Source organism: Occultella glacieicola, from assembly GCF_004353825.1.
In the GTDB taxonomy this organism is placed as follows: domain Bacteria; phylum Actinomycetota; class Actinomycetes; order Actinomycetales; family Beutenbergiaceae; genus Occultella; species Occultella glacieicola.
The window spans coordinates 112,040-168,685 of sequence record NZ_SMNA01000003.1 but is presented as its reverse complement, the minus strand read 5'-3'; the positions used below and the strand labels follow the sequence as shown (position 1 = coordinate 168,685).

56 protein-coding genes and 1 riboswitch (2 of these 57 only partly in view) are annotated in these 56,646 nt (G+C 71.5%); of the genes, 36 read left to right on the top strand and 20 right to left on the bottom strand.

Annotation, left to right across the window (positions count from 1 at the left end; translation table 11 throughout):
- The 3 genes from EXU48_RS06390 to EXU48_RS06380 form a co-directional block, all read right to left on the bottom strand.
- A protein-coding gene (locus EXU48_RS06390) for a DoxX family protein (protein WP_235856876.1) crosses the window boundary here: on the bottom strand, nt 1-354 show its 5' portion. It extends 246 nt beyond the left edge of the window; 354 of the gene's 600 nt are visible here — the first part of the coding sequence; the start codon lies at nt 352-354; the stop codon falls past the left edge of the window.
- 98 nt (nt 355-452) lie between these two features.
- Nucleotides 453-1,088, bottom strand: coding sequence for an alpha/beta hydrolase family protein (locus EXU48_RS06385; RefSeq protein WP_235856875.1), 636 nt, complete (start codon nt 1,086-1,088; stop codon nt 453-455).
- A 70-nt stretch (nt 1,089-1,158) separates the two neighbouring features.
- Nucleotides 1,159-1,665 carry an aromatic ring-opening dioxygenase LigA gene (locus tag EXU48_RS06380; RefSeq protein ID WP_235856874.1) on the bottom strand — a complete coding sequence of 169 codons (507 nt, stop codon included), beginning with the start codon at nt 1,663-1,665 and terminating at the stop codon, nt 1,159-1,161.
- 213 nt (nt 1,666-1,878) lie between these two features.
- Between EXU48_RS06380 and ilvD the strand changes: the two genes are divergently transcribed.
- From ilvD to EXU48_RS06350, 6 genes are all read left to right on the top strand, one after another.
- Entirely contained in the window at nt 1,879-3,612 is a 1,734-nt protein-coding gene (gene ilvD / locus EXU48_RS06375) for a dihydroxy-acid dehydratase (protein WP_133106812.1), read from the top strand.
- 125 nt (nt 3,613-3,737) lie between these two features.
- Nucleotides 3,738-4,412, top strand: a complete 675-nt coding sequence (locus EXU48_RS06370) for a 4a-hydroxytetrahydrobiopterin dehydratase (protein ID WP_133106811.1) — start codon at nt 3,738-3,740, stop codon at nt 4,410-4,412.
- A gap of 302 nt (nt 4,413-4,714) precedes the next feature.
- Nucleotides 4,715-6,556 carry an acetolactate synthase large subunit gene (locus EXU48_RS06365; protein ID WP_133106810.1) on the top strand — a complete coding sequence of 614 codons (1,842 nt, stop codon included), beginning with the start codon at nt 4,715-4,717 and terminating at the stop codon, nt 6,554-6,556.
- Nucleotides 6,557-6,566: 10 nt separating this feature from the next.
- Entirely contained in the window at nt 6,567-7,091 is a 525-nt protein-coding gene (gene ilvN / locus EXU48_RS06360; RefSeq protein ID WP_133106809.1) for an acetolactate synthase small subunit, read from the top strand.
- Nucleotides 7,092-7,148: 57 nt separating this feature from the next.
- Nucleotides 7,149-8,177, top strand: coding sequence for a ketol-acid reductoisomerase (gene ilvC, locus EXU48_RS06355; RefSeq protein WP_133106808.1), 1,029 nt, complete (start codon nt 7,149-7,151; stop codon nt 8,175-8,177).
- Between the two features lie 271 nt (nt 8,178-8,448).
- A complete protein-coding gene (locus EXU48_RS06350; protein ID WP_133106807.1) occupies nt 8,449-9,042 on the top strand; it encodes a hypothetical protein in 594 nt (197 codons plus the stop codon).
- A 19-nt stretch (nt 9,043-9,061) separates the two neighbouring features.
- Here the strand turns inward: EXU48_RS06350 and EXU48_RS06345 are convergent, their stop codons facing one another.
- Nucleotides 9,062-9,466, bottom strand: a complete 405-nt coding sequence (locus EXU48_RS06345; protein WP_235856873.1) for a DUF4870 domain-containing protein — start codon at nt 9,464-9,466, stop codon at nt 9,062-9,064.
- Nucleotides 9,467-9,593: 127 nt separating this feature from the next.
- On the opposite strand from EXU48_RS06345, the gene EXU48_RS06340 reads away from it, so the two are divergent.
- The 5 genes from EXU48_RS06340 to EXU48_RS24440 all read left to right on the top strand — a co-directional run bounded on the left by EXU48_RS06340 (nt 9,594) and on the right by EXU48_RS24440 (nt 13,965).
- The gene (locus EXU48_RS06340; RefSeq protein WP_133106805.1) at nt 9,594-10,055 is read left to right on the top strand and encodes an ASCH domain-containing protein; all 462 of its coding nucleotides are present in this window, start codon (nt 9,594-9,596) and stop codon (nt 10,053-10,055) included.
- 127 nt (nt 10,056-10,182) lie between these two features.
- A complete protein-coding gene (locus tag EXU48_RS06335; RefSeq protein WP_133106804.1) occupies nt 10,183-11,226 on the top strand; it encodes a 3-isopropylmalate dehydrogenase in 1,044 nt (347 codons plus the stop codon).
- A gap of 111 nt (nt 11,227-11,337) precedes the next feature.
- Nucleotides 11,338-12,441, top strand: a complete 1,104-nt coding sequence (locus EXU48_RS06330) for a branched-chain amino acid aminotransferase (protein ID WP_133106803.1) — start codon at nt 11,338-11,340, stop codon at nt 12,439-12,441.
- A 130-nt stretch (nt 12,442-12,571) separates the two neighbouring features.
- Complete coding sequence (locus EXU48_RS06325; protein ID WP_133106802.1) at nt 12,572-13,168, top strand: DUF6318 family protein; 597 nt, start codon at nt 12,572-12,574, stop codon at nt 13,166-13,168.
- Nucleotides 13,169-13,446: 278 nt separating this feature from the next.
- Nucleotides 13,447-13,965, top strand: a complete 519-nt coding sequence (locus EXU48_RS24440; protein WP_165962702.1) for a PKD domain-containing protein — start codon at nt 13,447-13,449, stop codon at nt 13,963-13,965.
- A gap of 40 nt (nt 13,966-14,005) precedes the next feature.
- Here the strand turns inward: EXU48_RS24440 and EXU48_RS25300 are convergent, their stop codons facing one another.
- On the bottom strand, nt 14,006-16,768 hold the full coding sequence (locus tag EXU48_RS25300; protein ID WP_133106800.1) for an AfsR/SARP family transcriptional regulator: 2,763 nt from the start codon (nt 16,766-16,768) through the stop codon (nt 14,006-14,008).
- Between the two features lie 128 nt (nt 16,769-16,896).
- On the opposite strand from EXU48_RS25300, the gene EXU48_RS06310 reads away from it, so the two are divergent.
- Together EXU48_RS06310 and EXU48_RS06305 are read left to right on the top strand one after the other, a co-directional pair.
- Complete coding sequence (locus tag EXU48_RS06310; RefSeq protein ID WP_133106799.1) at nt 16,897-17,244, top strand: hypothetical protein; 348 nt, start codon at nt 16,897-16,899, stop codon at nt 17,242-17,244.
- Nucleotides 17,245-17,438: 194 nt separating this feature from the next.
- On the top strand, nt 17,439-18,260 hold the full coding sequence (locus tag EXU48_RS06305; protein WP_133106798.1) for a DUF6318 family protein: 822 nt from the start codon (nt 17,439-17,441) through the stop codon (nt 18,258-18,260).
- A gap of 7 nt (nt 18,261-18,267) precedes the next feature.
- On the opposite strand, the gene EXU48_RS06300 is transcribed toward EXU48_RS06305, so the two are convergent.
- The gene (locus tag EXU48_RS06300) at nt 18,268-19,947 is read right to left on the bottom strand and encodes a bifunctional 3'-5' exonuclease/DNA polymerase (RefSeq protein ID WP_133106797.1); all 1,680 of its coding nucleotides are present in this window, start codon (nt 19,945-19,947) and stop codon (nt 18,268-18,270) included.
- 317 nt (nt 19,948-20,264) lie between these two features.
- On the opposite strand from EXU48_RS06300, the gene cimA reads away from it, so the two are divergent.
- Genes cimA through EXU48_RS06285 form a run of 3 tightly spaced genes read left to right on the top strand, consistent with a single transcriptional unit; the run spans nt 20,265 to nt 23,755 of the window.
- Complete coding sequence (cimA, locus tag EXU48_RS06295) at nt 20,265-21,872, top strand: citramalate synthase (RefSeq protein ID WP_133106796.1); 1,608 nt, start codon at nt 20,265-20,267, stop codon at nt 21,870-21,872.
- Nucleotides 21,873-21,895: 23 nt separating this feature from the next.
- Complete coding sequence (locus tag EXU48_RS06290; protein ID WP_133106795.1) at nt 21,896-22,696, top strand: hypothetical protein; 801 nt, start codon at nt 21,896-21,898, stop codon at nt 22,694-22,696.
- A gap of 9 nt (nt 22,697-22,705) precedes the next feature.
- Nucleotides 22,706-23,755, top strand: coding sequence for a lipoate--protein ligase family protein (locus tag EXU48_RS06285; protein WP_133106794.1), 1,050 nt, complete (start codon nt 22,706-22,708; stop codon nt 23,753-23,755).
- A gap of 41 nt (nt 23,756-23,796) precedes the next feature.
- Here the strand turns inward: EXU48_RS06285 and trxA are convergent, their stop codons facing one another.
- From trxA to EXU48_RS06270, 3 genes are read right to left on the bottom strand one after another with little or no spacing between them, the layout of a single operon-like run.
- Complete coding sequence (trxA, locus tag EXU48_RS06280; protein WP_133106793.1) at nt 23,797-24,210, bottom strand: thioredoxin; 414 nt, start codon at nt 24,208-24,210, stop codon at nt 23,797-23,799.
- Between the two features lie 57 nt (nt 24,211-24,267).
- Nucleotides 24,268-24,966 carry a YggS family pyridoxal phosphate-dependent enzyme gene (locus EXU48_RS06275; protein ID WP_133106792.1) on the bottom strand — a complete coding sequence of 233 codons (699 nt, stop codon included), beginning with the start codon at nt 24,964-24,966 and terminating at the stop codon, nt 24,268-24,270.
- Nucleotides 24,963-25,583, bottom strand: a complete 621-nt coding sequence (locus tag EXU48_RS06270; protein WP_133106791.1) for a pentapeptide repeat-containing protein — start codon at nt 25,581-25,583, stop codon at nt 24,963-24,965. The genes EXU48_RS06275 and EXU48_RS06270 overlap by 4 nt, the downstream gene beginning before the upstream one ends.
- An 86-nt stretch (nt 25,584-25,669) precedes the next feature.
- Here EXU48_RS06270 and EXU48_RS06265 point away from each other — a divergent pair, with 86 nt between their 5' ends.
- Complete coding sequence (locus EXU48_RS06265) at nt 25,670-26,059, top strand: YccF domain-containing protein (protein WP_133106790.1); 390 nt, start codon at nt 25,670-25,672, stop codon at nt 26,057-26,059.
- A 6-nt stretch (nt 26,060-26,065) separates the two neighbouring features.
- On the opposite strand, the gene EXU48_RS06260 is transcribed toward EXU48_RS06265, so the two are convergent.
- The 6 genes from EXU48_RS06260 to EXU48_RS06235 all read right to left on the bottom strand — a co-directional run bounded on the left by EXU48_RS06260 (nt 26,066) and on the right by EXU48_RS06235 (nt 33,515).
- Nucleotides 26,066-26,338, bottom strand: a complete 273-nt coding sequence (locus EXU48_RS06260; protein ID WP_133106789.1) for a hypothetical protein — start codon at nt 26,336-26,338, stop codon at nt 26,066-26,068.
- Between the two features lie 261 nt (nt 26,339-26,599).
- Nucleotides 26,600-27,898, bottom strand: a complete 1,299-nt coding sequence (locus EXU48_RS06255) for a chymotrypsin family serine protease (protein WP_133106788.1) — start codon at nt 27,896-27,898, stop codon at nt 26,600-26,602.
- Between the two features lie 133 nt (nt 27,899-28,031).
- Nucleotides 28,032-29,240, bottom strand: a complete 1,209-nt coding sequence (locus tag EXU48_RS06250) for an amidohydrolase (protein WP_133106787.1) — start codon at nt 29,238-29,240, stop codon at nt 28,032-28,034.
- A gap of 43 nt (nt 29,241-29,283) precedes the next feature.
- Nucleotides 29,284-29,793, bottom strand: a complete 510-nt coding sequence (gene ybaK / locus EXU48_RS06245) for a Cys-tRNA(Pro) deacylase (RefSeq protein WP_133106786.1) — start codon at nt 29,791-29,793, stop codon at nt 29,284-29,286.
- 1 nt (nt 29,794) lies between these two features.
- The gene (locus EXU48_RS06240) at nt 29,795-30,889 is read right to left on the bottom strand and encodes a DUF2510 domain-containing protein (RefSeq protein ID WP_133106785.1); all 1,095 of its coding nucleotides are present in this window, start codon (nt 30,887-30,889) and stop codon (nt 29,795-29,797) included.
- A 40-nt stretch (nt 30,890-30,929) separates the two neighbouring features.
- On the bottom strand, nt 30,930-33,515 hold the full coding sequence (locus EXU48_RS06235; RefSeq protein WP_133106784.1) for a DEAD/DEAH box helicase: 2,586 nt from the start codon (nt 33,513-33,515) through the stop codon (nt 30,930-30,932).
- A 92-nt stretch (nt 33,516-33,607) separates the two neighbouring features.
- Between EXU48_RS06235 and EXU48_RS06230 the strand changes: the two genes are divergently transcribed.
- The 6 genes from EXU48_RS06230 to EXU48_RS06205 all read left to right on the top strand — a co-directional run bounded on the left by EXU48_RS06230 (nt 33,608) and on the right by EXU48_RS06205 (nt 38,070).
- Nucleotides 33,608-34,897, top strand: coding sequence for a low temperature requirement protein A (locus tag EXU48_RS06230; protein WP_165962700.1), 1,290 nt, complete (start codon nt 33,608-33,610; stop codon nt 34,895-34,897).
- 80 nt (nt 34,898-34,977) lie between these two features.
- The gene (locus EXU48_RS06225; protein WP_133106782.1) at nt 34,978-35,217 is read left to right on the top strand and encodes a type II toxin-antitoxin system Phd/YefM family antitoxin; all 240 of its coding nucleotides are present in this window, start codon (nt 34,978-34,980) and stop codon (nt 35,215-35,217) included.
- Entirely contained in the window at nt 35,217-35,579 is a 363-nt protein-coding gene (locus tag EXU48_RS06220; protein WP_235856872.1) for a PIN domain-containing protein, read from the top strand. Before EXU48_RS06225 ends, EXU48_RS06220 begins: the two co-directional genes overlap by 1 nt.
- A gap of 256 nt (nt 35,580-35,835) precedes the next feature.
- On the top strand, nt 35,836-36,798 hold the full coding sequence (trpS, locus tag EXU48_RS06215; RefSeq protein WP_133106781.1) for a tryptophan--tRNA ligase: 963 nt from the start codon (nt 35,836-35,838) through the stop codon (nt 36,796-36,798).
- A 100-nt stretch (nt 36,799-36,898) separates the two neighbouring features.
- On the top strand, nt 36,899-37,663 hold the full coding sequence (locus tag EXU48_RS06210) for a glutamine amidotransferase (protein WP_133106780.1): 765 nt from the start codon (nt 36,899-36,901) through the stop codon (nt 37,661-37,663).
- Nucleotides 37,664-37,728: 65 nt separating this feature from the next.
- Nucleotides 37,729-38,070 carry a hypothetical protein gene (locus tag EXU48_RS06205; protein ID WP_133106779.1) on the top strand — a complete coding sequence of 114 codons (342 nt, stop codon included), beginning with the start codon at nt 37,729-37,731 and terminating at the stop codon, nt 38,068-38,070.
- Nucleotides 38,071-38,092: 22 nt separating this feature from the next.
- On the opposite strand, the gene EXU48_RS06200 is transcribed toward EXU48_RS06205, so the two are convergent.
- On the bottom strand, nt 38,093-38,905 hold the full coding sequence (locus EXU48_RS06200; protein ID WP_133106778.1) for a serine hydrolase domain-containing protein: 813 nt from the start codon (nt 38,903-38,905) through the stop codon (nt 38,093-38,095).
- Nucleotides 38,906-38,964: 59 nt separating this feature from the next.
- Between EXU48_RS06200 and EXU48_RS06195 the strand changes: the two genes are divergently transcribed.
- Complete coding sequence (locus tag EXU48_RS06195; RefSeq protein WP_133106777.1) at nt 38,965-41,148, top strand: prolyl oligopeptidase family serine peptidase; 2,184 nt, start codon at nt 38,965-38,967, stop codon at nt 41,146-41,148.
- Here the strand turns inward: EXU48_RS06195 and EXU48_RS06190 are convergent.
- The 4 genes from EXU48_RS06190 to EXU48_RS06175 all read right to left on the bottom strand — a co-directional run bounded on the left by EXU48_RS06190 (nt 41,138) and on the right by EXU48_RS06175 (nt 45,234).
- On the bottom strand, nt 41,138-41,896 hold the full coding sequence (locus EXU48_RS06190) for a phosphotransferase (RefSeq protein ID WP_133106776.1): 759 nt from the start codon (nt 41,894-41,896) through the stop codon (nt 41,138-41,140). The genes EXU48_RS06195 and EXU48_RS06190 overlap by 11 nt on opposite strands.
- A 4-nt stretch (nt 41,897-41,900) precedes the next feature.
- The gene (locus EXU48_RS06185; RefSeq protein WP_133106775.1) at nt 41,901-43,061 is read right to left on the bottom strand and encodes a DUF2252 family protein; all 1,161 of its coding nucleotides are present in this window, start codon (nt 43,059-43,061) and stop codon (nt 41,901-41,903) included.
- A 160-nt stretch (nt 43,062-43,221) separates the two neighbouring features.
- Entirely contained in the window at nt 43,222-44,484 is a 1,263-nt protein-coding gene (locus tag EXU48_RS06180; protein WP_235856871.1) for a glutamyl-tRNA reductase, read from the bottom strand.
- A 57-nt stretch (nt 44,485-44,541) separates the two neighbouring features.
- A complete protein-coding gene (locus EXU48_RS06175) occupies nt 44,542-45,234 on the bottom strand; it encodes an alpha/beta fold hydrolase (protein WP_133106773.1) in 693 nt (230 codons plus the stop codon).
- Between the two features lie 125 nt (nt 45,235-45,359).
- Here EXU48_RS06175 and hemE point away from each other — a divergent pair, with 125 nt between their 5' ends.
- The 12 genes from hemE to EXU48_RS06115 all read left to right on the top strand — a co-directional run.
- Nucleotides 45,360-46,466 (top strand): uroporphyrinogen decarboxylase, encoded by a 1,107-nt coding sequence (gene hemE / locus EXU48_RS06170; protein ID WP_133106772.1) that lies wholly within the window; start codon nt 45,360-45,362, stop codon nt 46,464-46,466.
- Entirely contained in the window at nt 46,463-47,980 is a 1,518-nt protein-coding gene (locus EXU48_RS06165; protein ID WP_133106771.1) for a protoporphyrinogen/coproporphyrinogen oxidase, read from the top strand. Before hemE ends, EXU48_RS06165 begins: the two co-directional genes overlap by 4 nt.
- Before the next feature lie 45 nt (nt 47,981-48,025).
- The gene (gene hemQ, locus EXU48_RS06160; protein ID WP_133106770.1) at nt 48,026-48,739 is read left to right on the top strand and encodes a hydrogen peroxide-dependent heme synthase; all 714 of its coding nucleotides are present in this window, start codon (nt 48,026-48,028) and stop codon (nt 48,737-48,739) included.
- A gap of 56 nt (nt 48,740-48,795) precedes the next feature.
- Nucleotides 48,796-49,953, top strand: a complete 1,158-nt coding sequence (locus EXU48_RS06155) for a ferrochelatase (RefSeq protein WP_133107106.1) — start codon at nt 48,796-48,798, stop codon at nt 49,951-49,953.
- Entirely contained in the window at nt 49,950-50,888 is a 939-nt protein-coding gene (hemC, locus tag EXU48_RS06150; RefSeq protein ID WP_133106769.1) for a hydroxymethylbilane synthase, read from the top strand. Before EXU48_RS06155 ends, hemC begins: the two co-directional genes overlap by 4 nt.
- 5 nt (nt 50,889-50,893) lie before the next feature.
- Nucleotides 50,894-51,649, top strand: coding sequence for a uroporphyrinogen-III synthase (locus EXU48_RS06145; RefSeq protein ID WP_133106768.1), 756 nt, complete (start codon nt 50,894-50,896; stop codon nt 51,647-51,649).
- A complete protein-coding gene (hemB, locus tag EXU48_RS06140) occupies nt 51,646-52,626 on the top strand; it encodes a porphobilinogen synthase (protein WP_268958152.1) in 981 nt (326 codons plus the stop codon). The genes EXU48_RS06145 and hemB overlap by 4 nt, the downstream gene beginning before the upstream one ends.
- Nucleotides 52,623-53,930 carry a glutamate-1-semialdehyde 2,1-aminomutase gene (locus tag EXU48_RS06135; protein WP_133106767.1) on the top strand — a complete coding sequence of 436 codons (1,308 nt, stop codon included), beginning with the start codon at nt 52,623-52,625 and terminating at the stop codon, nt 53,928-53,930. The genes hemB and EXU48_RS06135 overlap by 4 nt, the downstream gene beginning before the upstream one ends.
- A 99-nt stretch (nt 53,931-54,029) precedes the next feature.
- A riboswitch (guanidine-III (ykkC-III) riboswitch) is annotated at nt 54,030-54,095 on the top strand.
- A 9-nt stretch (nt 54,096-54,104) separates the two neighbouring features.
- Entirely contained in the window at nt 54,105-54,419 is a 315-nt protein-coding gene (locus EXU48_RS06130; RefSeq protein WP_133106766.1) for a DMT family transporter, read from the top strand.
- Between the two features lies 1 nt (nt 54,420).
- The gene (locus EXU48_RS06125) at nt 54,421-54,783 is read left to right on the top strand and encodes a DMT family transporter (protein WP_133106765.1); all 363 of its coding nucleotides are present in this window, start codon (nt 54,421-54,423) and stop codon (nt 54,781-54,783) included.
- 278 nt (nt 54,784-55,061) lie between these two features.
- Nucleotides 55,062-56,258, top strand: a complete 1,197-nt coding sequence (locus EXU48_RS06120) for an LCP family protein (protein ID WP_165962699.1) — start codon at nt 55,062-55,064, stop codon at nt 56,256-56,258.
- A 21-nt stretch (nt 56,259-56,279) separates the two neighbouring features.
- Nucleotides 56,280-56,646, top strand: the 5' portion of a protein-coding gene (locus EXU48_RS06115) for a hypothetical protein (protein WP_133106763.1). It continues 26 nt past the right edge of the window; 367 of the gene's 393 nt are visible here — the first part of the coding sequence; its start codon is at nt 56,280-56,282; the stop codon falls past the right edge of the window.

The following is a 56,646-nucleotide window of genomic DNA, read 5'->3' as shown; positions in this document are numbered from 1 at the left end:
GCCGGTGATCATGGCGATCCCGATGCCGAGCAGGCCGAGCATGAACAGGGCGTCACCGAACGGGTTCGCGAACAGCTGGAAGAAGCCGGCGAACGGGCCCTCGATGCCCATGATGTACCCCTGCGCCGGGGTGCCGCCATTGAGCCAGGAGCCCTCCGGCGGTGTCGAGAAGTTCAGGCCGAAGGCCTTGTCGAGGAAGGCCCACAGGAACGTGAAGCCGATGACGATCCGGGAGACGGCGAGGACCTTGCGCACGCCCGGCCGGGTGACGATGTCCTCCTGCGTGCGGACCTCGTTGACCGGGGCCGCGATGGTCTTGCTCATGATGTTCCCCTCCAGGGAAGTGGTCCTCATCTGGTGGACCGTTCATGAGTAATTCTTCCGACCCGGGGCCCCGTGATCCTGGGGCGAATGTCCCCACTTTTTCCGCGGCATTCCGCGGCTGATGGGGCCTAGGTCCCATTCCGTAGGAGTTCGCCGAGCCACTGCCCGACGGCGGAGCGCAGGCCGGGTAGGTCGCGTTTGAGCGAGTGGTCGCCGGGCTGGGTGACGATCGTCCGGCCGGGGCCGGCCGGCGGCATCCCGAACGGGTCCCGCTCGCCCTGGACGATCAGCACGGGCACGCTCACGGCGTCCAGCTCGGGGAGCCGGGACTTGGTGGGGTCCCCGGCTCGGCCCGGCGGATGGAGCGGGAAGGCGAGGCACAGGACCGCCCGGGCTCCGCCGTCGGCGGCGGTTCGGCAGGCGACCCGCGCACCGGAGGAGCGGCCACCGACCACGACCGGGGCCTCGCCGAGGGACTCGCGGCGCAGCTGGGCCAGGACCTCGAGCCACGCGGTGTCGAGCTGGGCGGCCGGCGCGGGCGCCCGACGACCGGCGACCCGGTACGGCTGCTCGACCAGGTGGACGTCGAGGCCGGCGGCGCGGGCCGCGGACGTCGCCGCGAGCAGGTCCGGGGCTCCGACCCCGCCGCCGGCGCCGTGCCCGAGGATCAGGGCCCCGATCCGGTCGGAAGCGGTGGGGCGCGAGTGCACCCGAGCCGGGCCGTGGCTGGTCTCGATCTCGATCGGATCAGGATTCGCGGCCACCCGAGGATCGTAGCCAGGACGCGCCGCGGGCGCCGCGCGAGGTCGCGCGGCGCCCGTGGTTGGGGTTGGGTCAGGCGGTGGTGCCGAGCTTGCGGAACGCGATGCCGGACAGGCCGAGCAGCACGCCGAGACCGACGACCAGGGCGGCGACGCCGTAGGCGACGACGGACGTGAACAGCGAGGCCCGCAGGAACGAGGCGTTCATGACGGTCGCCCGCTGGGCGGCCAGCTCCTCGTACTCGGCGCTGCCCTCCTCGACCTGCGCCATGTCGGCGCCGAGCTCGGCGTAGGTGCGCCCGTCCGTGGCGTGCAGGGCGTGGGTGTTGATGATGTCCGCCTGCGAGAACGCGGTGAACGGCCCGCCGACCTGCTCCCCGGCGAACCAGCGGGCGTCGTCGGAGATCGTGATCTCCTCGGCCTTCAGCTGGGCGGTCACGACCCCCCAGGTGGTGCCCCCGGCGAGGACGAAGACGATCCCCGCGATGAGCAGGATCAGTCCGGTGACCCTGACGAACTTCGACGATCCCGCAGGCGCGGACGGACTCGTGGTTTCGGTGCTGGTGGTGTCGGTGCTCATGGGAGTTCCCCTCGTGGTGAGCTGGTTGGTGGATCGGATGACCTGATCGTGTCCCACACCCGACCGTCCGACCCGGGCCTGAGGTCCCGGCTCGGAGCCGGCGACCTGTGACCCTGCGCACATCATGGCCGAGAACGGCCCGGCGCGGCAGACCACGGTCCGCGACGTGACCACCGGCGCCGGCACCGCCGTCGGAGTCCTATGATCCGAGGCATGACTGCTCCCACCAGCGAAGGACCCGGGGGTAGCGCCCCCAGCACTCCGGACATCAAGCCACGCAGCCGCCAGGTCACCGACGGCATCGAGGCCACGGCCTCGCGCGGGATGTTGCGCGCCGTCGGCATGGGTGACGGCGACTGGGTCAAGCCCCAGATCGGCATCGCCAGTTCCTGGAACGAGATCACGCCGTGCAACCTGTCCCTGGACCGGCTCGCCCAGGGCGCGAAGGAGGGCGTGCACTCCGGTGGCGGGTACCCGCTGCAGTTCGGCACCATCTCCGTCTCCGACGGGATCTCGATGGGCCACGAGGGCATGCACTTCTCGCTGGTCTCGCGCGACATCATCGCGGACTCGGTCGAAGCCGTGATGATGGCGGAGCGGCTGGACGGGTCGGTGCTGCTGGCCGGGTGCGACAAGTCGCTGCCGGGCATGCTCATGGCCGCCGCCCGGCTGGACCTGGCCAGCGTGTTCCTCTACGCGGGGTCGATCATGCCGGGCTGGGTGAAGCTCGAGGACGGCACCGAGAAGGACGTCACCCTGATCGACGCGTTCGAGGCGGTCGGCGCGTGCGCCCGCGGCCTGATGAGTGAGGGCGACCTGGACCGCATCGAGCGGGCGATCTGTCCCGGCGAGGGTGCCTGCGGCGGCATGTACACCGCGAACACGATGGCCTCCGTGGCCGAGGCGATGGGCATGTCCCTGCCGGGCTCGGCCGCGCCGCCGTCCGCTGACCGGCGCCGCGACAACTTCGCCCACCTCTCCGGGGAGGCGGTCGTGGAGATGCTCCGCAAGGGCATCACCGCGCGCGACATCATGACGAAGAAGGCGTTCGAGAACGCGATCGCCGTGGTGATGGCGTTCGGCGGGTCCACGAACGCGGTGCTGCACCTGCTCGCGATCGCGAACGAGGCCGAGGTCGACCTGACGCTCGCGGACTTCGACCGGATCGCCGCGAAGGTCCCGCACCTGGGCGACCTCAAGCCGTTCGGGCGCTACGTGATGTACGACGTGGACCGCATCGGCGGTGTGCCGGTGATCATGAAGGCGCTCCTGGACGCCGGGCTGATCCACGGCGACGCGCTCACGGTGACCGGCAAGACCGTCGCGGAGAACCTCGCGGACATCGACCCGCCGGACCCGGACGGCAAGATCCTGCGGGCGCTGGACAACCCGATCCACCACACCGGTGGCATCACGATCCTCGGCGGCTCGCTCGCCCCCGAGGGCGCCGTGGTCAAGTCCGCGGGCTTCGACGACGACGTGTTCGAGGGCACTGCCCGCGTGTTCGAGCGGGAGCGGGCCGCGCTCGACGCGCTCGAGGACGGCACGATCACCGACGGTGACGTGGTGGTGATCCGGTACGAGGGCCCCAAGGGTGGCCCCGGGATGCGCGAGATGCTCGCGATCACCGGGGCGATCAAGGGCGCCGGGCTCGGCAAGACCGTGCTGCTGCTCACCGACGGCCGGTTCTCCGGCGGCACCACCGGGCTGTGCGTCGGGCACGTGGCGCCGGAGGCGGTCGACGGCGGCCCGATCGCGTTCGTGCGCGACGGCGACCCGATCCGCCTGGACGTGGCCAACAAGACGCTCGATCTCCTCGTCGACCCGGCCGAGCTCGAGGCGCGCAGCCAGGGCTGGGTGCCCCTGGAGCACGGCTTCAAGCGCGGTGTGCTGGCCAAGTACGCCAAGCTCGTCGGGTCCGCGTCCCAGGGGGCCGTGCTCGCCTGACCGGGAGCCTCGTCGCCTGGTGGTCACGGCCGGGTGGGCCTGGGGGCCCGGCCGGCCGTGACCAGCAGGTGAGCCGGCCGGCGTTGGCCTCGCCGACGGCCGCTCGCGGTGGCAGCCTTGGGGGCATGGACACGCTGACGGCGGAGGATGTTGCTGAGCTCGACGGGCTGGACGACTGGCGGGTGCTGATCCGTTCTCTGCACGCGACCTATCGGACCGGATCCCTCGCGGAGGGCATCGAGTTCGCGACCCGGGTGGGTGCGGCCGCGGATGCTGCGGACCACCACCCGGACCTGGACCTGCGCTACTTCCGGACCTCGCTGGTGCTCACCACCCACTCGGCCGACGGGATCACCGAGAAGGACGTCGACCTGGCCCGCGCGATCAGCGCGATCGCGGCCGAGCTCGGCCTGGCCCCGGAGCCGGCGCTGGTCTCGGTCCAGGAGATCGCGATCGACGCGCTCGACATCCCGGCCGTGCTGCCGTTCTGGCGCGCCGTGCTCGGTTACGACGACGACATGCCGCCCGACTGGGAGGGACAGCCGGACGCACTCGGCGACCCGGTCAACGGCAACCCCGCCGTGTGGTTCCAGCAGATGGACGCCCCACGGCCCCAGCGCAACCGGATCCACATCGACGTGTGGGTGCCACTCGATGCCGCCGAGGCCCGGGTGCAGGCGACCCTGGACGCGGGCGGGCGTCTGGTCAGCGCGCATCAGGCGCCGTCCTTCTGGGTGCTCGCGGACCCCGAGGGCAACGAGGCGTGCGTGTGCACCGCGTTCGGCCGGCCCCGGGACTGAGGTGCCCGGACCGAGCCCGCGAGGGAGGGACGGCGTCGACGCCGAGCGACGTCCAATAGTCCAAGATATGGCCACGTGGCCCAACATGTGAGACGCGCCCGGAATGGATGTGACGGATCGCGAGAGCCGGGTCTAGTATCTGGACCATGTTCAGTTCGGCGATCGTCGTAGTACTTACCGGGCGCGCTCACGCGACCGTCTGATCGACGATCCTGCACTGAGCGCGCACCCCTCGACCGCCCCCTGGGCCCGAGGGGTTTTTGTTTGCCCCCACCCGAGCAAGAGAGAGCACAGGAGCAGCGATGGCACACGTGCCGCATCCCACGCCGCCTCGTTCGCAGCCGCCCAAGCCGGCGCTGGCCACCGCACCGAACGCCACGCCCGTGGTCGTCGGTGAGGAGATGACCGGAGCCGCGTCCGTGGTCCGGTCGCTGGAGTCCGTCGGCGCGGACGTCATCTTCGGGATCCCGGGCGGCGCCATCCTCCCCGTCTACGACCCGCTCTTCGACTCCTCCATCCGCCACGTCCTGGTCCGCCACGAGCAGGGTGCCGGGCACGCCGCCGTCGGCTACGCGGCCGCGACCGGCAAGGTCGGCGTCTGCATGGCGACCTCCGGTCCCGGTGCCACGAACCTGGTCACGCCGATCGCCGACGCCCACATGGACTCGGTGCCGATCGTGGCCATCACCGGCCAAGTGGGCGCGTCCATGATCGGGACCGACGCGTTCCAGGAGGCGGACATCGTCGGCATCACCATGCCGATCACGAAGCACTCCTACCTGGTCACCGATCCCAGCGAGATCCCGGCCCGGATCGCGGAGGCGTTCCACATCGCCCGGACCGGGCGTCCCGGCCCGGTGCTGGTGGACATCGCCAAGAGCGCCATGCAGTCGAACACGACATTCACCTGGCCGCCGGCGGAGCTGGACATCCCCGGCTACCACCCGATCACCAAGCCGCACATCAAGCAGATCAAGGAGGCGGCGCGGCTGCTCGCGACCGCCCGCCGTCCGGTCCTGTACGTGGGCGGCGGCGTGATCCGCGCGAACGCCTCGGCGGAACTGATCGAGCTCACGAACCTCTCCGGCGCCGCCGCGGTCACGACGTTGATGGCCCGGGGGGCGCTGCCGGACTCGCACCCGCAGAACGTGGGCATGCCCGGTATGCACGGCTCCGTGCCCGCCGTGGCCGCGCTGCAGCGGGCGGACCTGGTGGTCGCGCTGGGCGCCCGGTTCGACGACCGGGTCACCGGCCGGCTGGACAGCTTCGCCCCGGGTGCCACGATCGTGCACGCCGACATCGACCCGGCTGAGATCTCCAAGAACCGGTTCGCCGACGTTCCGATCGTGGGGGACCTCAAGGAGGTCCTCGCCGACCTGACCGTCGAGCTCGCCCAGGAGCAGGCGCAGCATGGCAAGCCGGACCTGGAGGAGTGGTGGCACACGATCGACGACCTGCGCACCACCTACCCGCTCGGTTGGTCACCCACCGCGGACGGCCTGCTCGCCCCGCAGTACGTGATCTCCCGGCTCGGTGAGCTCGCCGGTCCGGAGACCATCTACGCGGCCGGGGTCGGCCAGCACCAGATGTGGGCCGCGCAGTTCATCCGCTACGAGCACCCGCGCACCTGGCTGAACTCCGGTGGCCTGGGCACCATGGGCTACGCGGTGCCCGCGGCCATGGGCGCGAAGGTCGGGGCACCGGAGAAGGAGGTGTGGGCGATCGACGGTGACGGCTGCTTCCAGATGACCAACCAGGAACTTGCCACCTGCGCCCTCGACGACATCCCGATCAAGGTCGCGATCATCAACAACTCCTCGCTCGGGATGGTCCGCCAGTGGCAGACGCTGTTCTACGACCAGCGCTACTCCAACACGGACCTGAACACCGGGCACGAGACGGCCCGGATCCCCGACTTCGTCAAGCTTGCCGAGGCCTACGGCTGCGTCGGTCTGCGGTGCGAGAACGCGAAGGACGTCGACGCCACGATCCGCAAGGCCCAGGAGATCGACGACCGCCCGGTGGTCGTGGACTTCGTGGTCAGCCGCGACGCGATGGTGTGGCCGATGGTGCCCTCCGGCGTCAGCAACGACGACATCCAGTACGCGCAGGGCATCGGCCCGGCGTTCGATCGCGACGAGTGAGGCGCAGCTCATGACCCGACACACGCTCTCGGTCCTGGTCGAGAACAAGCCCGGCGTGCTCACCCGCGTCTCGGCCTTGTTCGCCAGGCGTGCCTTCAACATCCACTCCCTCGCCGTCGGCCCCACGGAACACCCGGACATCTCCCGGATCACCGTGGTGGTCGACGTCGAGTCCAACCCGCTCGAGCAGGTCACCAAGCAGCTGAACAAGCTGGTGAACGTCCTCAAGATCGTGGAACTGGCCCCGAACACCTCCGTCCAGCGGGAACTGCTGCTGGTCAAGGTCAAGGCCGACGACGCCTCCCGCACCGCCGTGCTGCAGGTGGTCGAGCTGTTCCGCGCCCACGTGGTCGACGTCAGCCCCGAGGCTGTCACGATCGAGGCGACCGGCGGCGAGGAGAAGCTCAAGGCGCTGCTCGCCGCGCTCGAGCCGCACGGGATCCGTGAGATCGTCCAGTCGGGCGCGGTGGCCATCGGTCGCGGCGGTCGCTCGATGACCGACCGGGCCCTGGAACGGATCGCGCGCTCGGCCTGAGCGCTCCCGATCACCCCGAACCGAACCCATCAGAAGAACCAACGAAGGAGACCCACTGTGGCCGAGCTGTTCTACGACGACGACGCCGACCTGTCCCTGATCGCTGCGAAGAAGGTCGCCGTCATCGGCTACGGCAGCCAGGGTCACGCCCACGCGCTGAACCTGCGCGACTCCGGCGTGGACGTGCGCGTCGGACTCCGCGAGGGTTCGTCCTCGCGGGAGAAGGCCGAGAACGAGGGCCTGAAGGTCCTGTCCGTCGCCGACGCCGTCAAGGAGTCGGACGTCGTCGTCGTGCTCGCACCGGACCAGGTCCAGCGGCACGTGTACGCCGACGAGATCGCCCCGAACCTGGCCGACGGCGCCACGCTCGTCTTCGGGCACGGCTTCAACATCCGCTTCGGGTACATCAAGCCGAAGGACACCGTCGACGTCATCATGGTCGCGCCGAAGGGCCCGGGTCACCTGGTCCGCCGCGAGTACGTCGATGGCCGCGGGGTTCCGGTGATCGTCGCCGTCGAACAGGACGTGTCCGGCAACGCGTGGCCGCTGGCCCTGTCCTACGCCAAGGGCATCGGGGGGCTGCGCGCCGCCGGCATCAAGACCACGTTCACGGAGGAGACCGAGACCGACCTGTTCGGTGAGCAGGCGGTCCTCTGCGGTGGGGCCTCCCAGCTGGTGCAGTACGGCTTCGAGACGCTGACCGAGGCCGGCTACCAGCCGGAGGTCGCCTACTTCGAGGTCCTGCACGAGCTGAAGCTGATCGTCGACCTGATGTACGAGGGTGGTATCGCCAAGCAGCGCTGGAGCGTCTCCGACACCGCCGAGTACGGCGACTACGTCTCCGGGCCGCGCGTCATCGACCCGCACGTGAAGGAGAACATGAAGGCTGTCCTCGGCGACATCCAGAACGGTGCCTTCGCGGAGCGGTTCATCAACGACCAGGACGCCGGCGCCCCGGAGTTCAAGGCTGCCCGCGCCAAGGGCGAGGCGCACCCGATCGAGGCCACCGGCCGCGAGCTGCGCAAGCTGTTCGCCTGGGTGAAGCCCTCGGACTCCGACTACACCGAGGGAAGCGCCGGACGCTGACGGAGTCGACCCGAGGTACGAGTGGTCGGCGGAGGAGGCGGGAGGTGTCTTCCCGAGTGATGAGTTCCGAGGGAAGCGCCGGACGCTGACGGAGCGCGACCCTCCGCCCCACCGTCGAGACCGCACCTGCCGCCTCGAGATCGCACTGTAGTTCGGTGCGATCTCAGGGGCTCAGGTGCGGTCTCACGCGTCCCTGGGGCGGGCTGGGGCGACGCGGGCTGGCGGGCGTGGGCGGGATCGGGTCGCTAGGGGCCCGGTTACGATCTGGCGCATGACTGAGTCGGTGTCGGAGCGGGACCCGGAGCGGGTGGGCGCCCACCAGGCGGCCCTGGAGGTGTCCGGTCCATTGACCCTGGCGGTCCGGATCCTGCGGATCCCGGCGGTGCTCTACGGCCTGGTGCCGGTGGTGCCGCTGATCGGGGTCGCCGCGATCGCCGCCGGTGCGCAGGGCTGGACACGCCCGATCCTGCTCGCGCTCGCGGTGGCGGGTGCGGTGTTCACGGCCGTCTTCCTGCACCGCGTCCGGCAGTACTGGCGCGCCGCCGAGGACAAGGCCTCCCTCGCCGCCCAGTTCGTCGGGCTGTTCGATGTGATGGAGGTCTCCGCGGAGATCCTGGCCAGGATCTCCGCCCTCGCCGAGCGGGGTGGGCTACGGCTGATGCGTCGGCTGCGGGCACTGTGGCGCGTGGTCACGATCCCCGATCACGTGAACTCCCACATCGAGTCCTTCGACCGGGCGCGGTGGTTCGTGCCGCCGGCGATCGGCGAGACCGTCGGCCTGCTGACCATCAATCTGTGGTTCAGCGTCGGGGCCTGGGTCGCGTTCCTGATCCTGCTCCCGCTGCGGGCGGCCGGCACGCTCTGAGCCGGGTTCGCCCGTCGGCTCACTTGAGGATCGGAACCTGGAACGGGTACCGGTAGACCTCGCCGTTGCTTGCCCGCATGGCTCCGATGATCGAGAGGACGATCTGACCGATCCAGACGACCGCCCAGAGCACGATGGCGACCGGGATCAGGACAATCGTGAGGAAGCAGATCCAGCCGACGATCGTCACCACCCACACCGTGATGTTGAAGTTGAACGAGCTCGCCGCGGCGTTGCGGACGAGTGGCCCGCGGTCCTTCCAGATCAGCCACACCAGCAGTGGTCCCAGAAAGCTGACCAACCCGGCGCTCAACACCATCGCGATGATGGGGGACAGGTGCGCCAGGATGGCGAGCGTCTTGTTGCTGCCCTCGTTGTTGCGCGGGTCGCCGTATCCGGGTCCGGTCGCTGGGTACTGGCTCACGGTGCACTCCTTCATCGATGGTGCTCCAAGCGTTCCCTATCCGGACAGCCGTGTCGATACGCCCCGGTGGGAGTGGCCGTCGCCCCCGATGTGATGGGGGAGTCCGCGGGTGCGGCAGACTGGCCGGATGGACACCGAGGGGCGTGACGACGCGATCGAGCAGTTCTGGCGGGTCGCCCGGATCAGGGGCAAGGTCACCCGGCTCGAACTGTTCGTCGGGCAGGCTCCGAAGGACACCATCCCGCCTCCCGCGTGGTCCTTCTCCGACGACCGCGCCGCCGCGGACGAGTTCGTGGCGGAGGTCCTCGCCGGTACCCGCACGTCGATCGTGGCATCGGTGGCCGAGTTCGGTGAGGAGCCCGTCCCGGACGTCGGGGACCTGTCGATCGTGCTCGACGGCGGAGGCGAACCTCGCGTACTGATCCGCACCACCGCGGTGCATCGGCAGGCGGCCGGCGACAGCGTGCGGACGCCCGCCGGCGGTGGCCCGTCCGGCGACGACGACCTCGCGCCCGGTACTCCGGTGCTCGTCGAGCACTTCGAGGCGATCTACCCCAAGTCGCCCAAGAGGCGCCCGGCGCCGGCCTGAGGCGACCCCCGCCGTCGGGCGCTCGCGTACGCGACGTACCCCCCGCCGTCGGGCATCGACCGAACAACCTGGCTCAGAATACGAGACGACCTGTCCATACGATGGGACTCTGGGTACGCTCCGAACCATGGCACGCACCATCAGACTCGCAGTCATTGCCGGTGACGGAATCGGACCAGAGGTGGTCGCCGAGGGGATCAAGGTCCTCGATGCGGTCCTGGCCGGCAGCGACGTCAGCGTGGAGCGCACGGAGTTCGAGCTCGGCGCGAAGCGCTGGCACGACACCGGGGAGACCCTCACCGACGAGGACCTGGCCGCGATCAGCACGCACGACGCGATCCTGCTCGGTGCCGTCGGGGACCCGACCGTGCCCAGCGGCGTGCTCGAGCGTGGGCTGCTGCTGAAGCTGCGGTTCGCACTCGACCACTACGTGAACCTTCGTCCCTCGGTCCTGTACCCGGGCGTGCCGACGCCGCTGGCGAACCCCGGAGACGTGGACTTCGTCGTGGTGCGCGAGGGCACCGAGGGGCCGTACACCGGCAACGGCGGGGCGCTGCGGGTGGGCACGCCGCACGAGATCGCGACCGAGGTCAGCGTGAACACCGCGTTCGGCGTCGAGCGGGTGGTGCGGGACGCGTTCGCGCGCGCCCAGGCCCGGCCGCGCAAGAAGCTCACCCTCGTGCACAAGCACAACGTGCTCGTCAACGCCGGGCACCTGTGGCGTCGCACCGTGGACGCGGTCGCCGAGGAGTTCCCGGAGATCACCGTCGACTACGCCCACGTGGACGCCGCGACCATCTACATGGTGACCGACCCGGCCCGGTTCGACGTGATCGTGACCGACAACCTGTTCGGCGACATCATCACCGACCTCGCCGCCGCGATCACCGGCGGGATCGGGCTCGCAGCCTCCGGCAACGTCAACCCCGACGGCGCGTTCCCGTCCATGTTCGAGCCGGTGCACGGCTCCGCGCCGGATATCGCAGGCAAGTCCCTGGCCGACCCGACGGCGACCGTGCTGTCCGTCGCCCTGCTGCTGGAGCACCTCGGCCTGCCCGAGCAGGCCCAGCGGATCTCGAACGCCGTCACCTCCGACATCGTCTCGCGTGACGGTTCGGCGCGATCCACCGTGGAGATCGGCGACGCCCTCGCCGCTCGAGTAGCCGGCTGAGCGAGGCGCCTCTCGCCGCCGCGCGGCGCGCGCCTCGCTCACCCTCCTGACCCCGGAATCGGGCCAGGGGGGCTACCGTCATACTCGCAGGCCCAATGGTGGAGAGGCACGATGAGCAACGACACGCAACAGGAGACGACGTTCGAGGTGCGACCCACGTCGCACCCCAGGACCCGCGAACAGCGCGCCGCCGCGCTGGCTGAGCTGGGGTTCGGCACCGTCTTCTCCGATCACATGGCCCACGCGACGTGGACCCTCGAGCAGGGCTGGCACGACCGCCGCATCGAGGCGTACGGTCCGCTCAGCCTGGACCCCGCGGCGGCGGTCCTGCACTACGCGCAGGAGATCTTCGAGGGGCTCAAGGCGTACCGGCATGCCGACGGGACCGTCTGGGCGTTCCGGCCCGAGGCGAACGCGGCCCGGTTCGCGAAGAGCGCGCGGCGCCTGGCCCTGCCGGAGCTGAGCGAGGCGGACTTCCTCGACTCGATCACGCAACTGGTCCGCACGGACATGGAGTGGGTGCCCGACGCGCCCGGCTCCTCGCTGTACCTGCGGCCGTACATGTTCGCCTCGGAGGCGTTCCTCGGGGTGCGCGCGGCGCGCCGGGTCGAGTACCTGGTGATCGCGTCGCCGTCAGGGCCGTACTTCACGTCAGGGTTCACCCCGGTCTCGATCTGGGTGGCCGAGGAGTACCACCGTTCCGGCGCGGGGGGCACCGGTGAGGCGAAGTGCGGCGGGAACTACGCCGCGAGCCTGCTCCCGCAGCAGCAGGCGTACGAGCAGGGCTGCCAGCAGGTCTGCTTCCTGGACGCGGCCACGAACACCTACCTCGAGGAACTCGGTGGGATGAACATGTTCGTCGTCACCGCCGACGGCGCCGTGCACACCCCGGCGCTGACCGGCACGATCCTCGAGGGCGTCACCCGCAAGTCGATCCTGCAGCTGGTCACCGACGCCGGGCACGAGGTGCACGAGCGGGCGATCACGCTCGAGGAGGTCAAGGCGGGGGTGGCCTCCGGCGAGATCGCCGAGGTGTTCGCCTGCGGCACCGCCGCCGTGATCACCCCGATCGGGACGCTGAAGGGGACCGGGTTCGACCTCACCGTCGGCGACGGCACGGCCGGGAAGGTCACGAACGAGCTGTACGGCCTGCTCACCGATCTGCAGTACGGGCGACACGAGGACACCTACGGCTGGATGACCCGGCTCGTCTGAACCGCCGGGTCCGCGGGCGCTGCCGAGCGGTTGTCGGCGCGGCCCGATCGGTGCGCGCTTCCGCCGGAAGCGCGCACCGGGTTGTCCACAGGCCCTTCCTAATCCGGGGTGGACTTACTACGTTCGGTCCATGACATGGGGGTCGCCGAGCGGCAGGGGACGCATTCTTGGCGTCCCGACGGCGGCGCTCGCTCTGGTCTTGGCGGTCGCCGCGTGCGACGGCGAGGCTCCCGTCGAGCCGTCGACGTCGGCGACGGAGTCACCCACGGAGGATCCGAGTACCGGGGAGCCGACGGAGTTCCCCTCGCCTGAGCGGCCCGCCGCGATGGACGAGGGCGGAGCGGACAATGCGAGTGAAGTCGCTGAGTACTTCTTGCGTCTATATTCGTACGGTTACGCTACTGGCGATGTCTCAACGTGGGAGGAAATTGCGGACGCAGAGTGCGAGGGTTGCGCGTGGGTTGCCGACGATATCGATGACCTCCATTCCGAAATGGGATTTGTTGATGGCGGTGAACTGACCTTCGAAGACTCGCAGGTTCTACCAGTCGAAGGCTCCGAAGAAACGTATCGTGTCGAACAGGTAGTCACCGAGAGTGAATTGACCTATCGATACGCCGACGGAACAAGTCGGTCGGTTGACGCCAGCACCGCCGATGTCGTGCAGATTCTGCAGTGGAGAGAGGCCAGATGGTTCGTCATGGCGATCGACTTGGTGACGAGGTGAAAGAGGCGTCTTCTTTCGCCCTCGCCGCCGGTTGCGTCGGTGTGGCACTCGTCGTGTGTAGCGGCCCTCACGCACACGCAGACTTCGGCGATTTCGACGCTGAGTCCGATGGATCGCAGGTTGCCGTTTGGGGCTCCGAGGAGACTACTTCAGGCAGTGGCGCCGACTACGAAGGTGGTCCAGCTGGTCGCGCCCTGACGATCGAGGAGATCTTCGCGTTGTATCCGGATTGTCCGGGTCCTGGCGCGGGGTTCTCTGAAATCCCGTTGGGTTGTCCGATGCTGCTCGAGGGTGGCGGGGTCGGGATGAAGATCAAGAATGACGGTCAGGATGAGGAGGCCGTGGAGCCCCCTGCGGAGGCGGTCACAGTCACGGTCACCGACTTCCAGCGGTTGCTGTTGGTCGGGTCGGAGATCAACCTGCAGCCGCAGGGGGAGTGGACGCTCGTCAACGTGGACACGATCGTCTTCACCGACGGTGCTGCCCAGGAGTTCTCGACGACGGTGCTGGACCTGCCGGTTGAGGTGCGGGCGACACCGGTGGAGTTCACCTGGGACTTCGGTGACGGGTCGCAGCCGCTGGTCACCACCGATGCCGGTGCCGGCTACCCGGACCACACGCTGACGCACGTGTACTCGACGGCCGAGACCGTGGAGATCACGCTCACCACGAGCTGGGTGGGGGAGTTCCGGATCAACGGCATCGGTCCGTGGTTGCCAGTGAACGGCGTCGCCACCACCGTCACCGTGTCGGACCCGCTCCGGGTCGAGACCGCCGACACGAACCTGGTGCCCTGACCGGGTGCCGGGGGCGCTTCCGCGGAAGCGCCTGCCCCGGCTACCAGCCGGACCTGACCTGGACCGGTACCGGTGGGTGGCCACGCGGGCGGCTCATCCGGCCGCCGGTGGCCCGACTCGTCGCCGCGTCGACGTGGTCGACATGCGCGATGCCCGGATCGTCGTCCACGAGCCCGGCTCGCCGCAGCACCGCCGCTGCGTCCCGCTCGGCCCGCTCCGCCAGGTCGGAGGAGCCGATGCGGGCGTAGCTGGTGGCCAGGCGACGCAGGCTCTCGGCGCGCAGCACCACGTTCTGCTGCTGTTCGGCTACCGCGGCCGAGCGCCGGTAGTGCTCCTGGGCCTCCGGGTGGCGCCCGAGCAGGTCGAGTGCGTAGCCGATGCTGTCCAGGGTGGCGGCCAGCTGGGTCGGATCGAGGTCATCCTCCTCGAGGATCGCCAACGCCGCCCGGCAACTGAAGAGCCCCTGAGCCGGGCGGCCCAGGTGCGCCTGGTGCCAGCCGATCGCGTTGCGGGCGGTCGCCTCACCGAGCCGGTCCCCGGTCCGCAGGGCGAGGTCGAGGACCCGCTCGTCGTGGTGCAGCGCCACATCGTGCCGGCCCTGTTGCGCCGCCCAGCGGGCGTTGGCCCGGTGAGCGGCGGCGAGGAGGTCGACGTCGCCGACCCGGGCGGCCAGGTCGAGGGCCGCGCCGAGGACGGGAGCGGCGTCGGTGAAGTTCCGTTGCCCGATCAATCCGATGCCGAGCCCGATCTGGGCCCTGGTCAGGGCGGCGTCGTCCCCGAGGTGCGTGGCAGCGTCCCGGGCGTGGCCGTGCACCCGCACCAGTTCACGCCAGCAGCCGTTCTTTCGCAGGTGCCGATCGAGGTTGCCGGTGAGGGCGCAGACGAGCTCGTCGGCCCCGGCCGCGACCGCGAGGTCGACCGCCGCAAGCACGGCGCCGGCGTCGGCGGCCCCGGTCGGCCCGGCGGCGCGGTAGTGCTCGAGGAGGGCACGTCGGGCGGTGCCCGCTTCGGGGTGGGACCGACCGAGCCCGACGGCGTGCAGCCGGACCAGGTCGTGCATCCGGAACCGGCCGGGCACGTCGCGCTCGAGGAGATGGTGGGCGAGCAGGTCGCGGGTCAGCGCCCGCGCGGCGACTCTGCCCGATCCGGTGAGCGCCTCGATCTCGGCGGACGTGATGCTCCGACCGGTGGCGAGCCCGAGGAGTGCGAACGCCCGGGCCGCGGCCGGAGCCAGGGCGCCCACCGACGCCTCGAGGGCGGCCCGGAGGTCGGCCCCTGACTCGCCGGTGCAGAGCCCGTCGAGTCGCTCGTCGTCCTCGCCCAGCTCGGCGGCAAGATCGCGCAGCGGCAGGTCGGGCTGCATCGTCGCCTGGGCCGCGACGATCGCGAGCGCAAGCGGCAACCCGGCGCAGTGGCGCACGAGGGCATCGACCGACACCGGATCTGCCGCGACCCGACCGGCGCCGAGGCGCTTGCTCAGCAGCGCCCGGGACTCCGCGGAACCCATCACTGTGACCGGGACCGGCCGCGCCCCGTCGGCGCCGACCAGACCGGCGAGCCGGGACCGGCTCGTCGCGATCAGCACGCTGCCCGGCCCGGGCGGCAGGAGCGCTCGGACCTGTTCGGAGCAGCGGGCGTCGTCGGCGATCACCAGCAACCGACGCGACCCGGCCAGGCTGCGGAACAGCCCGGTGATGGCCCCGAGGTCGGACGGCACAGCGGCGGGGTCGGCGCCGAGCGCGAGCACCAGACCGCGCAGCGCCGACTCGGTCGAGAGCGGCTCCCGCTCCGGATCGAAGCCACGCAGATCCACGAACAGCTCGCCGTCCTCGAAGGTGCCCGCATGCGCCCTCGCCCAGTGCACAGCGAGCGCGGTCTTACCCACCCCACCCGGACCGGACAGGACCACGAAACGCGACGATCCGCCGTCTGGCACGAGCAGTGCCGCATCCAGCGCCGCCGTCTCGGCGGCCCGCCCGACGAAGCCCCCGGTCGCCGGCGGCAGCTGATGGGGCACGACGGCGTCCCTCCGGTCGGGCGTGCCGGTGGCCGGTCGCGGGGTGGTCGGGGCGGCCTCGCCGCGCAGGATCCGTTCGTGCACCGAGCGCAGCGGCGGGCCGGGCTCGGTGCCGAGCTCATCCCGCAGCAGGCGACCCACGGCATGGAACCGGCCGAGGGCCTCGGTGCTGCGGCCGCAGCCGTGCAGGGCGAGCATGAGCTGGCCGAGCACCCGCTCGTCGTAGGGGTCGGCGGCGGCGAGCGCGGTCAGGGGCGCCACCAGTTCGGAGCCCGCCCCGACGGCCAGCGCGATGTCGTTGTGGTCCAGTTCCACGCCGTGACGCTCGAGGCGCAGGGCGTCGCGCCGGGCAGCCAGCCAGAGCGAGTCGACCCCGCCGAGCGCGGCAGCGGGCCACAGGTCCAGCGCCCGCCGGTACGTGGCGAGCGCGCCGAGCGCGTCCTCGGTGGCCGCCGCCTCCCGCACCAGTCGGCGGAACAGCGCCAGGTCGAACTCATCGGCACGGACCTGTGCGCCGTACCCACCGCCGCGACGCTCGATCTGCACGACCGGGGCAGCACCGAGGATCTGGCGGAGCCGGCACACGTAGGCGCGCAGGCTCTGGCGGGCGCCCGGAGGTGGGTCCATGCCCCAGAGCCGCTCGACAAGATCGTCCGTCCCGACCGGCCGGGGCGCGTCCAGGAGCAGGATCGCGAGCACCGCGCGCTGCCGGGCCGGGCCGAGGTCCACGGCCCGTCCGGACGCGTCGACCTCGACCTGCCCGAGCAGGCGGATCCGGCCGGTCACGGTCGGCCTCTGGTACGGCCGGCTCCGGCGGGCAACGGCAGCGCAACGTTTCGCCAACGGCGGCTGGTCACGGTGGTGGCACACCAGCCCGGATCGGCCGGGCCGGAGATCCCAGAAGGAGGGCCATCATGGCCACGAAGTACCGTCTCGAACTCGTCAAGGTCCACTGTGAGAAGAAGCAGGACACCATCGGGAAGGACGAGGTGCAGGTCATCGTCGGCGGCAAGGTGCTGTTCGGCGGCAACGCCGGCGGCACGATCGCCAAGGGCGGGGACATCCACCTGACCGGGCGCTCGGCGTTCTTCACGAACAGCGTCCAGGTCCAGCTGGTCGAGGTCGACGCCGGCTCCAACAACGACGACCTGGGCACCGCCACCATCCAGGGCAAGGCGGACGTGGGCCGGGGCACGCTCAAGCGCGAGTTCACCCGCAACAACGCGTCGTACACGCTCTCCTACGAGGTGTCCGCCGCGTGATCCGATGCTCGGCGCGGCCGGGGCCCAAGCGGATCCCCGGCCGCATCGAGGATCGGGGCCCGTTGTCACTGGCCTCATCGCCGATCCCTTTCCGCTCCCCGCAGCGTGAGGAGGGCGGGCGCCCGGCGGTGATACACCACCGGGTTATCCACAGGCTTCGCACGCGCCCGCGCGGTCCTGGCTACCGTCCGAGCATGACATCGGGCGCGAGGATTCGGATCCGCCGTTCGGCCGCCGCCGTGACGGTGCTCACGGCGCTGGTGCTGATCCACGGATGCGACGGCGGTACGTCGGCGGAGCAGCCGAACGATGTCGCCGGGGGCACCGTCGCCACCGCCGGCGACCGTGAGAAGAACACGCTTGCCGGTGTCGCACCGCCGGTCCGCACGGCCGCCATGGACGACTCCGGTCCCGAGGGTGCTGCCGCGGCCGCCGCGTACGTCGTGGGCCTGCTCCCGTACCTGTCCACCTCCGGTGATCTGGACGAGTGGGAGGCGATGGCGGCCGAGGACTGCGCCGACTGCACACGGATCGCCGACGAGGCCGCCGCGCTCCATGCCCGGGGCGGCCGGACCTCCGGCGGTGAGGTCGAGATCCTGCACGCGTTCACCGACGAGAGCGCCGGCGAAGAGGGACGTCGGATCGTCGAACTGGACGTCGTGCAGGCACCGAGCACCACGATCGCCGGGGACGGCACTCAGGTGCCGCAGCCGAACGGCCGCTACCCCGAGGTCCGGGTCTCGCTCGTATGGTCCGGCGGCGGCTGGCGGGTCGACGGCATGGACCTCGGCTCCGGACCCTTCCCGGTGCCCCTGTCCGAGCCGCCGGCGGATCTCGACGATCCCGGGCCGGCCGGTGCCTACCGGGTCACGCTCGACGTGGTGGAGGGCGCCCGGACGATCACCTACGCCGACGGGACGTCCGCGTCGGCACCGAGCGGGTTGCACACCGGCATCGTCGTGGCGACGCGGTTCGGCGACGACGCCTGGGTGATCGAGGAGGTGGCGTTGCCCTGACCGGTGCTCACTCGGCCTCGCCGTAGTGCTCCACGACCGCCACGTCCAAGGGGAACTCCACCCCGAACCCACCGAAGAGCAGCCGGCCCGCTTCCGCGGAAGCGTCCCCGATCGCCTCGGCGACCGCCTCGGCCAACCGGGCGGGGGTGTGGACGATCACCTCGTCGTGCAGGAAGTAGACGAGGTGCGGCCGGTCGGCCGTGTCCGTCAGGTCCGTCAGGTCGGCCAGCCGCAACCGGATCTGCGCCATCCAGACCAGTGCCCACTCCGCCGCGGTGCCCTGCACCACGAAGTTGCGGGTGAACCTGCCCCAGTCCCGGGCCTGCTGGCGGGCCCGGCGCTCGGCGGACTCGCCGGCATCCGGCTGGGTGGCCAGTCCCTGCGTCTCCCGCCAGGCCGCGGGCGGTGGTGGTGAGGTCCGGCCGAGCCAGGTGTGGACCACGCCGCCGCGTTCGCCGGTCCGGGCGGCGTCCTCGACCAGTCCCGTCGCGCGGGGATAGGCGCGCAGCAGCCGCGGCATCAGGTGCCCGGCCTCCCCGGTGGTCGCCCCGTACAGCGCACCGAGCATCGCCACCTTCGCGTGGGCGCGGGTGTCCACGATGCCGGTGTCCACCAGTCCCTGGTAGAGGTCGGCGCCACGGCTGGCCGCGGCCAGGGCATCGTCGCGGGACATCGCCGCCAGCACCCGGGGCTCGATCTGCGCGACGTCGGCCACGACGAGGCGCCACCCCGGGTCGGCCCGCACCGCCGCCCGGATCTGCTTGGGGAGTTGGAGGGCGCCACCGCCGCTGGTGGCCCACCGCCCGGTGACCACGCCACCTGGGACGTAGTCCGGGAAGAACCGGCCGCGGCGGCCGTCGGTGCCGGGCCGCACCCATGTGTCCATCCAGGTCCAGCCGTTCGCGCTCAGCAGCCGGGCCAGTCGCTTGTACTCCAGCAGCGGCTCCACCACGGGATGCTGGAGTTCCCGAAGCTCCCACTTGCTGGTGCTCTTCACGTCGAGGCCGCTCCGGCGCAGCGTGCGCAGCAGGTCGACCGGCGAGTCCGGGTTCAGCCGCGGCGCGGACAACTGCTCCTGGATCTGGCGCGCCAGTTCCTCGAGCCGTCGCGGCCGCGATCCCGGTCGGGGCCGTGGCCCGAGCACGTCGGTGAGGATCGCATCGTGGGCCCCCAGGTCCCACGGGAGTCCGTCGTGGGCGATCTCCGCGGCGATCAGCGCGCCGGCGGACTCCGCCGCGAGGAGGAACCGCAACCGGCCCGGGTCGGCCACGGTCGCGAGCACGTCGCGCTGGCGGACCCGCTCGGCGAGCAGGTCGTCGGGACCTACGTCCCCGAGCCGGGCCATGTCCTCGAGGTCGTCCAGCAGCGACGGCACGGCGTCGACCTCCGGCAACAGCGGAACGTCCCAGGCGTCGGCGGCGTCGAACGACTCCGGTGCCGCGTGCCGCAGGATCACGTGACACAGGCGCAGATCCAGGCAGCGTTGAACGCGCACGCCCGCCCGGAGCAGTTCGGGATAGAGGGCCGCGGTGTCCGCCCAGACCCAGCGTGGTCGCTCGGCCTCGACCGAGGCGGCGAACCCGGCGAACTCGGCCCGGTCCAGCCGCTGGGAGCTCGTGGGGGTCAGGTCGTCGTCGAGGGTCAGGGCGTGCAGGGTGCCCGCTTCGGACGCGACCAGGATCTCCACACCCCGAGGCTAGATCGTCAGCCGGACATCGGAGGCCCGCCCCGGCGCCCGAGCGACACCCGGTGCGCCGCCATCGGCGCAGGTGTGACATCATGAGCGGATGATGCCCACCAGCGTCCTGATTATCGACTAGCGCGTTCGCCGGCCCGGCGAACGCGCAGACCTCCCGCACCCCGGGGGGTCTTTTTGTTGCCGGGTCCACCCATCCCGGCGACGAGATGGCCGCTGTACCTCCGATCCGCGTGGCACCCCACCCCCGTTCCACGCGCGGAGGCGAGGAGAACCGCAGGACCCGTACCACCCGGAAGCTGACGATCATGAGCACCGCATCGAAGCCCGACGTCGCCGATGTGCACGTCTACGACACCACCCTGCGCGATGGCGCCCAGCAGGAGGGGATGAACCTCTCCGTCGCGGACAAGCTGGCCATCGCCCCGCTCCTGGACGAGCTCGGGGTGACGTTCATCGAGGGCGGCTGGCCCGGTGCGATCCCGAAGGACACCGAGTTCTTCGCCCGCGCCGAGAAGGACCTGGAGCTCAAGAACGCCGAGCTCGCCGCGTTCGGCTCGACCCGCAAGGCCGGCGGCCGGGCGCACACCGACACCCAGGTGCGGGCCCTCCTCGACTCCGCCGCCCCCACGGTCACGCTCGTCGCCAAGAGCGACATCCGGCACGTGGAGCGCGCCCTGCGCACCGACGGCGAGGAGAACCTCGCCATGATCGCGGACACCGTCGCCTACCTCACCGACGCCGGCCGTCGGGTCATCGTCGACGCCGAGCACTTCTTCGACGGATACCGGTTCGACCCCGAGTACGCCCTGCGCGCGGTGACGACGGCGTTCGAGGCCGGGGCCGCCGTCGTCGCCCTCTGCGACACGAACGGCGGGATGCTGCCGGACTGGGTGTACGACATCGTCTCCTCGGTGCGCGCGCGCACCGACGGCCGCCTGGGCATCCACGCGCACAACGACTCCGGGTGCGCGGTCGCGAACTCGATGGCCGCCGTCCTCGCCGGCGCCCACCACGTGCAGGGCACCGTGAATGGCTACGGCGAGCGCACCGGCAACGCGGACCTGCTCGCCGTGGTCGCGAACCTCGAGCTCAAGCTGGAGATCCCGGTGCTCGGCGGTGCGGGCCTGGAGGAGGTCACCCGAATCGCGCACGCGGTCAGCGAGATCACGAACATCGCCCCGTTCGCTCGGCAGCCCTACATCGGGGCAAGCGCGTTCGCGCACAAGGCGGGCCTGCACGCGAGCGCCATCCGGGTGGACCCGGACCTGTACCAGCACATCGACCCGCGCAGGGTCGGCAACGACATGCGCATGCTCGTCTCGGACATGGCCGGGCGGGCCAGCATCGAGCTGAAGGGCCGCGAGCTCGGGTTCGACCTCAGTGGGCAGGGCGATCTGCTCGGCCGGGTCACCGAACGGGTCAAGGACGCCGAGGCGAACGGGTACACCTTCGACGCCGCGGACGCCTCATTCGAACTGCTCCTGCGCGAGGAGATCGACGGCGCCCGACCCGCCTACTTCCGGACCGAGTCCTGGCGGGCGATCGTCGAGCACACCCAGGCGACCGGTGAGGTCAACGCCGAGGCCACCGTGAAGCTGCACACCGGGGACGCCCGCGTGGTCTCCACGGGCGAGGGGAACGGCCCCGTGAACGCCCTCGACGCAGCCCTGCGGCAGTCCCTGGTGGCGGCCTACCCGACGATCGAGGACTTCGAACTCATCGACTACAAGGTCCGGCTGCTCGACTCCTCCCACGGCACCGACGCGGTCACCCGGGTGCTGTTGGAGATGACCGACGGCCAGGACTCCTGGAGCACCGTCGGCGTCGGCACGAACATCCTCGAGGCCTCCTGGGAGGCCCTGGTGGACTCGCTCGTGTACGGGCTGATCCGCCATCAGGTGGTCCCGCTCTGAGGGTGCGGGCCCGACGGCGGAGCGTGAAGTCCGCGGCCCTGGCTCTCGGCCTGAGCCTGCTGGTCGCGGGCTGCGGCTCGCCCGGCGATGACGTCGCCACCTCGCCACCGCCGAGCGGTGGTGCCGCCGAGCCGGACGGCGAGGGCTCGAGCGCTCCGGACGCCGGCACGCCGTCGGGCCAGGACACCACCGGCGACGGTGACGCGACCGGGGAGGGTTGTTCCGCCGTCGGCGCCGACGCCCGCGAACTGCCTCCGGACGCGACGCCCGTGCCCACCGTGGACCTCGACGGGGACGGTCAGGCCGACGAACTCTGGTTCTCCGACGCCGACGGTCGCACGCTGGGTGTCACCACGGCCGCGGGTGGTGTGTTCGTGACGCAGTTCGAGTCCGGGGCCCCTCAGGCGGCGACCGCGATCGGCGGACGGCTGGGCGACGGCTCGGCCATCGTCCTGTTGAACACGGGGCGCTCGGTGTCGCTGTACGCCTTCCGGGACTGCACCCTCGTCCCCACCCGGAACGACCAGGGCGAGCAGTACACGTTCGACCTCGGCTTCACCGGGTACGGCACCGGGGTCGGTTGCGTCGACCTCGGCGAGGGGCCCGCCCTCGTGGGCCTGAACGCCGTCAGCGACGATGACGGGGCGACCTTCGAGGTGACCCGCACCGAGATCCTGCTCGAGGCGACGGGTGCGTCCGCGTCCAACGGCGAGTCCGAGGTCGTCGCCGAGGGGGCGACGGCCCAGGACCCGGCGGTCGCCAGTGCCCAGTCGGTCAGTTGCGGCGAGCCGCAGGAGGAGGCCGTCGAGCCGGGCGGCGCCTAGGCTGAGGTGGTGACCAGAGGTGAATACAAGGTTCCGCAGGGCAAGCTGGTGGCGGCCGACGTCGAGGTTCTCGATGGCCACCTGAGCAGGGTCCGCATCAGCGGCGACTTCTTCCTCGAACCCGACGACGCCCTCGAGCGCATCGACGCCGCGCTCACCGGGCTCCGCGCGGACGTCTCGGTCGCGCAGATGACCGGCCTGGTCGAATCCGCCGTCGCGGACGCGCACCTGATCGGGTTCACGCCGCAGTCCGTGGCGATCGCGGTCCGCCGGGCGCTCGGGGCGGCGTCGTCCTGGAGCGACCACACGTTCGAGATCGTGCACCCGCAGGCGCTCGCCCCGATCGTGAACCTCGCCCTGGACCAGGTGCTGCTGGAGGAGGTGGCCGCGCAGCGGCGCGGTCCCACCCTGCGCCTGTGGGAGTGGGACTCCTCCTGCGTGGTGATCGGCTCGTTCCAGTCGCTGCGCAACGAGGTGGACCTGGAGGCCGCGGACGAACTCGGGGTCCAGGTGGTGCGCCGGATCTCCGGGGGCGGCGCCATGTTCATGGAGCCCGGCAACGCGATCTCGTACTCGTTGTACGTGCCCGGCAGTCTCGTGGACGGGCTCAGCTTCGAGCAGTCCTACGCGTTCCTGGACGACTGGGTCCTCGGTGCCCTCAACGAGATGGGCGTGGACGCGCACTACGTGCCGCTGAACGACATCTCCTCGCCCTCGGGCAAGATCGGCGGCGCCGCCCAGAAGCGGCTCGCCAACGGCACCGTGCTGCACCACGCGACGATGTCCTACGACATCGACGCCGACAAGATGCTCAAGGTGCTGCGGATCGGGCGGGAGAAGCTCTCGGACAAGGGCACCAAGTCCGCCAACAAGCGCGTCGACCCGATGCGCCGCCAGACCGGGATGAGCCGGGCGGCGATCATCGAGTCGATGAAGAACCACTTCCGCGCCCGGTACGACACGGTCGACGGCCTGCTCAAGCCCACCGAGCTCGCCCGCGCCGAGCAGCTCGTGACGGAGAAGTTCGCCGCCGCGCAGTGGCTCGAACGGGTCCCCTGACCTGGCGGAGGGCGGCCGCCCTCACGCGGCGCCGGGGAGGCTCAGGCGGTCGGAATGCTGCTGGGGTCCTCGGAGCCGGTCGCGTCCGCGGCCTGCGTCTGCTGCTTGGCGACCTCCGCGCGGACCTCGTCCATGTCCAGGCCCTTCACGCCCTCGATGAGCTGCTCGAGCGCCGGTCCGGGCAGTGCGCCCGCCTGGTTGAAGACGAGGATGCCGTCGCGGAACGCCATCAGGGTGGGGATCGCCTGGATCCCGGCCTGCGCGGCGAGCGCTTGCTCGGCCTCGGTGTCCACCTTCGCGAAGGTGACGTCGTCGTGGGTCTCGGAGGACTTCTCGTAGACCGGCGCGAACTGGCGGCACGGGCCGCACCAGGAGGCCCAGAAATCGACCAGGACGATGTTGTTGTCGGTGATGGTCTTCTCGAACTCGTCGGTGGTGACGTTGATGGTGGGCATTGCTCTCCTCGATCGGTTGTCCACCTAGCACAACGACGACGGCGCGTGGGTATTCCCTCAGTCCCGGGCGCCGAACACCCCGGAGCCGACCCGCACCATGCTCGCCCCGGCGGCGATCGCGACCTCGAGATCGCCGCTCATTCCCATCGACAGTTCGCGGGCATCCGCGGTGCCCGGCGCGCCGGCGCCGACGACGGCGTCGCGCACCTTCGCGAGGTCCTCGTAGGAGCCGCGTACCCGGCCCGGATCGGGGGAGTTGGCCCCGATCGTCATGAAGCCCCGCAACCGCAGGTGCTCCAGGGCTCCGACGGCGGCGGCCAGGTCGCCCGCCTCGTCCGGGTCCGCCCCTGCCTTCGTCGGCTCACCCGAGGTGTTCACCTGCACGAACACCTCGAGGTCCCGGCCACGCGCGGCCGCGGCCCGGTCCAGGCGTTCCGCGAGCCGCGCCGAGTGCACGCTCTGCACGCAGTCCACCCAGCGCATGACCGCGTTCACCTTGTTCGACTGCAGGTGCCCGATGAAGTGCGTCTCGTGCGGCACGCCGGCCAGTTCCGGCTCCGTCGCGGTCAGCTCCTGGGCCCGGTTCTGCCCGATCAGGGTGTGGCCGCTCGCCTCCAGCAATGCCCGGATCCTGGTCGCGTCGACCGTCTTCACCGCAAGCAGCAACCGCACGTCGACGGCGGAGCGTCCGTTCGCGAGGGCGGCCGCCTCGACCCGCTCCCGCACCCGGGCGAGGTTGGTGACGTCCCCACTCATCGACGCGCCCCCGGACCGTCCGGGTCCTCGGTCAGGCGAATGCCGAGGTGCTCGGCCAGCGACGGCAGCACCGAGGTCGCGTCCGACCAGGCCAGGGTGGTGCCCCGCAGCGAGTCCACGCCGGTGGCGCCCGCCAGGTCGCACCCGGTGAAGGTGACCTGCTGCGCCCGCAGCCCGGCGAACCGGGCCTCGGTCAGGTCGCACTCGACGAACCGCACCCGCAGCATCGTGGCGTCCGAGAAGTCCACCTGCCGCAGCCGCGCCCCGGTCAGGGTCACGTCCGTCCAGGCGGCCGAGTGGGCCGACATCAGGTCGGCCTGGACGCCGTCGGCGGTGACCTCCCGCCAGCGCGACCGCAGCCACGAGGACCCGGTCAGCCGGGCGTCGTTCAGGGACGTCCGCACCAGCCCGCAGTCGCGGGTGGTCAGCCCGGCGAGGTCGGCACCGTCGAGGTCCACGCCGGTGAACTGGCACCGCTCCCACGTGCCGCCGCCGGCCCGGACCCGCCGCAGTGTGACCGAGTCGAGGTCCAGCTCGTCGATCTCGGCACCGATCCACACGGCGCCGTCCAGGTCGAGGTGGGACAGCGTCGCACCGCTCAGATCTTCCGGGTCCATCACAGGCTCATCGCAGCATCATCCACGTGCCGGAGCCTACCGACGCGGCACGGACCTCGAGTCCAGGCAGGTGAGACAATGGGCGGGTGCGCACGATCCTGAACATCATCTGGCTGGTCTTCGCCGGGTTCTGGCTGGCTGTCGGCTACGCCGTCGCCGGCATCATCTGCTGCATCCTGATCATCACGATCCCGTTCGGTATCGCGTCCTTCCGGATCGCCAACTACGTGCTGTGGCCGTTCGGCCGGGAGGTCGTCAAGCGCCCGACGGCGGGCGTGATCTCCGGGATCGGGAACATCATCTGGTTCATCGTGGCCGGGTGGTGGCTCGCGATCGGTCACATCATCACCTCGATCCCGCTGTTCATCTCGATCATCGGGATCCCGATGGGCTGGGCGAACCTCAAGCTCATCCCGATCTCGATGACCCCGCTCGGCCGCGAGATCGTCACCACGCACCGGCCGTTCGCGTCCTGAGCGTCATCACTCCGGCCTGATGTGACCGATCTGGACGGCAGTGTCAGTGTGGCAATCGGAAGGTAAGTCTGCGGGTAGGGCCGACGTGAGGTTGTCCTCGCCGACGAGGCTGCCGCCCGTCACGACGTCGTCTCCGACATCGGCACTGGAGCCGTCCGGGAGTGTCACGCTGATGGTTCCGCCTACCTCGGCCACGGTGGTCCCGGCCGGAAACAGTCCCAGCCGCAGGGTGCCGTCGGGATCGAGGAGACCGATGCAGTGGTTACCGACCAGCGCCAACGTGCCTCCACCCTCGGGCTGGTTGAGGACGTCCGACTGGTCGATGGCGGCAACGATGTCCGAGTCCGAGTCCGAGTCCGAGTCCGAGTCCGAGTCGTTCGAGGACGGCGCGCTCAAGGATGTCGTACCAGCCGTGCCCGATGTCGCAGGCTCTGTAGGGCTGGTGTCAGTACAGGCAGCGACGAGAATCAGGGTGGCTAGAGCAGCGAGACACCGAGCCATCCGACAACAACGAATCGTGGCGCTCATCAAGGTTCCACCTCAGAGGGTCAGGATCGAGACGTTCAGGGCGGCGCTGATATTGACGACAGGAAGGAATAGGCAATGGCCGGCGAAGAACCCTGTAGTCCACCTGCCCTTGTGCTGACCATGGGCGGTCGCGTTGGTGCCGGATGTCGTCAGGATTGGCGATCCCGAGTCACCGTCCACGCAAGTGCTCATCGCTGTCGTGACCATAGGACCGACTCCGTCGCTGTAACTGCCAGTGCCGACCACTTCGGTCACGGTCAGCCCACCATTGCCTCCACTCAAGGCAACCACTTGAGAGATGCTTGGACCAGGAGATGCGCCGGTTACCCACCGAACCGTTGTGGTGTTGTTGCCGCCCACGAACACGTTCGGAGCGACCTGACTCGCTGGGTTGGTGCGGAGCATCATGGTGTCGACTTGCTTCGAGTATAGGTAGATGCTTCCCAGGAAAGTGCCCCAGTTGTACCAATTTGGGCGCTCTCCATCGCCCCAGCAGTGCTCGGCGGTGCTTGAATAATACTCGCCTGTGGACCATCGGCGCCAGGCGAAACCGGCAGTGCAGTAGGCGCTCGACGATAGGCCCGAGTGCCAACGCAAAGAGGCACCGCCAGACCAAGGTTGCGAGTCGTCATCTCGGGATTGATTTTCGATGGCGGGTCCCTCCTCAGCGACGGGGTTGATCACGACCCGGATCCCGTCGATCGTGAATTCGCTGGTCTGCGAGGATGGCCCCACGACCGCATCAACGGTCAATGTGCCGGTTCGCGGGTCGCAATGGACGGCGGAAATCTCGCCCACGCCGAGGGTTGAGGACCACGAGCCCTGATCGTTAGTAGAGATCGCCAGGGCGAGTCCATGGAGAGCGTCCTGATTTGCCGGAACCCGCTCGAGCACAAGGTCGTACCCGGTTGCCATGGCACGCGCGATGGAGGCGGCATTAAGGAACTCTGCAAGGCGGTCGCTCGCGGATCGGTCATCATAATAAATGAACAAACTCCGAGATGTCTGGTCGAACTGTGACCCGGCGTAAACGTCCGTATAACCGTTCAAGAGACTGGTCTCTTCCAGAGCAATCAACGCTGCGACCTGATCTGCCCCGACCGACAGCCCCGGAGGCTCCTCTTCGCTCGGCATCCGAGGGCCGAACTCGGCTTGGGCCGGACGCGCGCTGTAGCCGCCCATGGCGTACGGGCGCTCCGGACTTGAGTGCGGCTCGCCGATCCCCGGCGAACCTGTTGCGGCGGCGACAAGCAGGCCTGTTGCGAATGCGAGGCACTGCATACGCAATCTCGGTGATCGTCGGTGATCCACGAACAAAGGCTACATGGCATGGGCGCCGAGACGCAGCCCATCTCAGCGTTGCCGTGGCGCGTATGGTGAGCATTGCCGGGAAGGCGGAGAACCCATCCTGGGACACTCTCCATAGCGAGGTCCGGCCGAGCGATCAGTCCCGCTCGCGCACCCCGTGCTCGAGGGAGTACTCCTCGCGGCCGTTGATGAACACCCGCTGCGCGCGCGAGTAGACGTCCAGCGGGTCCCCGGACCAGATCACGACGTCCCCGTCCAGTCCCTCCCGGAGGGCTCCCACCCGGTCGTCGAGGCCGAGGAACTGGGCCGGGTTGACGGTCAGCGCCCGCAGCGCGAGGACGGGGTCCAGGCCCTCCTTCACCGCGAGGGACGCCTGGTGCACCAGGAAGTTGATCGGCACCACCGGGTGGTCGGTCGTGATCGCGATCCGCACCCCGGCCTCGGCGAGGCGGGCCAGGTTCGCGATGTCCCGGGTGCGTAGCTCGACCTTCGAGCGGGAGGTCAGCATCGGGCCGAAGATCACCGGGATGTCCTTCTCGGCGAGCACGCTCGCGATCCGGACGCCGTCGGTGCCGTGGTTGACCACCAGCCGGTACCCGAACTCCTCGGCGAGCCGGATCGCGGTGGCGATGTCGTCGTGACGGTGGGTGTGCTGGTCCCAGACCAGGTCCCCGTCGAGCACCGCGGCCAGGGTCTCCAGCCCGAGGTCCCGGGCGAACGGCTTGCCGTCGGTGGCCGCCCGGGCGCGTTCGGCGGCGTAGTGCTGCGCGGCCACGAACGCCTCGCGGATCACCTTGGCGACCCCGAGCCGGGTGGCGGGGGTCTGCTTGCGCTCTCCGTAGACGCGCTTCGGGTTCTCCCCGAGCGCGGACTTCACCGACACCGCCGTGCGGAACGCCTGCTCGTCCACGGTCCGGGCGCCCCAGGTCTTGATGGCCACGGACTGCCCACCGATCGGGTTGCCCGAGCCCGGCTTGATCACCGCGGCCGTCACCCCGCCCACGAGCGCGTCCCGGAACCCGAGGTCGTCGATGTTGATGGCATCGATCGCCCGCAGCGCCGCACCGTTGGGGTCGGTCATCTCGTTCGTGTCGTCACCGGCCGGGCCCTCGGCCTCCTCGTGGACCCCCAGGTGCGCGTGCGGCTCCACGAACCCGGGCAGCACCCAGCTCCCGGTCGCGTCGACGATCTCGGCGGCGTCGGGGATGGCGACGTCCGCACCGACGGCTGCGATCACACCGTCGACGATGAGGACGGTGCCGTCCTCGATCGGGTCGCCGTCGACGGGGACGACGTACCCTCCGGTGATCGCGACGGTGCTGGCTCGGACGAACGGTGTCTTCATGGCACCAGTCGTACCACTTCCCGCCGACCGTTCGCGACGGGCGTCAGTGCGCGATCGGCGCGAACCGACCGCCGGTGACCGCGACCAGGTCCGCCGGAGCGAGCCCGAGGTCGAAGCCGCGGCGCCCACCGGAGACGTACATCGTCACCAGCGAATGCGCGGAGGTGTCCACCACCGTCGGCAGCGCCGTGCGTTGCCCGATCGGCGAGATACCACCCATCACGTACCCCGAACTACGCTCGGCCGCTGCGCCGTCGGCCATCGTCGCCTTCTTGTGCCCCAGGGCTCGGGCGATCGCCTTCAGATCCAGCGACGCACTGACCGGCACCACCCCGACCGCGAGCCCGGACCCGCGCAGCCCGTCCACGTGCACCACGAGGGTCTTGAACACGGCCTCGGGCGGCACCCCGAGCGCCGCCGCCGCCTCCAGGCCGTAGCCGAGGCCACTCGCGGGGTCGTGGGTGTACGGATGTGTCGTGTACGCGACGCCCGCGTGGGTGAGGGCCGTGGTGGCGGGCGTCCCGGGACCGGCCGCCGCCTTCTTCCGGCTCACGTCAGGGCCCGGTGACGGTGATGTCGACGGACGTCGGGTTGCCGAAGTACTCGGTCACGATGACCACGAGCGGCCCGGCGGCGAAGGACTCCTCGAGCAGCGGATCGTAGTCGCCGGCGTCGTAGTCCCGGTCGTCGTTGACGAGGAACCGGCCCTCGGCGTCGAACGTGTACAGGCTCGGGTCCTCGCCCGCGGTGTCGGTGACGTCGATGGTGTAGGTGCCCGCCTCGGGCAGGTCGACCACGGCGTAGTACGCGCCTCCGGACGGGATGTCGGCCGATGCGCGCTCGCCCAGCGCGAGTTCGTCGGTGATCGGGGTGGTGGTGAGCTGGAAGCCGGCGTCGGCGCCGTTGTGCTCGCTCATCACCACCTCGTACTCGCCGGCGGTCAGGGTCACGAACGCGAGCGGGTCGAGGGAGACCCCGCCGAGCTCGGACAGGTCCCGGCCGCGGTCGTCGTTGCCGCCGAGGGAGGCGCCGGCCGGGTCGCGCACGTCGAGCTCGAGGTCCAGCGTGCCGTCGTTCGCGCGGGCGTCCAGGAGGTAGGTGGCATCCTCGGTGATCGTCAGGGTGCCGACCCAGGTCCCACCGCCCGGGACCTCGCCGGAGGTGTTCCCGTCCACGACCACGCTGCCGGTGTTCGTCTGGCCGCCGCCCGGCCCCGACGAGGGCGGGGGACCCGCGGTCGGATCCGGGTCGGAGGGGGTGCGCCCGTTCACGAGCCACCAGCCGACACCGACGACGAGCATGATCACGAGCAGGGACACCGCGACCACGGCGGCCATGCCGCCGGGCGTGCCCCGTACCCCGGAGGTGAACACCTTCGTGTCGTCGCCGCCGCCCTGCGGCTGGGCGGCCGGGCCCCAGGAGGAGGAGGTCGGCCAGGTGTTCGGTGCGGTGCCGGGGGCGACCATGACGTCCGGGTGGTTGGCCTGGGCGAGGTAGGGATAGTCGGCCGCGGCGGTCGCGGAACCGTGCACCTCGGGCTCCATGGGCGCGAGCGGGGTGTAGTACTCCGTCCAGGAGTCCCCGTCCCAGTACCGCTGCCGGTTCTCACCGTCAGGGTCCGGGTAGAAGCCCGCCACCTTGTCGCTCACCCCGCCATGGTAGGCGAGCCCCCTGGCCGCACCGACCGGCTCACGGGGCAGAACTGACCATCCCGACGGCGACCATCCGCAGCACCGCGCGGCCCTGCTCGGCGCTCGCGGCCAGGTCCACGCTCGCCCGCAGCCGCCAGTCCCGGTCGCCCTCCGGGTCGTCGAGCACCTGGGTCACGTCCCACTGCTCGGGGCCGGCGACGATCGTGGTCATCGACGCCGAGCGGGCCGCCGCGCCGATGCCGAGCTGGTCGTACTCGGCCCAGTACCCGTCGAGGGCGTCGGCCCAGTCGTCGGCGCTCCAACGCTGGTCCTCGGGCAGCGCGGCGTCGAGCTGGGCGAGCCGGTCGTAGTCCTCCCGGGCGGCCAGCTCCACGCGGCGGAACATGGCGTTGCGCACGAGGATCCGGAACGACCGCTCGTTCGCGGTGACCGGCCGGTCTGAGTCGTCGCCGCCGAAGCGGGCCTCCTGTGCATCGTCGAGGCCCGACGGCGCCGGCTCGCCGGGCGCGAGGGTTCCGGTCTGCAGGCCGTTCTGGAGGGCCTCCCACTCGGCCAGGAGCGAGGAGTCCACCTGCCGTACGGCGTCGCCGAGCCACTCGATGATCTCGGTGACCTCCTCCGTGCGGGCGGCCGCCGGGACCATCTGGCGCAGCGCCTTGTAGGCGTCGGTGAGATAGCGCAGGATCACCCCCTCGCTGCGGGCCAGGCCATACCGGGAGATGACCTCGGAGAACGTCATCGCGTTCTCCACCATGTCCCGCACCACCGACTTGGGCTTGAGCTCATAGTCGTCGACCCACGGGTTCGCGGTCCGGTACTCGGCCAGGGCGGCCGACAACAGTTCGGCCAGCGGCTTGGGGTAGGTGATCTCCTCGAGCGCCGCCATCCGCTCCTCGTACTCCAGCCCGTCCGCCTTCATCGCACCGATCGCCTCGCCGCGGGCGGCCTTCTCCTGCGCGATCAGCAGCGGGCGGGGGTTCTCCAGGGTCGCCTCGATCACCGAGACCACGTCCACGGCGTAGTCCGGGTCCTCCGGGTCGAACAGGTCCAGGGCGGCAAGCGCGAACGGGGACAGTGGCGCGTTCAGCGCGAAGTCCGCCGGCACCTCCCGGGTCAGCCGGATCCGGCGCCCGAATGCGTCCGGCTCGGGCAGCTTCTCGACCAGACCCGCGGCGCGCAGGGACCGGTAGATCCCGATCGCGCGGCGCACGTGCAGGTTACGGTCGGTGGGCTCGTCGTGGTTGTCCGTGAACAGCCGGGCCAGGGTGGCGACCGCGTCGTCGTCGCGGCCCAGCACCCCGAGGACCATCGCGTGCGAGACCTGGAACTGGGAGGTGAGCTTCTCCGGCTCGGCGTCGCGCAGGCGCTCGAACGTCTTGTCCGTCCAGTTCACCACGCCGGTGGGCGCCTTCTTGCGGACGATCTTGCGGCGCTTGCGCTCGTCGTTGCCCGCCTTCGCGAGCGCCTTCGCGTTCTCGATGACGTGCTCGGGCGCCTGCACGATCACCTCACCCACGGTGTCGTAGCCGGCCCGGCCGGCCCGCCCGGCGATCTGATGCAGTTCCCGAGCCGACAGGTGGCGCGAGCGGACGCCGTCGTACTTCGTCAGCCCGGTCAGCACCACGGTGCGGATCGGCACGTTGATGCCGACGCCCAGGGTGTCGGTGCCGCAGATCACGCCGAGCAGCCCGGCCTGGGCGAGGCGCTCCACGAGCCGCCGGTAGCGCGGCAGCATGCCGGCGTGGTGCACGCCGATGCCGTGCCGCAGCAGCCGGGACAGGGTGGCCCCGAAGCCCCGGGCGAAGCTGAAGTCGCCGATCGCCTCCGCGATCTGCGCCTTGCGCTCCTTGTTCGCCACCTGGATGGACGTCAGCGACTGCGCCTGTTCGACGGCGGCGGCCTGGGTGAAGTGGACGACGTACACCGGGGCGCGGTGGGTGCCGAGCAGTTCCAGGACGAGCTCGTGCAGCGGCTCGACCGAGTAGGTGAACGTCAGCGGCACCGGGCGCTCGGTGTTCGCGATCACGGCGACCGGCTGGCCCGTGCGCCGGGTGAGGTCCTCGGCGAAGAAGGACACGTCACCGAGCGTCGCGCTCATCAGCACGAACTGGGTGCGCGGGAGTTCCAGCAGGGGGACCTGCCAGGCCCAGCCGCGCTGCGGGTCGGCGTAGAAGTGGAACTCGTCCATGACGACCTGGGCGGCGTCGGTGTCCGGCCCGTCGCGCAGGGCCTGGTTCGCGAGCACCTCGGCGGTGCAGCAGATGATCGGGGCGTCGGTGTTGATGGCCGAGTCCCCGGTCATCATGCCCACCGCGTCCGCGCCGAAGATGTCCACGAGGTCGAAGAACTTCTCGCTCACCAGCGCCTTCAGCGGGGCGGTGTAGTAGGTGCGCTGCCCGCGGGACATCGCCACGTAGTGCGCCGCAACCGCGACCAGGGACTTGCCGGACCCGGTCGGCGTGGACAGGATCACGTGCGCGCCGGTGACGATCTCCAGGAGTGCCTCCTCCTGGTGCGGGTACAACGTGAGGCCACGCGCGAGCGCCCAGTCGGTGAAGGCCTCGACGAGGGCGTCGTCGTCGGTCGGGTCCGCGGGCACCGAGAGCGCGCTGGTGAGTGTCATCCGCCCCATTCTCTCGCGGATCACCCACCGTGTGCGCCGCCGGACCCGACCCCACTGAAGGGTCGGGCGCCACCGGAGTAGGTTCTCTGCACGTGAGCACCACGGAGCACCCGGGCCCGGAGCGGCACGCGTCCTGGCTGGAACTGTTCTTCGACCTGGTCGTGGTCGCGGGCATCGGCACCCTCGCCCACCTGATCCACGCCGACCACGGTGCCGGGGGCCTGGCCCTGTACGCCATCGCGTTCGTCGCGTTCTGGATGGTCTGGGCCTGCTTCACCACCTACGGCAACGTGACGGGCGAGGCCACCCGGGCCCGGCCGATGCTGCTCGGAATGGCTGCGCTCGCGGTGATGATGGCGGCCGTCCCGGAGATCAACGGCGAGCACGCGACGGCGTTCTCGATCGCGTACGTGGTCGGCCGGATCCTCGCGTCCCGCCCGTTCCAGCGCGGCACCGTGGTGCTCGACCTGCCCGTGGTGCAGGCGCTCGGTGGCGTGGTGCCGTGGATGGTGTCCTGGTGGTTCGACGGCACCGTCGTGTACATCCTCTGGGCGCTCGGCCTCGCGATCGACGTGATCGTGCTGCTGGCGATCTCCGGGCCGAGGCTCGCACAGAACGCCCAGGAACGACTCGACGAACTCCGCGGCCGGACCGCCGGCCGGGGTCGCCGGGGACGTCCCGGTCGTCCCGGGCGCCGCGAACCGGCACCGGGCCGCCGCCGCGGTCGGGAACGTCATGGTGATCGGGAACTGCCCGAGACGGTCAGCACCCTCGCCAGCGACGAGCCGCACCTGGGTGAGCGGCTCGGGCTGTTCGTGATCATCGTGCTCGGCGAGGGGCTGATCCAGTCCATCGCCGCCGCCGGAGAGGCCTCCTGGGACGGCAACCTGGCGCTGGCCGGCGCGGGGACGTTCGTGCTGCTGGTCACCCTGTGGGCGCTCGCGGTCCGGGGCGGCTATGCCGGGGTCGCTCTGCTGGGCACCGGCGCCGTGCCGCCGCGGGTGGCCTGGCCGCTGCACCTGGTCAGCAGCGGTGCGCTCGCCACCCTGGTCGCCGTGCTCGGTGGGGTCCTCGCCGCGCCGGAGGAGACCCTCGCGCAGGACGTCCTCTGGATCCTGTTGGTCGCCTTCCTGATCTACGGCCTGGTCGGCACGGCGGTGCACCTGATCCTCGGCGCCCGCGGTCGGGCCCGACACGGGGTCCGCAATGCCCTGCTCCTGGGCGTGCCGACGGTTGTCGCCGCGGCGGTGCTGGCGATCGCCGGGGACGCGCTCACGGCCGGCCGGCAGGTCTGGGTCCTCGCCCTCGCACTGCTGCTGAGCTACCTCGGCTCGGTCCGCGGCATCGAACCACCCGGAGGCACCCAATCCGCGACGGACTGACGCCGATCCACAGGCCGGGACCTGCGGGGCGACAGCGGCTACCACTGGTGCTAGATGTACTACTTCGGAGGTGACCGGTGATGACGACGGTGACGGCAGCGGAGTTCAATCAGCGTCCGAGCCACGTGAAGCGAGCGGCGCAGGACGGCCCTGTGCTCATCACGGATCACAACCGGTCCGCCTTCGTGTTGTTGACCTACAACGAGTACCAACGCCTCCGGGGGACGCCAACGAACCTTGTGGACTGGTTGGAGATGGACGAAGACGTCGAGTTCGAGATCGAGCCGATCGGTCTCGAGGTACGACCCGCAGCGTTGTGATGTACCTGCTCGACACGAACGTCATCAGTGAGTTGCGCCGGCCATCGGGTGATCCAGGCGTGAAGACGTGGGTGTCCCAGCAGAGCGCGGAGAGCCTCGTCATCAGCGTCCTCACGATCATCGAGATCGAGACGGGCATTCTTGCGGTCCGCTGCCGCGATCGCCAGCAGGCTGACGTCATCGAGTGCTGGTTCCAGGATCAAGTGATCACCGGCTTTGCGGATCGGATCCTGCCCATCGATCTCCCGGCTGCCCGACGTGGCTGCGATGCACGTTCCGGATCGGGCACCGGAGCGCGACGCACTCATCGCCGCGACCGCACTGTCCCGAGCGCTCACGGTGGTCGCCAGGAACGTCCGTGACTTCGAGCGGACCGAGGTCGCCTGCCTGAATCCGTGGTCCTCCCAGTGACCGCCCGGGCGAGCCCAATCACGAGACACACGGCGTCCATGACATGATGGCCCGCATGCTGACGACCCGCCGCTCCATGCAGTGGTGGCCCGCCTGACCGGCGGACCACGTTCGAAGCATTCAACGAAACGGCCGCCCACGGGCGGCCGTCGTGTGTTGTGACCGACTGATCGACAGGACTCGTGGGCTCGCATCGAAGGAGTCCCGATGATCAATCTGTCCATGCTCAAGCCCACCGGGCACCTCACGATCGGGAGCCTGCTCGGCGCGCTACGTCCGATGGCCGCCGCGCAGTTCCCGGCTAGTGGGAACGCCTGCTTCTACGGCATCGCCGACCTCCATGCCCTCACAGTCGACCAGGACCCGGCCCGGCTGCGGGCGTTGAGCACCGAGATGGCGCGCCTGCTGCTGGCCGTGGGGCTCGACCGGAGCACACTGTTCGTCCAGAGCCACGTGCCTGCGCACGCCGAGTTGTCCTACCTGCTGGAGTGCACGGCCCACATCGGCGAGCTGAACCGGATGATCCAGTTCAAGGAGAAGGGTCGCAACCGGCCCTCGACTCGCGTCTCACTGTTCACCTACCCGGCGCTCATGGCTGCCGACATCCTGCTCTACCGGCCGACCCACGTGCCGGTCGGCGACGACCAGCGCCAACATGTCGAACTCACGAGGAACCTTGCGCTGCGGTTCAACCGTACCTACGGCGAGGTGTTCAAGGTCCCCGAGATCGTCACGGCGCCGGCCGGTGCACGCGTGATGGACCTGCAGGACCCGACCTCGAAGATGGACAAGTCCCGCGACGACGGCGGCGGGACCATCTACCTGCTCGACCCGCCCGACGTGGTACGCCGGAAGATCGGTCGCGCCGTGACGGACTCGGACGTGGGCGTGGGCTCGGTGCGGCCCGATCGTGAGACCAAGCCCGGAGTGACCAACCTGCTCGACATCCTCGCGGCCTGTGGCGGCTCGGCCGAGGGCATCACGACCTACGGAGCCCTCAAGGCTGCGGTGACCGACGCCGTGATAGCCGAGCTCGAGCCGATCCAGATCCGGTATTCCGAACTCGATCCCGGCGACGTGTCATCGGTGTTCGCGGCCGGCGCCGAGGTATGTCGTCGAGTCACCGCGCCTGTGCTCGCCGAGGCTAGGACTGCGATGGGGTTGGCGTAGATCGCCCATGGTCACCGGCCGGATGAGAGCCGGTGACCACGGACTGAGACGGAATTTGGGCCCGCACGGGCGAGTGGTCGCCGTCGGGAAGACTTGCGGCATGCGCCCCTTCCTCCTGCTCGCCTCCCGCGCGGAGGACGCGGCGGCGGACGAGGAGTACCGCAGCTTGCTGCGCCACGGCGCCCTGGCTCCCGGGGAACTCGTCCGGGTGCGGCTCGAGGCCGGTCAGATGCCGCCGCGGGATCTGACCGAGTACGCCGGGGTGATCATCGGGGGCAGCCCGTTCACCGTGTCCGACGCGCACAAGTCGCCCGTGCAGCGCCGGGTGGAGGCTGACCTCGGTCTCATCGTCGACGAGGTAATCCGCCGCGACCTGCCGATGCTTGCCCTCTGCTACGGCGTCGGGATCGTCGGCGCCCGCGCCGGCGGCGTGGTGGACGCCACGTACGGCGAGCAGACCTCCGCGGCCCGGATCGAGCTGACCCCCGACGGTGTGGCAGACCCGCTGCTGGCAGACCTGCCGACGGCGTTCGAGGCCTACGTGGGGCACAAGGAGGCGGTCACCCGGCTGCCGGCCGGGGCGACCGTCCTCGCGACGTCGGCGACCTGCCCGGTGCAGATGTACCGGCTCGGCCGGCACGGGTACGTCACCCAGTTCCACCCGGAGATGGACCTGGCCTCGGTGACCACCCGGATCGAGGTCTACCGCGACTCCGGCTACTTCGACGCGGCGGAGGTGGCAGCCGTGCTGGACCGGGTCGCGCGGGCAGACGTGACAACCGCCCACGCGCTGGTGCGAGCCTTCGTGCACCGCTACGGCAACGGCGCGACGGCCCGCGCGGACGCGGAGCTGCTCGCGGGCTGAGCCGCCCGGATAGCATCGGATCGTGGTGCGCGCCGGCGTTCCACCCGACGAGGGAGGGCCGCGATATGCGTGCTCGGGGCTGGTGGTCCTGCGTTCCCGTGATCTTCGCGCTGATGCTGGGTGCGTGCTCGGCCGGAGATGGCGGTGGCGACGAGGCGACGACGACCCAGCTCACCGGGGGAGCGGTCGACCTGGCGGTCTCGCCGGAGGGCGAGGCGGTGCTCGCGGAGCTGGCGACGGAGATCGCCGCGGCCGGGGAGTCCGCCCGGCTCGTCCTGAGCGTCGGTGGGTCTCCCGTCTCGGCGGCCGCGGTACCCGAGCCGTTGGAGGACCTCGGCACCGTCCGGATCGGGCTCCCCGAGGGCCTGAACGCCGCGGACGTCGTCGAACTGATCCGGACGAACTGACGACCCGGTCCGACCGTGCAGCTCAACGCCGGTGGGCCGTGAGGATCTCCTCGTTCAGAAGCGGCCACAGTTCGCCGTGCACCTCGGACCGGAACGTGCGGGCGCCGAGGAACGCGGCAACCAGGTCCGCCTCCGGATCCACCCAGACGAAGCTGCCGGACTGCCCGAAGTGCCCGAACGTGGCCGGGGAGTTCGACGCGCCGGTCCAGTGCGGGGTCTTGTGATCGCGGATCTCGTAGCCGAGGCCCCAGTCGTTGTGTTCTTGGCGACCGAACCCGGGCAGCACTCCGGACAGCCCGGGGAACGCCACCGTGCAAGCCGTCTCGCCGAGGTCGGCCGAGATCAACGTCGGCGTCAGCATCTCGAGACCGAGCGCGAGCACGTCGTGGGTGGAGCCGCTCGCCGCGTACGCGGGGCTGCCGTCGAAGCTGACACTGCTCAGCTCCAGCGGCTCGAGCACCGCGGTCCGGGTCCACTCGGGGAACGACACGCCCACGGCCGCAGCGACGTGGTCACCGAGGATGTCGAAGCCCTGGTTCGAGTACACGCGGCGCAGGCCGGGACGCTGCAGCACCGCACCGTCCTCGAACGGCAGCCCGGACGCGTGCGCGAGCAGGTGCCGCACGGTCGAGCCCTCCGGCCCCGCGGGATCGTCGAGCCCGAGCCTGCCCCGGTCCACCGCGACCAGCACCGCGAGGGCCGCCAGCGGCTTCGTGACCGACTTCCACGCGAACACCTCCTCCACGTCGCCGTCGAAACTGAGCACCTCGGACGAGGAGGAGACGGCCAGCGCCACCGGGAAGTCGAACCGGTCCAGGGTGGGATAGGTACTCATGGGGCCCAGCCTGCCACGGTTGTGTCGGGGTCTGCCGCGGGTGCGATTGACTGGGGTGCATGCCCCTCGACTCGCGTCCCGCACCCGTCACCTACCCGCCCGCCCGCCGGTCCGAAACGTTCGACGTCCTGCACGGGGAGCGGGTCGCCGACCCGTACCGCTGGCTCGAGGACCCGGACGCGGCCGAGACGCGGGCCTTCGTGGCGGCGCAGAACGAGCTGAGTGCACCGATCCTCGCCGCGCTGCCCGGACGAGCTGCCTTCTCCGACCTCCTCACCCGGATCCTGCACGCGCCGAGCGTCGGTCTCCCGCACGAACGCCTGGGTCGCACGTTCGCGTGGGTGAACGACGGGACCACGAACCAGGACGTGCTGGTCGTTTCCGATGACGGCGCCGAGCCGTCGCTGGAGTCCCGGGTGCTGCTCGACCCGAACGCGCTGGACGCCACGGGGACGACGGCGGTGACCAGTTGGTCCGTCAGCCCGGACGGTCAGTTGCTCGCGTATGCGGCCGCCGAGGCGGGCTCGGACTGGCGCACGATCCGGGTGCTCGATGTGGCCACCGGCGCGGTCCGACCGGACGAGCTCGCGTGGACGAAGTGGGTCGAGCCCACCTGGCTGCCGGACTCGAGCGGCTTCCTGTACTGGGTGCACGACGCCCCCGCCGGAGCGACCTTCGCCGACGTCACCGAGGCCGGGTACCTGCGGCTGCACCGGCTCGGTGACGCACCGGCCGACGATGTCACGGTGTGGCACCGGCCGGACACACCCAAGCTGTTCGCCTACCCCGACGTCGCGGGCGACTGGCTCGTGATCCGGTACGCCGCCGGATCCTCCGGGCCGAGCGACCTCGCCGTGCGGCGACTCGTGCCGGGGCCGCGAGGGACCGACATCGACCCCGACGAGATCGCCCTGACGTCCGACGCACGCGCCCGGTGGTCGGTCCTCGGGGCCCGGGAGGGCCGGCTCGTGCTGCACACCGACGACGGTGCACCGCGCCGCCGGATCGTCACGGTGGAGCCCGACGGCGTCGGTGCCGATTCGGAGCCGGACTTCCGTGAGCTGGTCGGGGAGTCGGCGGACGCGCTGCTGCCGGAGTCCGTCCTCACCGCGGACGGCCTTGCGCTGGTCTACTCGCGGGACGCCACGCACCGCGTGGTGCTCGCCCCGTTCGAGCCGGCGGGGGACGCGGTCGCATCGGTGACCCTCGCCGCGCAGCGCCGCGCCGTCGACCTCGGCGAGTCCGTGACCGTGGCGGCGATCGACGCGGAGGAGGGATCCGCCGTCGTGCATGTGCGCACCGTCTCCTTCACGGACGCCGGGACCAACCACCGGGTGGTCACGTCGCCGTCGCCCAAGCACCGCGTCCTGGCCCGACCTGGTGGTGCCTTCGACGTCGGCGAGGTGTCCGTGACCCGCCCACGGGCGACGTCCGCGGACGGCACCGAGGTGCCGATGTTCCTCGTCCGACGTGCGGACTCCGCGGACTCCGCGGACTCCGCCGATGCTGCCGGCGGCGCGCCGCAGCCCACCCTCCTGTACGGCTACGGCGGTTTCCGGATCGAGGTGAACCCGGAGTTCCGGGCGATCTTCGTCGCCTGGGTCGCCGCCGGCGGCACGCTCGCGGTCGCGACCCTGCGTGGCGGCGGGGAGTACGGCGAGGACTGGCACGAGGCGGGCACGAAGGACCGCAAGCAGAACGTGTTCGACGACCTGTACGCCTGCGCCGAGTGGCTGCGCTCATCCGGCACGGCGTCGCAGATCGCGGTCCATGGTCGGTCCAACGGCGGGCTCCTCGTCGGCGCCGCGATGACCCAGCGTCCCGAGCTGTGGGCGGCCGCGCTGCCCACGGTCGGCGTGCTCGACATGCTGCGGTTCCACCTGTTCACGGTCGGCTGGGCCTGGCGCAGCGACTACGGGGACCCTGACGATCCCGCGGACTTCCCGGCGCTGCACGCCTACTCGCCGCTGCACCGGGTGCGCAGCGACGTCGCCTACCCGCCGACGCTCATCTGCACCGGTGACCACGACGACCGTGTGGTCCCGGCGCACTCGCTGAAGTTCGGGGCCGAACTCCAGCACGCCGGGTCAGGCGGGTCCGGGCCGGTGCTCTTGAGAATCGACACCCGCGCCGGGCATGGCATGGGCAAGCCGAAGGACGCCCAGGTGGCGGAGTTCGCCGACCAGCTCGCGTTCGCCGCCCAGCACACCGGCCTCGAGGTGGAGGCGCCGCCTACTCCATGAGCTCGCGGTTGGTCCGCGACCAGGCGACCCGGTCGGCGAGCACGTCGAGGTAGCCCTCGCCCACCCACCTCGCTTGGGGTTGCACGCCGGCGTCCGCGAGCGCTCGGACGTGGTCGACGGTCTGGGCCTGACGCCGGATGACGGCGTCGACGAGGCCTGCGGTCGAGTCGAGTCCGTACGCCCTCGCAAACACCTCGATCCGTCGACGCCGGTCCGGCGGCACCTCGAACCCGTGCCAGCGCACCGCCTCGGCGTCGTCCCGGAACGGCGCGAGATACTCGAGCGCATACGCGACGTCGTCGAGTGCAGGGCCTGGATAGGCCTGGTCCCAGTCGAAGAGGCCGGTTGCGGTGCCGCCCGTCCAGGTCATGTTCCACGGACCGGGGTCGCCGTGGCAGATCACGAAGGGTGCGCCAGTCGTGTCCGTGCTGGGCGGGCGTGACCACCGAGCGCCCGGCGGCGGACGCCATCCGCGGGTCGCGTCATGCACGACCCGCAGGAGTCGGCCGGCCGACGCCAACCCCCGTTCGGTCGCCTGGTGCGGCCAGCAGGCCGGCCCGGCCTCGCCCGGCACCAGGCGGACGGTCTCCACGGCGCCGTCGATGCCGAGCGGTTCGGGGACCGCGCCGGCGAGTCCGTTCGCGCTCAGGTGGCGCAGCAGGGCCTGCACGGTGGGCGTCCAGACCTGCGCCGGGCGGTGCACGACGTCGCCGACGACCGCAACCCGTGGCTCCTCCGATTCGCTCACCCGATCAGTTCACCCCGTCGGCCAGCGGGACCCGCCCGGCCGCCGCAGCGGCGCGCACGGTGTCGTAGTCGCGCCGGGACTGATCGGCGTAGGCGTGCGCCCAGGCCGTGATCGCGTCGGTCAGCGCGCCGCCGCTGCCGATGTAGCCGACCACCCCGCTCGCGGTGGGGCTCTGCGCGTGTGCGCGCGCCAGGATGGCCGCGCAGGCGGCGACGTACTGCCGGAACGTGTCCGCGTCCAGGTCGCCGAGGTCGACCGACCCCTTCATGTCGTGGAACTGACGCAGGTAATAGTCCCGGCCGCCCACCTGCACGTGCCCGAGGTAGGGGTCGGAGACCCCCTGGAGCACGCGCTGCAGCGCCACGACCCGCAGCCCGTTGCCCCGCCCGGCGATCCCGCGGACGATCCGTTGCGGCTGCTCGGCCCGCCCGTACCGGACCAGGACCGACTCGGTCGCCTCCTTCACCTGCAGGAGCAGGACGTCGTCGTCGGCGCCGCCCATCAACTGCAGGAAGGACCGGGTGCCCACGCTGCCGACGCCGACCACCCGACGCACGAGGTCCAGGGGCCGGTACTGGCTCACGACGAGGGCCACGTCGACGTTCATGCTCGAGAGCACGCGGTCGACGATGTCCGTCATGGCCTCGGCGGCGTCCGCACCCAGGTGCGCCATCGTCGGCGGGTTCTCGATGAACCGGAGCCGGCCGTCGGGGCCGCGCTCGGTGGTCCGCCGGACCGCGCGGCCGCCGGTGCGCTTGCGCGCCCGCGTGACCGCGTCCTGCAGGGCCGTGCGGGTGGCCTTGTCGAGCCATCGCCCGGCCTTGGCGGTCCCGGTGTGCATGAAGTAGCGCGCCGTCGGCGAGAGGGCAGTGATATCGGCGAGGGCCGTCGCGTACGTGCGCAGGGCCTCGCGGGCGGTCCGCTCGATGTCGGCGCCGTCGTACCCGGCGTGGCGTCCCCTGACGACGGCGCTCGTCACCAGGCGTTTGAGGTCCCAGTCCCATGGTGCGGCGTCGGCCAGGTCGAGGGCCATCAGGCCCGCGCTCCCGCGGTAGAACGCGAACGGGTCCTGCAGCATCCGCGCCATCCGGAGCGGCACGAGGTCGGGCACCCGGTCGGCGTTCTGCTCGGTGAGGTGCGCGACCGGGTCCCGGTACGGCGTCATGAAGGTGCCGAGCGAGCGACGTGGCGCGGACTTGCGTGCCTGCCGCCCCGCGGTGGGCGGCGTTGCGGGTCGGGTGCCGCAGGGTCCAGTCGTGGCCGGTCACGAGCCCATCATTCACCCTGCGCCGGCTCGCCCGCGGGAGTCAGGGCCCCCGGTCGCCTCAACCGATGCGGCGGTAGGTCATCCCGAGCGTCTTCTCGTCATGGGGCGGCACGTGCAGGCCGTACAGGGCGGCGAGCGCATCCGTTGCCTCCGGCAACCGGCCCTGCGTGGCGAGGTCGCGGACCCGGGCCGTGGGGGAGTGCACCAACACGCCGGCGAAGTGCCGCAGCGCGCGCTCCACCTCCTCGGTGTGCTCACCGCGGGCGCGGGCTCGAGCCAGTTCGGCCTCGAGGAGTTCCTCGATGCGACCGCGGTAGGCCACGATCGCGGGAGCCGCGGTCTCGGCGGCGGTGCGGGTCTCGTACTCCCGGGTCGCGGCAGCCACCAGGTCGTGGGCCTGGGCGCTCGCGTTCAGTTCCGCGACCGGGGCGTGCAGGCTGATCGTCTCCAGGTCGAGCAGATCCACGCCGGGCAACCCGGTGACGTCCTTGGTGACGTTGCCGGGCAGCCCGAGGTCGATGATCAGCAGGGGCCGCTCACCGCGGCGGGCGGGTGCGAGCCGCCCGGCGTCCAGGGCGACCTGGTTCGTGGAGGTGATGATGAGGTCCGCCCGGCCGAGCGCGGCCGGCACCTCGCCCGCACCGACCGGTCGCACCCCCTCCCGGCTCGCGAACTGCTGCTCACGCCCGGACGGGGAGGCCACGTCCACGGTGCTCACCCCGCGCTCGCGCAGCGCGGCGAGCGTGGTGCGTGCGTAGGCGCCGGTGCCGATGATCAGCACCCGGGCGCCGGCCCACTGCGGGATCCGGCTCTCGGTGAGGTCAAGGGCCAGGCGGACCATGGACCGTCCCGCCGCGTTGATCCCGGTCGTGTTCTTCACCCCGCGCGAGGTGGTCGAGGCCATCTGGAACAGGCGCTCCAGGGCGGTCGTGGTGGCGCCGGCCGCGCGGGCATCGGCCAGGGCACGGCGTACCTGACCGGCGATCTCGTCCTCGCCGACCACCACGGAGTCGAGGCCGCTGGCGACCGCGAACAGGTGCGCGGCGACCCGGCTGGAGCTCATCGTCCGGGACCGGGCGCGCAGTTCGCCGGGATCGATTCCGGCCGCGGTGGCGAGGCGCTCGATGGCGGTGCTCACCGCCGCGTCGATCTGCGCCTCGGTCTGGGCCGCGACGTCCAGATAGGCCTCGACCCGGTTGCAGGTGGTGACCAGCACGGCGCCCTGCACCCCGTCGTCAGCGAGGTGTGCGGCCGGGTCCGGATGGGCGGCCGTGAGTCGTTCGAGGACCGCGAAGCTCGCGGTTCGATGACTCGCACTCACGCACACCAGCACGCGGCCATGCTACGACCGTCGCGTTTCCAACGTGCGAACAGGTTGTCAGATCGTGGTGGAGATGGACCCGACACAGGAGCGCAGCGCCGCGGCGAGTGGACCCGGTCGGGACACCATGCCCATGTGCCCGCCCGGCACGGCGGTGACCCGGAGACCGAGTCGCTGCGCGGCCACGCGCCGTTGGAAGGGCAGCGGGAAGAGGCGGTCCTCGGCGAACCCGAGCACGTGGGTGGCGACCTCCGGCCAGTGCGTCATCGGCCACGTCTGTTCGAACGGGGTTGCTGACTGTGGCCGATCCCACAACTGAGCCTGCTCCGACTGGGCCGGGGTGAGGTCGTGGTAGAAGACGTCGGCCATGGACTCCTCGCCCGGCCGACCGGCCGCCGCGGCCGCGTCTGCCTGGGCCTGTTCCTGGCCGGTCGCGGCCCACCAGTCCGCAGGTGACTCGCCCGGTTGCGGCACCATCGCAGAGAGCAGCACGAGCAGGTCGACGGGGCGCCGGGCGCACACCAGTGGAGCGGTGAAGGCGCCGAACGAGTGCGCCACCAGGACCACGTCGGCATGCCCAGCCAGGGCGTCCACGGTCACGTCGGCGTAGGTGTTGAAGTCGGCGCCATCGTCACTGCTGGGCAGGTCGACGGCGACCGAGTCGAACCCGAGCGCGTCCAGTGCTCTCTGGGTGGGGGCCCAGTACGCAGGGTCACAGCCGGCGCCGGGGATGAGCCCGAACAGGGTCATGGGATCGCCTCCAAGGCTTCGACGTCCAGTGTGAGCGTGCCGACGGCGGGCAGCAAGGGGCCTCCGTGCGCAGCCATGCGGGCCGTGGTCACGACACTCGTGCCGGTGATGTCAGAATCAGACGCGTGAGCCTCCTGCCCGCCGACCACCCGCTCACGGGTGCCACGGCCTCCTCGCCCCTCGTCCGCGCCTATTCCGGCGAGCGCCCGCCGGTCACGCCGGTGTGGTTCATGCGGCAGGCCGGTCGCTCGCTGCCGGAGTACCGCGCCCTGCGCACCGGGACCCGGATGCTTCAGGCGTGCCTCGAACCGGATCTGGTCACCGAGATTAGTTTGCAGCCGGTTCGTCGACACGGCGTGGACGCCGCGATCTTCTTCAGCGACATCGTGGTCCCGTTGCGCCTGATCGGCGTGGACGTGGACATCGTGCCCGGCAAGGGTCCGGTGCTGGCGAACCCGGTCCGGACCGCTGCGGATGTCGCCGCGCTTCGCGCGCTCACGCCCGACGGCGTCCCCGGCGGTCTGTTCGAGCCCGTCACCACCGCAGTGGGACAGTTGGTCCGCGAACTCGGCGGCACCCCGTTGATCGGGTTCGCCGGGGCGCCGTTCACGCTCGCCGCCTACCTGGTGGAGGGTGGCCCGTCGAAGGACCAGCTGGCCGCACGCACGCTCATGCACGGCGCCCCCGAGGTGTGGGCCGACCTGATGTCCTGGCTCGCCGAGCTCACCGGTGCGTTCCTGCTCGCGCAGGTCCGGGCCGGTGCGTCCGCGGCCCAGCTGTTCGACTCCTGGGCCGGCGGCCTGTCCCTGGCCGACTACCGCGCGCGGGTGGCGCCGCAGTCGGCGGCCGCGCTCGCGCCGGTCCGCGAGCTCCAGGTGGCCGGTGCGGCCTCGAACGACGGCCGGGTCCCGACGGTGCACTTCGGGGTCGGCACCGGGCACCTGCTCGGGGCCATGCACGAGGTCGGTGTGGATGTGGTCGGCGTCGACTACCGCACCCCGTTGGACACGGCCGCCGCGGCCCTGCCCGGGGTGCCGCTGCAGGGCAACGTCGACCCGGCCCTGCTCGCCGCCCCATGGCCGGTGCTGGAGGCGCATGTCCAGGACGTGCTCGCCCGCGGCACCTCCGCCCCGGCGCACGTGCTCAACCTCGGACACGGGGTGCCACCCGAGACCGACCCGACCGTGCTCACCCGGATCGTGGAGACGGTGCACGCCGCCTCCGGCCGATGAGCACCGCCGAGACCGCCGGAGCAACTGCCGCGGAAGCGTCGGACATCTCGTCGACGGCCGAGCTCGTGGTCATCGGCGGCGGCGTCGCCGGACTGGTGGCGGCCTGGGAGGCGGCCCGCGCCGGTCGGTCCGTGACGGTCCTCGAGGCTGCCACCTCCTTCGGAGGCATGGTCGGGATGCACCGGGTGGGTGGGGTGGCCCTGGACGCGGGTGCCGAGAGCTTCGCGACGCGGGGCGGGACCGTCGCCGCGCTCCTGGGTGACCTCGGCCTCGCGGACCAGATCGTGACGCCGACCCGCGTGCCCGCTCGGGTCCATCACGACGGGGTCTCCCGGCCGATGCCCGCCACCGGGGTGCTGGGCATCCCGACCGAACTCGACGCGCCCGGCCTGGCCGAGGTCCTCGGCGCGGACGGTCTGGCCCGGGCGCGCCGGGACCTGGAACTGCCCGTCGAGGTGACCGGCGCCCGGCCCGGCGTCGGCGCGTCCGTCGCGGCATCGTCGGGACGTGTTCCGATCAGCCTGGCCGCCCTGGTCACGGCCCGCATGGGGGAGGCGGTCACGGACCGGCTGCTGCGCCCGGTGGTCCGCGGCGTGCACTCGGTCGAACCCGAGGAACTGGCCGCCACCGACCTGCTCCCCGGCGTCCTGGACCGGGTCGCCGAGACCGGGTCGCTGGCCGCCGCCCTCGCCGGAATCCGCGCTGCCGCACCGGCCGGCAGCGCCGTGCAGGGCCTGCGCGGCGGCATCCACCGGCTCGTCGCCGCCCTCGTCGCCGACCTGACCCGGCTGGGCGCCGACCTGCGGACGGACGCCGCGGTCGCCGCGCTCACGCCCGACGGCGGTGGCTGGATCGTGCGCACCGCGTCCGCCACCTTACGGGCGGACCGGGTGCTGCTCGCCTGTGCGCCGCATGCCTGGGCGTTCCTGCGCCCGGTTCCCGAGCACGCCCCGTGGGCGCCACGCCCGGGCGCCGGCGGCGCCCCACGCGGCGCGACCCGGTCCCTGGCGACGCTGGCGGCGGACTGGCCCTCGCCGTCGGGCGTGGACCTGGTCACCCTCATGCTCGACGCGTCCGCACTGCCCGAGCACCCCCGCGCGGGCGTGCTCGTGGCCGTGCCCGGTCGCGGCGCGAAGGCGCTCACCTACGCGAGCGCCAAGTGGGACTGGCTCGGGCAGGCGGCCGGCCCGGACCGGGCCATCATCCGGCTCTCCTATGCGGCCGGGATCGCGGGCGAGGACCCGGAGGCCCGGGCCACGCTCGCGCTCGCCGATGCCGGCCGGCTGCTCGGGATCACGCTCGGGTCGCGCGCGCTCGTCGACCATGCCCGGGTGTCCCTGGTCCTGCCCCGCCCGGTGCGGGCGTGGGGGATGTCACACCACGTCGACCGGGCGCGCGCAGCGGTCGCCACGGACGACTCGCTCGACCTGGCCGGCACCTGGATCGCGGGCACGGGTCTGGCGTCGGTGATCGCGGACGCACGGGCCGCGGGGGAGCGGGTCTCGGGGTTCTGACGAACCGTCGTGATCGGCATTCTGGTGCGGGTTTATGGTGATCGGGTGACCACCGACAGCAACGTTTCCAACCCTCCGCACGCGGGCGCCGAGGAGAACCCCTCCGGGTACACCCTGTGGGCCGTCCTGCGCCGTGACCCCCACCGCGACCCCGACGTCTCCGAGGACGCCGTCGCCGAGGTCGAGGCCACGATCGAGCGTCTGGCCGCCGCCGGCGTCACCACCCGCGGGCTGTACGACGTCTCCAGCATCAAGGCGGACGCGGACGCCATGATCTGGATCCACGGCAACCGCGCCGAGGACCTCCAGGCCGGACTGCGGGACCTGCGCCGCACCGCGCTGCTGAACACCCTGCTGCCCACCTGGAACACGCTCGGCATGCACCGGGAGGCGGAGTTCAACGCCAGGCACGTGCCCGCCTTCCTGCGCGGCAAGGACCCTGCCGGCTGGCTGACCGTCTACCCGTTCGTGCGCTCGCACGGCTGGTACCTGCTGCCCGAGGACGAACGCCGCCAGATGCTGGCCGACCACGGCCGCCGCGGTTCGCAGTTCCGGTCCGTGCTCTCCAACACCGTGGCCGCCTTCGCGCTCGGCGACTACGAGTGGATCCTTGCCCTCGAGGACGACGACCTGGCGAACCTGGTGGACCTGATGCGAGACCTGCGCTACACCGATGCCCGACTGCATGTGCGCGAGGAGACCCCGTTCTACACCGGCCGCCGGGTCAGCGCCGCCGAACTCGCGCGGGTGCTCGCGTGAGCGTCGACGCGCGCGCCCCGCGCGGCCGCAAACCTGCTCCCGCCACCTCCGCGCCGATGGCGCCGGGCGCCGTCGTCGCGGCGGCCACGCCGGCCGCCCGGACCGGTCCCGAGCACGTCACCGAACCGGTCGCCTACGACGCGATCCTGCTGGCCGGGTTCGGCGGACCGGAGGGGCAGGACGACGTGCTGCCGTTCCTGCGCAACGTCACCGCCGGGCGCGGCATCCCGGACGAGCGGCTGGAGGAGGTCGCCCACCACTACCGGGCGTTCGGGGGCGTCAGCCCCATCAACGGCCACAACCGCCAGCTCAAGGCCGCCCTCGAGGCCGAGCTCGCCGGACGCGGCCTCGACCTGCCGGTCCACTGGGGCAACCGGAACTGGGACCCCTACCTCAATGACGCGCTCCGGGAGGCGGACGCCGCGGGGCACCGCCGCCTGCTCGCCATCCCGACCAGCGCGTACTCCTCCTACTCCAGCTGTCGGCAGTACCGCGAGGACCTCGCCGACGCGCTCGAGGACACCGGCCTCGGCGACGTCCTCGAGATCGACAAGGTGCGCCAGTACTTCGACCACCCGGGCTTCGTGGCCCCGTTCGTCGACGGTGTCGCGGCCGGCCTGGCCACGCTGCGCGAGCACGGCGCGAGCACCATCGAGGTGCTGTTCGCGACCCACTCGATCCCGATGGGCGACGCGCAGCGCTCCGGCCCCGCCGAACTCGGCCTGGGCGACGGCGGCGCGTACGCCGCGCAGCACCGTGCGGTCGCCGAGGTGGTCATGGAGGCGATCGGCGAACCGGAGACTCCCTGGCAGCTCGTCTACCAGTCCCGCTCCGGCCCGCCCAGCCAGCCCTGGCTCGAGCCGGACGTCAACGACGCCATCGCCGAACTCCCGGCCAAGGGCGTCGACGGTGTGGTGATCGTGCCGCTCGGGTTCCTCTCCGACCACATGGAGGTCGCCTGGGACCTGGACACCGAGGCCCTCGAGACCGCCGGCGAACACGGGATCGACGCCGTCCGGGTGCCGACCCCGGGCATCCACCCCAGGTTCGTCAGCGGCCTGGTGGACCTCGTCGTCGAACGGCTCCGGGGCACCTCGGTCGCGGACCGGCCCGCGCTGACCTCCCTCGGTCCCTGGTACGACGTGTGCCGTCCCGGGTGCTGCGAGAACGCCCGGCGGGGCTTCCGGCCGGCGGTGGCCGGGCTGGCGCCGTGACCGACACGGCCGGGCGGCACGTCGGGACAGTGGCCCGCATCGGCACCCGCGCGTCCCGGCTCGCCCGGACCCAGACGCAGACCGTGGCCGCCGCCCTGACCGTCGCCGGACTGGCCACCGAACTGGTGCCGATGACCAGCGAGGGCGATCGCAACCGGGCCTCACTGGCCTCCCTCGGCGGCACCGGCGTGTTCGCCGCCGCCTTGCGGACCGCGCTGCTGGCGGGGGAGTGCGATGCCGTGGTGCACTCCCTCAAGGACCTGCCGACGACCCCGCACCCGGGGCTGGTCGTGGCCGCGACCCCGGTCCGCGAGGACGCCCGCGACGCCCTCTGCGCCCGCGACGGGCTCACCCTGGCCACGTTGCCGCCCGGGGCTCGGGTGGGCACCGGGTCCCCGCGGCGGGCCGCGCAGTTGCACACCGCCAGGCCGGACCTGGAGGTCGTGGACATCCGCGGGAACGTCGACACCCGGCTCGGCTTCGTCGCCGACGGTGAACTCGACGCCGTGATCCTCGCCGCCGCCGGGCTGCGCCGGATCGGGCGCGCCGATGCGATCACCGCCGAACTCGACCTCGACACCTGGCCGGGCGCGCCCGGCCAGGGTGCGCTCGCCGTCGAGATCCGGGAGACCGACGCCACCGGCACCGCCCTGGCCGCGGCGCTCGCCGGCATCCACGACTCCGACGCCTGGGCCGCGGTCACCGCCGAGCGGGCCCTGCTCGCCGCCCTCGAGGCCGGCTGTGCCGCACCCGTCGGGGCCACGGCCACCGCGAGCGACGGCGTCCTGACCGTTTCCGGGACGGCCTACCGCCCCGGTGGGGGTGAGTCCCGTACCGCCGCCGCGACCGGCCGTCCGGACGAGGCCGCGGCGCTCGGCCGCGCCGTCGCCGCGGATCTGCTGGCCGCGGGTGCCGGCGCCTGGATCGCGGGCTGAGGGTCATGACGCTCGCCGGACGCACCGTGCTCGTCCCTCGGGGCGGTAGCTGGGGCGCCCGGGTCTGCGATCTGCTCGCCGAGCGGGGCGCCACCGGCTGGGTGGTGCCGCTCGTGGCCGCCCGGCCGCTGCACACCCCGCAGGTCCGCGACGCCGTGGGCCGGCTCACCGCCGGCGACTACGACTGGCTCGTGGTGACCTCCGCCGCCACCGTCGGCGTGCTCGAGTCCGCCGCCGAGGTGCGCGCCAGGGTGGCCGCGGTCGGCCCCGCCACGGCCGCGGCACTCGAGGGCGCGGGCTTCGCCGTCGACCTGGTGCCGGAGGCGGACTTCAGCGCCGAGGGACTGCTGCGGGCCTGGGGACTCGCCGGCATCGAGGCCGCCACGAGCGGACCGGCGGGGACCGGCTCGCCGTCCCGGGTGCTGGTGCTGCACTCCGACCTCGCCCGGGACACACTCGCGGACGGGCTGAGCGCACGGGGCCACCGGGTGGACACCGTGATCGGCTACCGCGTGCAGGAACTGGCGGTGCCCGAGGACGACATTGCGGGCCTCGCCGCCGGCCGCGCGGACGCCGTGCTCGTCACCAGCGGATCCGTGGCCCGGTCCCTGGCCCGGTTCGCGATGCCCACGACCACGACCATCGCCTGCCTCGGCCCGGTGACCGCGCGGGACGCGGCGGCCGTCGGGCTCCGCGCGGACGTGGTCGCACCCGAACGCACCGTCGACGCCCTGATCGGGGCACTGGAGGACGTCAGTTGAGGATCCGACCCCGCCGCCTGCGCAGCACCCCGGCGATGCGCCGCCTGGTCGCGCAGACGCGCCTGCACCCGAGTGACCTGGTGCTGCCGATGTTCGTCATCGAGGCCGCCGAGTCCCGGCCGATCGCCTCGATGCCGGGCGTGCTCCAGCACTCCCTGGACTCGCTGCGCCGGGCTGCGACCGAGGCGGCGCAGGCCGGGGTCGGCGGGCTGATGCTCTTCGGCGTGCCCGAGGTCCGGGACGCGACCGGAACCGGCGCGACCGACCCGAACGGAATCCTGAACGTGGCCACCGCCGCCGTCGCCGCGGAGGTGGGGGATGCCGTCGTCGTCCAGACGGACCTGTGCCTTGACGAGTTCACCGACCACGGCCACTGCGGCGTCCTGGACGCCGGCGGCCGGGTCGACAATGACGCCACCCTGCTCCGGTACGCCGACATGGCCCTGGCCCAGGCCCGCGCCGGGTCCGCGCTGCTCGGCCTGAGCGGCATGATGGACGGGCAGGTCGCCGCCGTCCGGGACGCCCTGGACGCGCAGGGGCACACCGACGTTGCGATCCTCGCCTACGCCGGCAAGTACGCCTCAGCGTTCTACGGGCCGTTCCGTGAGGCGGTCGACTCCCAGCTCACCGGGGACCGGCGCAGCTACCAGCTCGACCCGGCGAACCGCCGTGAGGGCGTTCGCGAGGCCGGCCTGGACGTCGCCGAGGGCGCCGACGTGGTCATGGTCAAGCCCGCGCTCAGCTACCTGGACGTGCTCGCCGACGTCGCCGCCACCTCCCCGGTTCCGGTCTGGGCCTACCAGGTGTCCGGCGAGTACGCGATGGTCGAGGCCGCCGCCGCGAACGGCTGGCTGGACCGGGACCGCACGATCGCCGAGACGGTGCTGTCCATCAAGCGGGCCGGTGCCGATGCCGTGCTGACCTACTGGGCCGTGGAACTGGCCGAGCAACTCACCCGAGGAACGGACCCCCGATGAACCTGGTCGAACGTGCCGCCGCCGTCATCCCCGGCGGCGTGAACTCACCCGTGCGGGCCTTCAACGGCGTCGGCGGGGACCCGCTGTTCCTGGTCTCCGCGAGCGGGCCGCGGGTCACCGACTCCGGCGGTCGTGAGTACGTGGACCTGGTCGGCTCGTGGGGGCCGGCGCTGCTCGGGCACGCCCACCCGGAGGTCGTCGCCGCCGTGCAGGAGGCGGCCGCCCGCGGACTCTCGTTCGGGGCACCCACCCCGGGCGAGGTGGAGCTGGCCGAACTCATCCGGGAGCGGGTGCCGGTGGCCGAACTCGTCCGGCTCGTGTCCACCGGCACCGAGGCCACGATGACCGCACTGCGGGTGGCGCGTGGCTACACCGGCCGGGATCTGATCGTCAAGTTCGCCGGGCACTACCACGGCCATTCCGACGGGCTGCTCGCCGAGTCCGGGTCCGGGGTCGCCACCCTGTCCCTGCCCGGGTCCGCCGGCGTACCGGCCGCGTTCGCCGAGCAGACCATCGTGATCGGCTACAACGACCTCGACGCCGTGCGGGCCGCCTTCGCCGCCCACCCCGGCCGGATCGCCGCCGTGATCACCGAGGCGGCGGCCGCGAATATGGGGGTGGTGGCGCCGGACTCTGGTTTCAACGCCGCGGTCGCCGAGATCGCCCACGCCGAGGGTGCCCTGTTCATCGCCGACGAGGTACTCACCGGGTTCCGCGTCGGGCCGGCCGGGTGGTGGGGCCTCGAGGGCGGCTGGACGCCGGACCTGCTCACGTTCGGCAAGGTCATCGGCGGTGGCCTGCCGGTGGCCGCCCTCGCCGGGCGCGCGGACGTGATGCGCATGCTCGCCCCGGCCGGGCCGGTCTACCAGGCCGGCACCCTGTCCGGGAACCCGGTGGCCGTCGCAGCCGGGGCCGCGACCCTGCGCCTGGTCGACGGCGGGGTGTATGCCCGGGTGGACGCCGTCGCCGACACGATCGCGGCCGCCGTGCCGGCCGCCCTGGCCGCCGAGGGCGTGCCGGTCGCCGTCCAGCGCGCCGGCAACCTGTTCTCGTTCGCGTTCGGCACCGCGGCCGGGCAGGGTTGGTCCGGCCCCGGTCCGCGCACGTACGAGGAGGTGAAGGCGGCGCAGACGTGGCGTTACCCGCCGTTCTTCCACGCGATGCTCGACGCCGGGGTCAACCTGCCGCCGTCGGCGTTCGAGGCCTGGTTCGTCTCGGGCGCCCACGACGACGCGTCCGTGGAGCAGATCCTCGCCGCCCTGCCGGCGGCCGCCAGGGCTGCCGCCGCGGCGACGCCGGGCTGACCCGCACGGGCCTGGCCGCGGGCCACGCCGACCACCGACCAGGGTGAGGCGGTGAGTAAACCCACAGGGACGCCGTCGGGCCCGTCGGCTACCCTGGCTGATGAGGCCCGACGAGGGTCTGCGGACGAGGGAGCAGTACCCGCAAAGCGACAAGACTGACTCAGAAGGCCCATCATGGCTTGGTTGATTCTTGTCCTGTCCGGAATGCTCGAGGCGGTCTGGGCCTCGGCGCTGTCGGCGTCCGACGGCTTCAAGAAGGTGCGTCCGACGATCCTGTTCGTGGTCGCGATGGTGGCCAGCATGGCCGGCCTCGCCTACGCGATGACCAGCCTGCCGACCGGGACGGCCTACGCCGTCTGGGTCGGCATCGGTGCGTCGCTGACCGTGGTGTGGGCGATGCTCGCCGGCAAGGAGCCGGCGTCGATCGCCCGGATCGCGCTGCTGGTGCTGCTCGTCGGGAGCGTCGTCGGCCTCAAGGTGGTGAGCTGAGATGCCATGGCTCATCCTGCTCGGCAGCGCCGTCCTGGAAGCCGTGTGGGCGACCGCGCTCGGAGCCTCCGACGGCTTCACCCGACCGGCGCCGACGGTCGTGTTCCTCGTCGCCCTCACGCTCAGCATGCTCGGCCTCGGCCGGGCGATGAGATCCATCCCGATCGGGACTGCGTACGCCGTCTGGACCGGGGTGGGTGCCGCGCTCACCGTGACGTATGCGATCGCCACCGGCGCGGAGTCGGTCTCGGTGTGGAAGGTGGTCTTCCTGCTCGGCATCATCGGCGCCGTCATCGGCCTCAAGCTCGTGCCGTCCGGGGCTGTCTCGGCCGAGGGCGACGGCGCCGGCCAGCCATCTGACTGAGCGCGATCGCCCCACGGGGCGTGCGAGCGGCACCACGTGACGTGGACGGCGACACTCCTCCACAAACCGTCCACGGCACGCCCCCGTCAGAGAGCGTGGAGCGACGCCCGGAACTCCTAGGATCAAGGGCGATGCCGCACGCCCGCCACGCCAGGTCGACGGTCGCGATCCGACGATCGGGCCGCCCCGCGCTCGATCGCGCGCCGAACTCCGCACCCCCCGCTCAACGGGTCCGGCAGGGACGCCCTCGGCACGCTCGCAGGGTCCGCCGGCACCGGTTGCGGACAGCCGCCGTCGCCGTGGTGGGGGCGTTCGCCTTCGCGGCCACGTTCGGCGGCACCGTGTATGCACAGTTGCAGGCCGAGGTTGATGTGATCCGGGTCGACGATCTGATCAATCAGCCGACCGACGCCGAGGGGGCACCGGTGACCCCGGCGCCGCCGGCGGACCCGAACGCGGGGACCGCGCTGAACATCCTGATCATCGGCTCGGACAGTCGCGCGGACGGGGCGGTCGACGACGGGTTCGACTCGGTGCTGGCGGACACCCACATCGTGGCCCACATCGCCGCCGACCGGTCCCGGGTGGAACTGGTCTCGATCCCGCGCGACATCATGGTGCAGATCCCGGACTGTCCGACGACGTCCGGCGAGACCATCCACGGGTGGTACGGGATGTACAACGCCGCGTTCGCGAACGGGTGGCTCGTCGGCGGAGACACGGAGACCGCCGTCGCCTGTGACATCAACCTCGCCCAGTCGGCGACCGGACTGACCATCGACGGGTTCGTGCTCGTCGAGATGGGCGGCTTCATCGAGATGGTCGATGCGCTCGGCGGCGTCGACATCTGCATCCCCGAGGCGATCTCCGCCCCGAAGGCGCATCTGTTCCTGGACGCCGGCGAGCAGACCCTCACCGGCGAGCAGGCGCTCGGCTACGCCCGGGCTCGGGTAGGTGTGGGCGACGGTTCCGACCCCGGTCGGATCGAGCGCCAGCAGCGGCTCATGTCCGCGATGGTCGCGGAGGTGCTCTCGCGCAACATCCTCGCCGACGGCCCGGCGCTGTACGGAATGGTCAACGCCGCCCTCGGATCGCTGACGATGAGCGAGAACCTGTCCTCACTGACCGGAATGGCGGGCCTCGCCCTGAGCCTGCGGTCGCTCTCGGCGGACGACGTCACGTTCCTCACCACCCCGTACGGGGCCTACGCACCCGACCCGAACCGGCTGGTCTGGACCAGCGAGGTGGACGAGATCTGGGCGGCGATGGCTGCCGACGAGCCGATCCTCGCCGGCGACGAGGGAACCGGTAACGGAGCGTCGGGGGCCGCGACACCCGGTGCCGACGGGACGCCGACGCAGGCGCCGAGCGCCGAGGACGCGCCGCTGCCCGATCCGGACGAAGGTGCTACGCAGACGCCCTCCGAGGCGGGCACCGCGGGCGCCAGCGCCGAGGATCTGACCGTCGCCTGCTGACCGCGGTGGGATGCTGGGACCATGAGTTCGGTCGACGGCGCCACGGTCCGGATCCCGTACCGCACCCCTGCGCGGGTGTGGCAGTTCGTCGCGTTCGGCCTGGCCTGCGCGGCGATCGTGGTGTTGCTGGTGTTGCCGCTCTACTCCGGCACCCGAAGCACTCCCGACGGGACCGAGGACATCACCGCCACGCTGCTCGAGGTGAACGGCCCCGGTGCGCTGGTCCCGATGTTGGTGCCGGTGCTGCTGACCGCGGTGCCACTGCTGGTGCCCAGTGGGCGGCTGCCCGGGGTGACCATTGCGTGCGCGGCGCTGCTCGTCTTCCTGATGGTCCTCGGCGGGGCCACGATCGGACTGTTCTACGCACCCGCTGCGATCGCTGCCGTCG

Bases quoted from the DNA above. Each gene is read 5' to 3' on its own strand.
- EXU48_RS06270 (WP_133106791.1), bottom strand. From the start codon at position 25,583: ATGGACCCGGAAGATCTGAGCGGTGCGACGCTGTCCCACCTCGACCTG.
- trxA (WP_133106793.1), bottom strand. From the start codon at position 24,210: ATGCCCACCATCAACGTCACCACCGACGAGTTCGAGAAGACCATCACC.
- EXU48_RS06125 (WP_133106765.1), top strand. From the start codon at position 54,421: ATGCCATGGCTCATCCTGCTCGGCAGCGCCGTCCTGGAAGCCGTGTGG.
- EXU48_RS06380 (WP_235856874.1), bottom strand. From the start codon at position 1,665: ATGAGCACCGACACCACCAGCACCGAAACCACGAGTCCGTCCGCGCCT.
- EXU48_RS06220 (WP_235856872.1), top strand. From the start codon at position 35,217: ATGTACCTGCTCGACACGAACGTCATCAGTGAGTTGCGCCGGCCATCG.
- ilvN (WP_133106809.1), top strand. From the start codon at position 6,567: ATGACCCGACACACGCTCTCGGTCCTGGTCGAGAACAAGCCCGGCGTG.
- EXU48_RS06155 (WP_133107106.1), top strand. From the start codon at position 48,796: ATGGCGCCGGGCGCCGTCGTCGCGGCGGCCACGCCGGCCGCCCGGACC.
- EXU48_RS06165 (WP_133106771.1), top strand. From the start codon at position 46,463: ATGAGCACCGCCGAGACCGCCGGAGCAACTGCCGCGGAAGCGTCGGAC.
- EXU48_RS06275 (WP_133106792.1), bottom strand. From the start codon at position 24,966: ATGAGTGGGGACGTCACCAACCTCGCCCGGGTGCGGGAGCGGGTCGAG.
- EXU48_RS06200 (WP_133106778.1), bottom strand. From the start codon at position 38,905: ATGAGTACCTATCCCACCCTGGACCGGTTCGACTTCCCGGTGGCGCTG.
- EXU48_RS06195 (WP_133106777.1), top strand. From the start codon at position 38,965: ATGCCCCTCGACTCGCGTCCCGCACCCGTCACCTACCCGCCCGCCCGC.
- EXU48_RS06210 (WP_133106780.1), top strand. From the start codon at position 36,899: ATGCGCCCCTTCCTCCTGCTCGCCTCCCGCGCGGAGGACGCGGCGGCG.
- cimA (WP_133106796.1), top strand. From the start codon at position 20,265: ATGAGCACCGCATCGAAGCCCGACGTCGCCGATGTGCACGTCTACGAC.
- EXU48_RS06370 (WP_133106811.1), top strand. From the start codon at position 3,738: ATGGACACGCTGACGGCGGAGGATGTTGCTGAGCTCGACGGGCTGGAC.
- EXU48_RS06225 (WP_133106782.1), top strand. From the start codon at position 34,978: ATGACGACGGTGACGGCAGCGGAGTTCAATCAGCGTCCGAGCCACGTG.
- EXU48_RS06185 (WP_133106775.1), bottom strand. From the start codon at position 43,061: ATGACGCCGTACCGGGACCCGGTCGCGCACCTCACCGAGCAGAACGCC.
- EXU48_RS06310 (WP_133106799.1), top strand. From the start codon at position 16,897: ATGGCCACGAAGTACCGTCTCGAACTCGTCAAGGTCCACTGTGAGAAG.
- EXU48_RS06330 (WP_133106803.1), top strand. From the start codon at position 11,338: ATGAGCAACGACACGCAACAGGAGACGACGTTCGAGGTGCGACCCACG.
- EXU48_RS06130 (WP_133106766.1), top strand. From the start codon at position 54,105: ATGGCTTGGTTGATTCTTGTCCTGTCCGGAATGCTCGAGGCGGTCTGG.
- EXU48_RS06235 (WP_133106784.1), bottom strand. From the start codon at position 33,515: ATGACACTCACCAGCGCGCTCTCGGTGCCCGCGGACCCGACCGACGAC.
- EXU48_RS06335 (WP_133106804.1), top strand. From the start codon at position 10,183: ATGGCACGCACCATCAGACTCGCAGTCATTGCCGGTGACGGAATCGGA.
- trpS (WP_133106781.1), top strand. From the start codon at position 35,836: ATGATCAATCTGTCCATGCTCAAGCCCACCGGGCACCTCACGATCGGG.
- EXU48_RS06340 (WP_133106805.1), top strand. From the start codon at position 9,594: ATGGACACCGAGGGGCGTGACGACGCGATCGAGCAGTTCTGGCGGGTC.
- EXU48_RS06145 (WP_133106768.1), top strand. From the start codon at position 50,894: ATGACGCTCGCCGGACGCACCGTGCTCGTCCCTCGGGGCGGTAGCTGG.
- EXU48_RS06325 (WP_133106802.1), top strand. From the start codon at position 12,572: ATGACATGGGGGTCGCCGAGCGGCAGGGGACGCATTCTTGGCGTCCCG.
- EXU48_RS06305 (WP_133106798.1), top strand. From the start codon at position 17,439: ATGACATCGGGCGCGAGGATTCGGATCCGCCGTTCGGCCGCCGCCGTG.
- EXU48_RS06175 (WP_133106773.1), bottom strand. From the start codon at position 45,234: ATGACCCTGTTCGGGCTCATCCCCGGCGCCGGCTGTGACCCTGCGTAC.
- EXU48_RS06205 (WP_133106779.1), top strand. From the start codon at position 37,729: ATGCGTGCTCGGGGCTGGTGGTCCTGCGTTCCCGTGATCTTCGCGCTG.
- EXU48_RS06250 (WP_133106787.1), bottom strand. From the start codon at position 29,240: ATGAAGACACCGTTCGTCCGAGCCAGCACCGTCGCGATCACCGGAGGG.
- EXU48_RS24440 (WP_165962702.1), top strand. From the start codon at position 13,447: ATGCTGCTCGAGGGTGGCGGGGTCGGGATGAAGATCAAGAATGACGGT.
- EXU48_RS06365 (WP_133106810.1), top strand. From the start codon at position 4,715: ATGGCACACGTGCCGCATCCCACGCCGCCTCGTTCGCAGCCGCCCAAG.
- EXU48_RS06135 (WP_133106767.1), top strand. From the start codon at position 52,623: ATGAACCTGGTCGAACGTGCCGCCGCCGTCATCCCCGGCGGCGTGAAC.
- ilvD (WP_133106812.1), top strand. From the start codon at position 1,879: ATGACTGCTCCCACCAGCGAAGGACCCGGGGGTAGCGCCCCCAGCACT.
- EXU48_RS06350 (WP_133106807.1), top strand. From the start codon at position 8,449: ATGACTGAGTCGGTGTCGGAGCGGGACCCGGAGCGGGTGGGCGCCCAC.